Source organism: Streptomyces sp. NPDC059994 (assembly GCF_042737755.1).
In the GTDB taxonomy this organism is placed as follows: domain Bacteria; phylum Actinomycetota; class Actinomycetes; order Streptomycetales; family Streptomycetaceae; genus Streptomyces.
In genome coordinates, this window is sequence record NZ_JBHWUR010000058.1 from 1 (window position 1) to 47023 (window position 47023).

Annotated in this window: 35 protein-coding genes, 1 tRNA gene and 2 pseudogenes; 18 read left to right on the forward strand and 20 right to left on the reverse strand. The window is 68.8% G+C overall.

The window, feature by feature from the left end; all coding sequences use genetic code 11:
• The first annotated feature begins 464 nt into the window (after positions 1 to 464).
• The 8 genes from ACFWA7_RS25325 to ACFWA7_RS25360 all read left to right on the forward strand — a co-directional run bounded on the left by ACFWA7_RS25325 (position 465) and on the right by ACFWA7_RS25360 (position 10876).
• Positions 465 to 947 (forward strand): NUDIX domain-containing protein, encoded by a 483-nt coding sequence (locus ACFWA7_RS25325; protein WP_385549560.1) that lies wholly within the window; start codon positions 465 to 467, stop codon positions 945 to 947.
• 36 nt (positions 948 to 983) lie between these two features.
• On the forward strand, positions 984 to 1334 hold the full coding sequence (locus ACFWA7_RS25330; protein ID WP_385549562.1) for a hypothetical protein: 351 nt from the start codon (positions 984 to 986) through the stop codon (positions 1332 to 1334).
• Positions 1335 to 2524: 1190 nt separating this feature from the next.
• Complete coding sequence (locus ACFWA7_RS25335) at positions 2525 to 3964, forward strand: hypothetical protein (protein WP_385825361.1); 1440 nt, start codon at positions 2525 to 2527, stop codon at positions 3962 to 3964.
• Positions 3957 to 6701, forward strand: coding sequence for a hypothetical protein (locus tag ACFWA7_RS25340; protein ID WP_385825363.1), 2745 nt, complete (start codon positions 3957 to 3959; stop codon positions 6699 to 6701). The genes ACFWA7_RS25335 and ACFWA7_RS25340 overlap by 8 nt, the downstream gene beginning before the upstream one ends.
• Before the next feature lie 108 nt (positions 6702 to 6809).
• Positions 6810 to 6883, forward strand: a tRNA-Pro gene (locus ACFWA7_RS25345).
• Between the two features lie 489 nt (positions 6884 to 7372).
• On the forward strand, positions 7373 to 8722 hold the full coding sequence (locus ACFWA7_RS25350) for an HNH endonuclease signature motif containing protein (protein WP_385825365.1): 1350 nt from the start codon (positions 7373 to 7375) through the stop codon (positions 8720 to 8722).
• A gap of 151 nt (positions 8723 to 8873) precedes the next feature.
• A complete protein-coding gene (locus tag ACFWA7_RS25355; RefSeq protein WP_385549574.1) occupies positions 8874 to 9881 on the forward strand; it encodes a hypothetical protein in 1008 nt (335 codons plus the stop codon).
• Positions 9878 to 10876: a restriction endonuclease gene (locus ACFWA7_RS25360; protein WP_385549577.1), complete on the forward strand. Its 999-nt coding sequence runs from the start codon at positions 9878 to 9880 to the stop codon at positions 10874 to 10876. Before ACFWA7_RS25355 ends, ACFWA7_RS25360 begins: the two co-directional genes overlap by 4 nt.
• Before the next feature lie 28 nt (positions 10877 to 10904).
• On the opposite strand, the pseudogene ACFWA7_RS25365 reads toward ACFWA7_RS25360, so the two are convergent.
• From ACFWA7_RS25365 to ACFWA7_RS25375, 3 genes and pseudogenes are all read right to left on the reverse strand, one after another.
• A pseudogene (locus ACFWA7_RS25365) lies at positions 10905 to 11151 on the reverse strand (transposase); the annotation flags it as partial.
• 157 nt (positions 11152 to 11308) lie between these two features.
• On the reverse strand, positions 11309 to 11821 hold the full coding sequence (locus ACFWA7_RS25370) for an SUKH-4 family immunity protein (protein ID WP_385825367.1): 513 nt from the start codon (positions 11819 to 11821) through the stop codon (positions 11309 to 11311).
• Positions 11822 to 11890: 69 nt separating this feature from the next.
• Positions 11891 to 18430, reverse strand: a complete 6540-nt coding sequence (locus ACFWA7_RS25375; RefSeq protein ID WP_385825369.1) for a polymorphic toxin-type HINT domain-containing protein — start codon at positions 18428 to 18430, stop codon at positions 11891 to 11893.
• Positions 18431 to 19242: 812 nt separating this feature from the next.
• Here ACFWA7_RS25375 and ACFWA7_RS25380 point away from each other — a divergent pair.
• From ACFWA7_RS25380 to ACFWA7_RS25405, 6 genes are all read left to right on the forward strand, one after another.
• Positions 19243 to 23049 (forward strand): FG-GAP-like repeat-containing protein, encoded by a 3807-nt coding sequence (locus ACFWA7_RS25380; RefSeq protein ID WP_385825371.1) that lies wholly within the window; start codon positions 19243 to 19245, stop codon positions 23047 to 23049.
• Between the two features lie 358 nt (positions 23050 to 23407).
• Complete coding sequence (locus tag ACFWA7_RS25385; RefSeq protein ID WP_385546885.1) at positions 23408 to 23731, forward strand: helix-turn-helix domain-containing protein; 324 nt, start codon at positions 23408 to 23410, stop codon at positions 23729 to 23731.
• Positions 23718 to 24242 carry an ImmA/IrrE family metallo-endopeptidase gene (locus tag ACFWA7_RS25390; protein WP_385546887.1) on the forward strand — a complete coding sequence of 175 codons (525 nt, stop codon included), beginning with the start codon at positions 23718 to 23720 and terminating at the stop codon, positions 24240 to 24242. The genes ACFWA7_RS25385 and ACFWA7_RS25390 overlap by 14 nt, the downstream gene beginning before the upstream one ends.
• Before the next feature lie 389 nt (positions 24243 to 24631).
• On the forward strand, positions 24632 to 24898 hold the full coding sequence (locus ACFWA7_RS25395; RefSeq protein ID WP_385546890.1) for a hypothetical protein: 267 nt from the start codon (positions 24632 to 24634) through the stop codon (positions 24896 to 24898).
• Positions 24895 to 25269 carry a hypothetical protein gene (locus tag ACFWA7_RS25400; RefSeq protein WP_385546893.1) on the forward strand — a complete coding sequence of 125 codons (375 nt, stop codon included), beginning with the start codon at positions 24895 to 24897 and terminating at the stop codon, positions 25267 to 25269. Before ACFWA7_RS25395 ends, ACFWA7_RS25400 begins: the two co-directional genes overlap by 4 nt.
• Positions 25266 to 26765 (forward strand): ThiF family adenylyltransferase, encoded by a 1500-nt coding sequence (locus ACFWA7_RS25405; protein WP_385825373.1) that lies wholly within the window; start codon positions 25266 to 25268, stop codon positions 26763 to 26765. The genes ACFWA7_RS25400 and ACFWA7_RS25405 overlap by 4 nt, the downstream gene beginning before the upstream one ends.
• 338 nt (positions 26766 to 27103) lie before the next feature.
• Here ACFWA7_RS25405 and ACFWA7_RS25410 read toward each other — a convergent pair whose 3' ends face one another.
• The 11 genes and pseudogenes from ACFWA7_RS25410 to ACFWA7_RS25460 all read right to left on the reverse strand — a co-directional run bounded on the left by ACFWA7_RS25410 (position 27104) and on the right by ACFWA7_RS25460 (position 36562).
• Positions 27104 to 27406: a hypothetical protein gene (locus ACFWA7_RS25410; protein ID WP_385546899.1), complete on the reverse strand. Its 303-nt coding sequence runs from the start codon at positions 27404 to 27406 to the stop codon at positions 27104 to 27106.
• A 124-nt stretch (positions 27407 to 27530) separates the two neighbouring features.
• The gene (locus tag ACFWA7_RS25415; protein WP_385825375.1) at positions 27531 to 27764 is read right to left on the reverse strand and encodes a hypothetical protein; all 234 of its coding nucleotides are present in this window, start codon (positions 27762 to 27764) and stop codon (positions 27531 to 27533) included.
• Between the two features lie 34 nt (positions 27765 to 27798).
• Positions 27799 to 28884 (reverse strand): IS110 family transposase, encoded by a 1086-nt coding sequence (locus ACFWA7_RS25420; RefSeq protein ID WP_385546905.1) that lies wholly within the window; start codon positions 28882 to 28884, stop codon positions 27799 to 27801.
• A gap of 589 nt (positions 28885 to 29473) precedes the next feature.
• Positions 29474 to 29617 (reverse strand): annotated as a pseudogene (locus ACFWA7_RS25425) (3-oxoadipate enol-lactonase); the annotation flags it as partial.
• A gap of 69 nt (positions 29618 to 29686) precedes the next feature.
• On the reverse strand, positions 29687 to 30277 hold the full coding sequence (locus ACFWA7_RS25430; RefSeq protein WP_385825377.1) for a hypothetical protein: 591 nt from the start codon (positions 30275 to 30277) through the stop codon (positions 29687 to 29689).
• Positions 30277 to 31425 (reverse strand): ROK family glucokinase, encoded by a 1149-nt coding sequence (locus tag ACFWA7_RS25435; protein WP_385546911.1) that lies wholly within the window; start codon positions 31423 to 31425, stop codon positions 30277 to 30279. Before ACFWA7_RS25435 ends, ACFWA7_RS25430 begins: the two co-directional genes overlap by 1 nt.
• Positions 31426 to 31606: 181 nt before the next feature.
• Positions 31607 to 32452 (reverse strand): ATP-binding cassette domain-containing protein, encoded by an 846-nt coding sequence (locus tag ACFWA7_RS25440; RefSeq protein ID WP_385546914.1) that lies wholly within the window; start codon positions 32450 to 32452, stop codon positions 31607 to 31609.
• The gene (locus tag ACFWA7_RS25445) at positions 32449 to 33498 is read right to left on the reverse strand and encodes an ABC transporter permease (RefSeq protein WP_385546917.1); all 1050 of its coding nucleotides are present in this window, start codon (positions 33496 to 33498) and stop codon (positions 32449 to 32451) included. The genes ACFWA7_RS25440 and ACFWA7_RS25445 overlap by 4 nt, the downstream gene beginning before the upstream one ends.
• Positions 33495 to 34508 (reverse strand): sugar ABC transporter substrate-binding protein, encoded by a 1014-nt coding sequence (locus ACFWA7_RS25450; protein ID WP_385825379.1) that lies wholly within the window; start codon positions 34506 to 34508, stop codon positions 33495 to 33497. The genes ACFWA7_RS25445 and ACFWA7_RS25450 overlap by 4 nt, the downstream gene beginning before the upstream one ends.
• Positions 34509 to 34606: 98 nt before the next feature.
• A complete protein-coding gene (locus ACFWA7_RS25455) occupies positions 34607 to 35611 on the reverse strand; it encodes a sugar ABC transporter substrate-binding protein (RefSeq protein ID WP_385546923.1) in 1005 nt (334 codons plus the stop codon).
• Between the two features lie 231 nt (positions 35612 to 35842).
• Complete coding sequence (locus ACFWA7_RS25460) at positions 35843 to 36562, reverse strand: GntR family transcriptional regulator (protein WP_385546952.1); 720 nt, start codon at positions 36560 to 36562, stop codon at positions 35843 to 35845.
• A 155-nt stretch (positions 36563 to 36717) separates the two neighbouring features.
• Here ACFWA7_RS25460 and ACFWA7_RS25465 point away from each other — a divergent pair, with 155 nt between their 5' ends.
• Positions 36718 to 37725, forward strand: coding sequence for a Gfo/Idh/MocA family oxidoreductase (locus tag ACFWA7_RS25465; RefSeq protein ID WP_385825381.1), 1008 nt, complete (start codon positions 36718 to 36720; stop codon positions 37723 to 37725).
• A gap of 18 nt (positions 37726 to 37743) precedes the next feature.
• Here ACFWA7_RS25465 and ACFWA7_RS25470 read toward each other — a convergent pair whose 3' ends face one another.
• Complete coding sequence (locus tag ACFWA7_RS25470; RefSeq protein ID WP_385546928.1) at positions 37744 to 38955, reverse strand: cytochrome P450; 1212 nt, start codon at positions 38953 to 38955, stop codon at positions 37744 to 37746.
• 95 nt (positions 38956 to 39050) lie between these two features.
• Between ACFWA7_RS25470 and ACFWA7_RS25475 the strand changes: the two genes are divergently transcribed.
• Positions 39051 to 39827 carry a hypothetical protein gene (locus ACFWA7_RS25475; RefSeq protein ID WP_385546931.1) on the forward strand — a complete coding sequence of 259 codons (777 nt, stop codon included), beginning with the start codon at positions 39051 to 39053 and terminating at the stop codon, positions 39825 to 39827.
• Between the two features lie 7 nt (positions 39828 to 39834).
• On the opposite strand, the gene ACFWA7_RS25480 is transcribed toward ACFWA7_RS25475, so the two are convergent.
• Genes ACFWA7_RS25480 through ACFWA7_RS25490 form a run of 3 tightly spaced genes read right to left on the reverse strand, consistent with a single transcriptional unit; the run spans position 39835 to position 42957 of the window.
• Entirely contained in the window at positions 39835 to 41019 is a 1185-nt protein-coding gene (locus ACFWA7_RS25480) for a cytochrome P450 (protein ID WP_385825383.1), read from the reverse strand.
• A gap of 28 nt (positions 41020 to 41047) precedes the next feature.
• Entirely contained in the window at positions 41048 to 41728 is a 681-nt protein-coding gene (locus tag ACFWA7_RS25485) for a response regulator (RefSeq protein WP_385546937.1), read from the reverse strand.
• Positions 41725 to 42957 (reverse strand): sensor histidine kinase, encoded by a 1233-nt coding sequence (locus ACFWA7_RS25490; protein ID WP_385825385.1) that lies wholly within the window; start codon positions 42955 to 42957, stop codon positions 41725 to 41727. The genes ACFWA7_RS25485 and ACFWA7_RS25490 overlap by 4 nt, the downstream gene beginning before the upstream one ends.
• 145 nt (positions 42958 to 43102) lie before the next feature.
• On the opposite strand from ACFWA7_RS25490, the gene ACFWA7_RS25495 reads away from it, so the two are divergent.
• Entirely contained in the window at positions 43103 to 43306 is a 204-nt protein-coding gene (locus ACFWA7_RS25495) for a hypothetical protein (protein WP_385546943.1), read from the forward strand.
• A 71-nt stretch (positions 43307 to 43377) separates the two neighbouring features.
• On the opposite strand, the gene alc is transcribed toward ACFWA7_RS25495, so the two are convergent.
• Positions 43378 to 44499, reverse strand: coding sequence for an allantoicase (alc, locus tag ACFWA7_RS25500; protein WP_385546955.1), 1122 nt, complete (start codon positions 44497 to 44499; stop codon positions 43378 to 43380).
• 13 nt (positions 44500 to 44512) lie between these two features.
• Entirely contained in the window at positions 44513 to 45850 is a 1338-nt protein-coding gene (gene allB, locus ACFWA7_RS25505) for an allantoinase AllB (protein WP_385825387.1), read from the reverse strand.
• 298 nt (positions 45851 to 46148) lie between these two features.
• Here allB and ACFWA7_RS25510 point away from each other — a divergent pair, with 298 nt between their 5' ends.
• Positions 46149 to 46949 (forward strand): IclR family transcriptional regulator, encoded by an 801-nt coding sequence (locus ACFWA7_RS25510; protein ID WP_385546949.1) that lies wholly within the window; start codon positions 46149 to 46151, stop codon positions 46947 to 46949.
• Positions 46950 to 47023: the final 74 nt, after the last annotated feature.

Consider the following 47023-nt stretch of genomic DNA (forward strand, 5'->3'; position numbering starts at 1 on the left):
CCAGCCGTGCACCTCGTCAACCGTGACATCCCCACCCATGACTGGCGCAACGAGCGGCTCGCGGGCAGTCACGTCAACTGCGGCTGCAATACTAGCCAGTCCCATTCAGTCTCAGCAGTTCTCACTGTGTTCGCGTCAGTCCGTGGACGTCCGGCTACGTCCGCAGACGTTCACCGCAACTTGGCCGAAATTCGGCGCCACAGCCGCACTATTTACCGCTGGTCCCGCCTCAAAGCGTCTCCGCCCCGCAGTAGCCGTGACGCCCCTGCACAGTTCCAGGGGACCGTTCCGGACTGCGGCAGCTGCCAACCGTCGCGCGTAGAGCCCCCGCCGGCACCTGCCCGGCGGGAGCCTCGGTGACCATCACGTGTCACACAGCCCCTATCGAGGCGCGGTACGGCAGCCGACTTCCCCGAGACTGCTGGCCCGCAGGTTCGGCGGCGTCGGCGGTTAGGGTCCGTCCCGTGAGCGAGAACGAGCATGAAGCGAAGATGGCCCGCCCGCGCATGGCAGCCGGCGCGCTCTTCTTCGACGACGCCGACCGGGTCCTGCTCGTCGAGCCGTCGTACAAGGACTACCGCGACATCCCCGGTGGCTACGTCGAGCAGGGGGAATCTCCGCGGCACGCCTGCGTACGGGAAGTCCACGAGGAGCTGGGCATCAGGGCCTTCATCGGCCGCCTGCTCGTCGTGGACTGGGCGCCGAATCCGGGCGAGGGCGACAAGGTCCTCTACCTCTTCGACGGCGGCCGTCTCAGCGCGGACCACCGGCAGCAGATCGCGCTGCAAGCCGACGAGCTCCGCAGTTTCGGCTTCCACCACGCTGAACAGCTGCCGGAGCTCACCATCCCCCGCCTTGTCCGGAGAATCGCTGCCGGCCTCCAGGCCCGCGCCGACGGCACTACCGTGTATCTGGAGCACGGAAGGGCGCCGGACACGGCGCCATAGGCCGGGAGCATCGCCCGCTCCGTCAAAGGAATCCGCATGGCACACAGCGCATCCGACTACGCCGGAGAATTCCACCAAGGACGCCTGGCTGCAGGGAAGCGGCCCCAGGTGCTGGATACGTGGCGGGTAACAACCGACGATGCGGAGGTGGCGGCCCGCCTCGCCGACCTCCACGGTGGCCAGCCTTCTCCCAATGAGGAAGGTGGGGAAGACGCCTATGAGGTGCTGACGGCCCGCGAGACCATACGCACCGTGGTGGCCGGGTCGGATGCGGTCACCGCTCGTATGGTTCTTTGGAGCAGCCGGGGAAAGATCCACGAGCGTGACGGGGCGGTGTTCGTGGGGCCGGACAAGGTGAGAGGGCAACCCTGTGGCTGCCCTTCGTAGTTCGAAGACCGCAAAGCGCTGGCCAGGCAGGGGCAGGGGCCCCAGCCCGTCATCGCGTTGACGTTCCGGCTTATGGCCGAGCCCTCACTCGGCAACTTCCGGTTCCGTACGGGCTCGTGGTAGGCGCTCAGCGTCTTCCTCAACTGGTCGGACAACTGGACGCTGCCGGAGGTCCCGCCGTCTGCGACTTCACTCCGGAGCTCGTGACCTTCACGGCACAGAGCGGTCAGAGGGTCGGCTACTGAAGGCCGGTGGTCACCGTGCTCGGCGACGCAGATGCCGTCACACCGGAGCCCCGCCAACTGCCACTACCCCACCGACGCCCAGGGAAGCGCCGCCACCCCGCCGCACACCACACCCACGTCCCAAGCCCCCGCCAGCAGCCGTCACGGAGGCGACATGCTCCGTCGAACTGGACATTGCCTTGCTCGACCTTGCGGCACACGCACTTGGAACCATCAGCCATCAGGAGACCGTCACCGTCGCCCTCACCCAGGCTCTGCGAAGCCAGCAGCAGGCCACGGAACTCCGCCAACTACGCGAATACGTCAAGCGCATCGCCGCCACCGCCGAACAAGCACTCCGGGCCGAAGGCTCCCCCCTGCCTGACTGTGCCACCGTTCGCCGGATCCTGGCCCGAAGAGGTTTCTTCCGAGGCGGAAGAGGCAGACCGCTGAGTGCGGGCCGTCAGCATTGACCAGCACGAAGGGCGTGTGGACACCGACCGGCGCGCACCCCTCCTGATTCTTCGATGGCCTTCCGGGGAGCGGGGTCCTGATCGGCCACAGCCTCCTCGCGGCGGGCCCACCTTCAGGGTCTGTCTGTGCCCTCCTTGTGCGCGGGTGGTTGATGCGGTCTGGGCGGGACATTCGGGACGGTGGCGATCGGGTGTGCCCCTGCAGCAACAGAAGGTGCGTCAGAATAGGGACGGGGCCGCCTGTTTGGGTGGCACAGGCGATGGAGCAGCGGCGGATGGACAGGCGCAGTACCAGTGCGGCAGACGTGAGTGAGCGCTGTGTAGAGGCAGCCCGGGGATCCGCGCGCGTTGCGTCAGCTTCCTCACGCGGTGCCCGCTGCCCTCAAGGGCCGACGGCTGGTTGCGACCGGCTCCTGCGGATCCGATGACTGAGCCGGTCGCAGTACTCGGCGAAGGTGCAGCCGTGGAGGGCCCCGGGTGGAGCCGTGCAGGGTTGGACGTCGCCGCAGGGCGTTTCCCGCTCTCGGTGGAGCGGCATGTGGGGGGAATGGTCGAGCGTCTCGTGCCGGGAGTGACAACAGTGACTCCGCATGCCCGCTACTACGCCCTGCACGGGCTGGTCGCGGCGCACGCCGCAGAGACGGGGCTGGCTGTCCCGGCTGCCCAGACGCTGCTGCGTCGCGCGGAAGTGGCGCTGGCGGCCGTGTCGTTCGCGCATCATCCCCAGGCCCTTGCGTGGCTCCCGCGTGCCCATGGGACCGATGCCCTGGCCCGGCGCCTGCAGGCGGGGACGGTCACCATGGCCGAGGCCGAGGCTCCCGGCAAGGGCGGGTACGCAAGCAGCACGTGGGGGTTCTGGGCGCCGTACGTCGGGTCCGAGGTCGAGCTCGGCATCCTGGGCACCGGCCGCATGCCGGTACCCGGGCCGCGGCTCGACGCGACGGCAGTGCTTGACGGCCTGGGCGAGGTGCTCGAACTCGCCCGCCAGGACACGCTGTACGTCGGCGAGCTCGCCTCGCTGGGCGATCGTCTGTGCGTGTGTGCCGGCGGCGACCGGCCCGACGGGGCCTGGCTGGCCCGCCTGTTGTGCGAGCCCGATGCCTCAGCAGAAGCGGGCGCTCGAGCAGCTGCACGGCGACAGACGATCCAACTGCTGGCTCGCGTGGTCGCCACCCACCCCGTCGCCCGATTCACCCAGGACGTCGGTCAGGTCCTCGCCTTCGGGCCCTTCCTCAGTACCGATCCCGCGACCTGTGGCATCGACGCCGCGGCTGCCTGGCGCGGAGTGGTATTGCGGAACTACGCCGTCGGCGCGTGGCGGCGCCTGTGGTCCTGGCTGGTGGAGCAGGTCGACGAGCTTCTGCCGATCGAGGAGCTGGCCGACCGCTTCGCCGAAGAGCTCCCCGACATCACGGTGGCCGCGTTCTTGTCCTCCCTTCCCGCGACACAGAGCACGAACGGTGCGCCGCTGCCTGCCGAGCACACCCTGCGGTCGGCAGGCGATGCCCTGCCCCTCGCCGAGCTGCGAGTGCTGGCCACCAGCGCGCGCCGGGTGGACGAACTCACCGGCCGGGTGAGGGACGCCTTCCTCGGCCAGCGTGGCATCGAGCTCGGCCCGGAGTGGGTGAAGCGACGTCTGGACGAGGCCCTCCTCATGAAACTGCGCGATGTCGCCCGCCAGCTCACCCACGACTTGGTGGCGCGGTCGCAGCGGATCGCGCTGGCCAAGGCCCAACGTCGCGCCGACGGCAACCTGTGGCTGCCGACCCGGCTGCATGAGCGCGGCGGACTGCTGTACCGGACCAGCCGGGAGGGGCGCGGGGATGTCGGGCTGCGCCTGGATCAGCTCGGGAGTGTCCTGGCCACCTGCGGCGTACTGCACTACGACGAGCACTGGTCGGTGACCAGGAGCGGGAAGGCCCTCGTTGACTGACACCCCGCCGGCGCCGGGAGCGGTGGAGCCACCGACCGCGTTCGCCTCGCCGCTGACCCTCATCCTCGACGAGGTGCGCACAGGCGGACAGGGCCTGGAGGAAGCCCTCTTCTTCAGCTTCACCGCCGATCTCGGCTTCTTCGAGCAGATCGCCCTCGGCGTGACCCAGGCCACCGGCGCACGCGTCACGGTCGCAGGCGATGTCGCCATGGCCCGCAACGACCCCCGGTCCGTCCGGCGGGCAGGCCGCAGCTACCTCGCCGGGCTGGCCTACGCACACGGTGCCGCCTTCCACCCCAAGCTGATGGTGCTGGCCGGACCGGAGCACGCCACCGTTGCGCTCGGCTCCGGCAACACCACACTGGCCGGGTGGCAGGCCAACGCCGAACTGTGGACGGTGCTGCGGGTGGCCGGCGACCAGAGTCCCGCGGCGATCCCGGACTTGTCGGCCTGGCTGCGCGGCTTGCCGGACAAGGTGGAGTTCTCCCCCGGTGTGCCCCAGGCGCTGGGGCGGGTCGCGGCGCTGCTGGACCGGCTCCACCACGGCAAGACCGCTACGGCACCGCAGGTCCGTGTCGTCAGCAGCCTGCGCGCGCCCATCATCGATCGGCTGCCCCACGGGCCGGTCGACGAGCTGGCCGTCTTCGCACCGTTCTACGACCAGCGCTCCCAGGCCCTGCGGCAGCTGCTCGAACGGTTCCGTCCGCGCCGGTTCACCCTCGCCTACCAGCCCGGGCTCACCGACCTCGACGGGCCGTCGGTCGCCGCCCTGGTGCAGGAGTACGGCGGACGCGTCATCAGCGACCACGGCCAGCGCTACCGCCACGGGAAACTCATCGAGTGGGCCTCCCGCGGGCAGCGGTGGGCGCTGACCGGCAGCCCGAACCTTTCCGCCGCAGCGTTGCTGCGTTCCCAGGGCGACGGCGGCAACTGCGAGCTCGGCATCATCACCCCCGTCCCCGCCACCCTCCTGCCCACCGGTACCGACGAGCTGGCCGCCCGGCTGAGCGCAGCTACCCCTCTCCCCCGGCCCGTCGTCGGCCGTGGGCCGCTGCTGCTCGGCGCTCTGCGCGTCCCGGACGGTCTGGAGATCAGCGTGGCCCGCCCTCTCGCTGGCGCTGCGTACCTGGAGTTGTCTCAAGCGGCCGCGCCGCCGGAGTCTTGGGAGCGCGTCGCCGACGTCCCGCCCGGCCAGACCACGCTGACGGTGACGGCGCCGGCGGATGCGGGCAGCCGCGTGCGCCTGGTCGTCGTCGACAACGACGGTGTACCGCGCTTCGGCAACATCGTGTTCGTCGTCGATCCTGACCGCGTACTGCGCCGCATGACACCGGCCCAGTCCCAGGCCCCCACAACCAAGCCACCTGACCTGTTTACTGACCCCCGGCTCGCCGAACGGTTCCTCGGCGACCTGGAAACCCTCCGTACGGGATTGACCCCCACTCCAGCGGGCGCATCCGCAAACAGCAGCACCAGCAGTACCGTGACGACGACCTCGCGGGACGGCGACGAGGGCGGCTGGGAGCGCTATCTGGACGAATGCGCCGGGCGCGTCGGGCACCCGCTCACGCGCTTTGCCCTGGGGCTTCCCCTGCCCGATGGTGCCAGCACGCCCTTTCAGGAGCTGCCGCCGGTCTCCTGGGACGAACGGTTCACCGACGACGTCGTAGCCGCCCTCGATGACGACGACGCCGAGACCGTGGCGGCAGCGGACGCTCCTGCAGCGGCTGATACCGGCACGGACGTCGCCACGCTGCCCGATCTCCGGCGCGCCGGCCAGGAAGTCCGCCGTCGTTACGAGCGCTGGGTGGAACGCCTCGTTGCCCTTGCTCCCCATCTGGGCCCTCCGGAACGCATGCTCGTCGTCCGGCTGACGCTGTGGACCATCGCGGCAGGCGTCTGGCCTCCAACGCGCACCGACTGGGTGCCGCTGCTCTCCCGCGCCATCCGCGCACTGGACCGACAAGACCTCCCCGAACAGATCGAGCCCCAGATCGGCAGCCTTGCCGCCGTTGCCCTCGCCGTGCTCCGCAGCCACGCCCCACGGCACGAAATCACCCCGGAGACCGTCGCCTTCAACGAAGCCTGCCAAGCGGTCAGCCATCTGCTCCCCGCCGTGGAGCCCGCGTACGTCACGGAATACACAGCACTGCTCGACACAGCCTTCGGCCCGGCCGTCGATCAGGCAGCGGTACTCGACATAGCGTCCGACGTGGTCCAGGCCGACCCCTCGACGACGCCGAACGAACCCTCACGGAAAGGGGCCGCAACGTCCGCCGCCAAGGACCGCAACTGCTCCACGTCACAGGCCGGTTCAGCAACCCCGCGCTGGCAGCTCTCGAAGCCGTCGGCGCAGCGGAAGACGCGCCCCTGGTCGGCGCTTGGGCCAGCTCGGACTCCGGCAGCGGTGCCTGGGCACTGGTCATCTGGCGTCGTCCCGACCTCATCGTGGTGGACGCCAGCCGCCGCGCCTCTCTGTGGCGGCACCATCGGCTCACCGGCCTGGTCGGCCCCAGAGCTCTCGCCGCTCAGCGCAGCTTCGAAACCGCTGCCTCCGTACCCCACGGCCCCCGCAACCAGCCCTTCGAACTGGCACTCCAACTCCTGTCCGACTTCAACCTCCCCGGGCCCCGACCACCCGACTTCGAGGCATAGCCTTCAAGGCACCCGTATGCGTCAGCGGCTCCCCGGCGGGTATGAGACCGGTCCGTGCCCGCGAGCTGCTGGCACTCCGTGAGGACGCCGTGGCGACGTCAGCCACACCTGTCCGCCGGCTGAGGCACGGGCCCCCTGATATGGTTCTCATGCGCGTATGACCCGTGGAAGCTCCAGGTCAGACGGGCATCGGGACGTGGCGCAGCTTGGTAGCGCACTTGACTGGGGGTCAAGGGGTCGCAGGTTCAAATCCTGTCGTCCCGACAGGGTTTGTACCAGGTCGGGGGCCGTTTCCGCAGAAGCGCGGAGAGGCTTTCAGTGTTCTCCGGGCCTGTTGGTCGTAGCACGATCATCCTCCGTCCGTGAGCGGCGCAGACAGGTTCGCGGTGGCATACGTGTATGCCCTGCCTGCACCCGGTCCACATCCCGTTACAAAGTGCACCGCTGTGCACAGTGCGGTGGCGCGCATCCGGGCTGAGCACGCCGGTGATGCCTACGACTGTGAAGGCCCCGGGCAAGGTTCCGCTCCGAACGCCTCGCCGACTGAGAGGGCGCGCTGGGCGTGGTCCGGTGACGGCGAGGAGGACTCGGCCGTGGACAGTCCCAGAACCCGTCTCGATCGAACGGATTGCATCAGGGCTCGGCACGTGGCCCCGCCGCCAGTGAGATACGTTCGTCACGAGCCCTTGCCCCTCACTATGGAGCCAACCGACATACACGTCCGCAGAGTTCGACAGCATCCCATTCAGCCCAGTGCAAGAGCAGCATGTGGTGTGCGGTGCGATACCCGCTGGCTTCGGCGCGCCGGTCTACGTCGAGAATCCGGACGCGCAGGCCACCGACCTCAGGGGGTTGCTTCAGCGCTATCCACAGCTGCCGGCAGGGCTGAAGTCCGCCCATCAACTCAAGGAAGAAGGACTGCGCGCGTCGAACCTGTTCCGTCCGGACGCCTATGTGCTCGGTCCTCCGCAGCTGGTGGCCGTACCCGGGGTGACGGCGAGTCCCGGGCACAAGATCCCGGGGTGGGACGAGGTCGTGTTTCCACCGTCGCCCGTCTACCGTGCGAATCAAGCTGTCGCCTTCTCGTCGCGGCCTGGTGCAGACGAAGCTGAAGCCGTTCGCCGTGCGGCGATCGGTTGGACACAGGACGTCCGTGATGATCCGGACACGGTCATCTTGGCCGTCAGCACCATAGGGTCGCCTACGCCTTCCACTACGCCTCGTGAACGGGCCGTGCCCTATGAGGTAGCACTCACCTCGGTGAGCGGTCGCAAGAGGTGGCATCAACTCATCAACCCTGAGTGGGACGAGAGGTACCTGCGGCAGATCCAGCGTGCCCATGCCGAGCTCGGGACACTCAAAGGCGCCCCCTGCTTCCGCCAGGTGGCCGACGTCCTGCTGCGCAAGCTCCGGGGCAAGCGCGTCGTCACCTACGGACGCAACATCCAATACGCGGCCATCTACACAGCCCTGGAATACGCCTGGGCAGGAGACAACCTCCCCAACGGCACCGTGTGGGCGCACACAGCCGCCTCTCTCACGACGTTGAGCCAAAGCCGCTGGGAGTGCGCACGTCTGCGTCACGGCGAGTTCGACAACGACTGGGACTCGGCCGAAGGCCACTTCGCCCTGCCACCCGAGGAACCGGCCGCCAACACACTCGACCGCTGCCAGATGACCGCCGCCCTGCTGCACCGCATGGCAGATCCCGCCCTGCGCTATGCGGAATTGAACGACCGGGCCGAGCGCGCCGTACTGGACGGCAAGAGCCATCGTCCCCGGCCTCAGGCTGGTCAGCGGTTGAGCCGCATCACCGCATCCCGCAACGCGGTGCTGGAGCGCAGCCAGGGGGCCTGCGAGAATCCTCGCTGTCCGGACCCCCGCTATACCTCAGCGCGCAGCCGCAATGGCTCCTACCTGCTGGAAGTGGACCACATAGACGATCACGCCAAAGGCGGCGAGGACCTGCCCAGAGCCATGATCGCCTTGTGTCCCAACTGCCACGCCCTCAAGACCCGGGGCACAGTGACCGAGGAGTTCCGCGCCCTCCTCCGCACGACAGCCCTCGCACGGCACCAGGAACTACTCCCCGACGCTCGATGAACGTGCCCTTGCCTCATGACGACCAGCACCTCACCCTGGTCGAAGGCCGATTCTGCAGGGGTGAGAAGACGACCGTCGGCGTCTTCCGGGGCTGGCACACCGTCCTCTGGAAAACTGCGGCGTTGTCAGTGCCGCTCAGTAGAGTCCCGCCGTGACCACCGACTTACCGAAGCATGCCATCCAGCTCCTGCTCAGCAACGCCGAACGCGATGTCGTGCTGCCCCGCGCCGTAGCAACGGCGAGCGCGACCGAGCTGCACGCAGCCTTCATCCGCGCCTGCAAGTGGGACATGGCCGCAGAGATCTACCACCGGCTGACGGCACATCTGGACGACATCGCCACCGCGAGGCACGACGCCGAGCAGCAAGATCACGCACCATCCGGCTCGGCGCTTCATCCCGCTTCACGGCATATCCAGGAAGTCTCTAGCGACGCGGCCCGCACGCTCGCACACGCCCTCAAGTTGGAGGTGGCGGAGGCCACTGTGGCTGTGGAGGAGGCCGACGGCGTACGGTCCCAGATCGCGCGCGGCCACCACGAAGCGCAGGACCCGGACCCGTCCCTGCTAGAGGTGCTCATCACGTTCCAGCACCAGCTCGGCGCAGCCCGCACAAGAGTCCACGCCCTGCACTCCCAGAACAGAGAGATCCTGCACGAACTGGCCCTGGACGAGGAGCTCCGCGAACGGGCCGCCGACACACACGCAGCGGTCGCGCTGGAGGCGATCGACCTCCACCTCAAGGACGACTTCTTCGACCTGATCGCCGATCTCTCCGAAGGCGTACCGCATCCCGTGCCCGGCTACGACTGCCGGGACCAGCCCGTCACCGCTTCCCTGCCCGATGGCCGGCCCGTGGTCTTCCTCCCCAAGCACCTTCCCGTCGCCGGCCACGCCGACTACAGACCACCTCCCCTGCCCGCCCTCGGACTCCCCGAGGTCCACCACCTGTCCGATCTCGCACGCCGCCACTTCCCCAGAGCCGCCATCGTCGTGGTCACCAACGGCCGCTTCTCTCCGACCGCACAGCGCTACGCGCAGACCCACGACATCCAGTTCATCGGCCGCGAGGGCCTGGAGCGCTGGGCAACGTGGTGCTCTCCCCTCCACGCGGTCCTCGGGTCCTGCGAGACACACACAAATGCGGAGACCGTCCAGTGACTCACACCGATGCCCTCCGCGCCGCAGCACCCGTCTACAAGGACGAGCTTCTCAACGAGATGCTGGAGCGCCGGATCTCTGTCGCCGACGACGAGCACCTGCACGCCGCCGTCCGCTGGAACAACGAAGACCACCTGCTCGAACAGGCCCTGCTCGTCCTCCGGGCGCACTGCAACAGCCTCGAACGCGAACACCGCCACGCCCACCGCCGCGCGGAGCATGACCCGTATGTCAATGATCCCGAGTGCACCCGCACCACCGCTCGCTGTGCTCGTGCCGCCCTGCGCCTACGGCAACTCCTGGTCCAGGAACTGGCCTGGGCACGAGAGGACGCAACTGAAGCCGAGCACCTCCAACAGAAACTGCGGTCGGTGCACGTGGCGAAGCAGGTGGAGCGGTACCACCGGCACCCACACAGCACGCCGGAGCTCGACGCGGTCGCGGAGTTGCTCCGCCACCAAGCCGAGTCCGCCGCCCGAGTCGGGGTACTCCTCGCGGAGGATCGTGATCGGCTGCACGCCCTGGCCTTCGAGGAGCAGCAGGCCCAGGTCTTCTTGGCCTCACCGGCGAGCACGAGCCTGAGCCAGATCCGTGCGATGTCCCCCCACCAGTTTGAGCGGCTCATCTCCGACCTGGTCGCCCGCGACGGACTGGACGTCAAACAGCGGCACGGCGGGCCTCACGACGGGGGCGTCGACGTCATCGCCACAACACCCGGCGGGGACAAGCTGGCCGTCCAATGCAAGCACACCACGAAAGAGACGCCCGTGGGAATCGCGGCAGTCCGCGAACTGAACGGCATCGCCGGCCCCGCACATCACGCTGACATCGCGATCCTGATCACCAACAGCACCTTCAGCAAACCCGCCGCGAAGTTCGCGCGGCAACAGGACATCATCCTGCTCAGCTGGTGGGTGCTCGTACGCTGGGCCACCTGGGGAGAATCCCTGCTCGACATCCTCGAACTCGAAGAAACCACTGGGCTGGCAGCATGACCACGCCGCGCGGCGCTCTGCGGAGTCTCTATACCTGGGGTCGTACGGGTACAGGCCGGACGACGAGGCGGAAGATCTCCCGGGCCACATACCGCTTCAAGCAGCGAATGACCTCGCGCCGGGTCTTGCCTTCCGCCACACGCCGCTCGTAGTACGCCTGGGTGCGCGGGTCCCCAGCGCAGCCGGGTCAGCACAATCCGGTACAGAGCAGCATTCGCCTGCCGGTCGCCACCGCGGTTGAGCCGACGATGGCATCTGCTTCCGGAGGAATACGGATACGCCGCGCTCGCCAACTTCTCCACGAATAGGCTGCAAGGCGCTGGCGTCGAGGGAGACAGAGAACCCACGGCTGGGACCATCACAGGGGAAGAATTTGGCGTCACCGTCAGCCATGGGTCTCAAACTATCGCCTCAAGAGGCCCTCGCACATTACTACCCGAGGACGTCTTCCGTAGAGTAGTCACCAATTTCAACATCACTGATGAACGTCCCCCAGAAGGAATCCTGCGAAACTGAAATCGGATCGATTGAGCGAAGGGAATTCTCCATGCCCCTGGCCGCAGTCGCCCAATCATCATCATTGCAGTCTGAGCCATAGAAGGGGAACTTCTCGATTACCATCTCCACCGCTTCAGCAAAGGCAGAAAGGGATGAGTTGACGAAACCCACATCGCCAGCATCTTTTTCGAGTTTCACTACGATGCCTGATTCAGCGTCCAGAAGGATGCTACCAAACAGTCCAGTCGACCCGAATTTCACGAGACGCCTGTTTCCTGCTTGCGTGATCTGGGTCAGAGAACTTGCGGCCTGGTATGCGGCTCCGAGCATTCCTCGCGGAACCTCCAACATGAGATCGGGTCCATCCCAGTTTGGATCCTCGGCATGTGGCCCGTGCAGTTGAACCATTTCGAAGGTGGGCCAGTTCTCGCTGCTTGCTTCCGGCATTTGACACCCCTGATTCTCATTTACTGAGGGGTGCCTCACTATAAAAGCGTGACGCCCCTTCTGGTCCCGTTACTTGAAGAGGTCGTTGATCGCGGCCTTGATCTGGGAATTCACGACTGTTCTGTCAACGCCGTTCCATTGCCATGACCAACTCGTCTTCATGCCCGCCGTGAGTGCTTGGCATTTGGCTTCGCACGGCTCGCGCTCGGAGTATAGCTCAACGATCTTGCGGTCACCGGCTTGCCGGACGAGATCTTCTTCCGCGTGGATACCTGCGCTGGAGCGCCCTATGAGAATCGTCCCGTCTTCCAGTCGGGCAGCTCCGTAGTTGTTTCCCTTGTTCTTGTCCAGCAGGCGCTGGAACATGGTCGCTCGGCTCAGTTCCGTACTGCCGTACGCAACTGGTCCACACTGATCGTTGTGGACGAGCACTGCAGCGCGACCGGCGAGTACATAGTAGGTGTGCAGCCTGTCGACGGTCAGGTCGTACGTCGTCACCGCTTGCAGGTAATTCCGCACCTTTACAATGCGGAGAACGGCTCCATCGGGTTGACGAAGTGTGTCACCCTTACGCAGTTCGGAAGCATTGACCCATTGGTGACGTGTCGCATCCCAGTAAGGGTGGTGCTGGGTCGAGGTGATGGTCTTGTCGCCCTGGGGGGTGTGGACGACGAGGTCTGTGAATTCCCTGTCTGTTGTGGTGACGATGAGGTTCGTGACGGTTTCAGCGGCCGTCGCGCCGCTCACGGGGTCAGTCGCGAGTACGCGGTCACCGATGACTACTTCATCGATGCGTTTCGCTTGCCCGTCTGCTAGCTGGACCTTGGTATCTCCGGTGAAGCTGTGTGGGAACAAAGCGGCCGCACACGCTGCCGCAGATGCCTCGATTTCTCGCCCGCCCAGTTTTCCGAGGTACCTGGATAGGGTTTCCTTCGCTTCGGCAGCAGCAGAACCGAGGGTGATGGAGCCGCCGGCGGCTAGTTCGACCTCGCCCTCCCCCACGCTGACAGCTAGGCCCAGGCACTCCTGCGGTGCCAGGCTGCAGGTCGCGAGGGTGGCGAGGGCGGCTGAGATCCATGGGTGCTCGTTGTCCATGAATCCTGCTTGGGTTGCCAGCCCGCAGAAGCCTTTGAGACTGGCGACGTCGCCGTTACCGATGCAGGTTCGCCGGGCGAACTCTCGCACCTGGCTGTGGTAGTTGCCGAAGATTCCCCGGGCTTCGAGTTCCGCCGGGCTCGGTATTCGGACGCCCGCTACATAGGTGCTACCGGATCCCTTGGTTCCTGAAGTCTTACCGCCGGTTCCTCCCGTGCTCTGTTTGTGGCAGCAGGTTTCCGTGGACGGGTCGTATCCGACCTGCTTCTGGACCTTTTTCGGGCAGTACTTGAGGTCGTACTCGCAGGAGTTGGGCTTGGACCCAACCTCCAGGCCGGCGGGGTCGCTGAAGGTGACGGGGTTGTCGCCCGCGTAGGTGTAGCCGCCGATCTGGTTGGGGTCCTTGGCGTCGAAGATGGGGTCGGCCGAGATGAAGCGGCCCAGCAGGGGGTCGTAGTCGCGGGCGCCGAGGTGGGTGAGGCCGGTGGTCTTGTCCAGGGTGCCGCCGACGAATCCCTTGTCGCCGGGCCAGTTGGCCGGGGCCCTGCCGCGCGGGTTGCCGTAGGCGTCCATGAGGCGGAAGTCAGGCGTTTGGGCGGTGGAGTCCAGGCTGCTGGTGCCGGTGGCTTGGTCGTTGGAGGCGACGAAGTTGTAGGCGGAGCCAGGTCCGGTGCGGGTGCAGGTCACGCCGCCGGGCAAGGAGATGTAGCGGGTGCCGGACTTGGTGGTGGGGGTGGCGGGGTCGTAGACGACCTCCTGGCCGGGCAGGAAGAGTGTGGTCTTCCCGTCGGGGTCCGTGCGCAGGAGCTGGCTGCCGTCGGCGTCGTAGGTGTAGGTGGTGGGCTTGTCCTTGCCGCTGGTGGTGAGGCTGGCCAGGTGGCCTTCGTCGTTCCAGGTCAGGGTGTCGGTGCCCGGTGTTGTGGTGCGGGTGAGGGTGTTGCCGCCCGCGTCGTAGCTGTTGGAGCCCCCGGTGGTGGTGCCGTCCGGGTGGGTGGTCCGGGTGCCGGTGAGGGTGTCGGGTTGCTGGGCGGGGTCGCCGCCCTTGCCGTACTGGTACGTCGTGGTGGTGTCGCCGGCGGCGCCGGGCAGCGCGTGTTCGACCTGGCTCTTGCGGTTGCCGTTGTGGTCGAACGTCCAGGTGGTCCAGTACGAGTCGGGGCCGCCGACGGTGGGGCTGGAGCCGGTGGTGCTGGGGTCCGCGGCGCAGTCGTCGGTCGCGGTCCAGGCGTCGGTCATGCGTCCGAGGAGGTTGTAGCGGAAGCATTGGGTGTCGCTGGCCGAACCGAGGCGGCTGTCGGTGATGCGGGTGATGTTGCCGGCGAGGTCGCGTGTGTAGGTGGTGTCCTCGACGCTCTGCGGCGCTGTGTTGCGTGTGGTGTGGGTGTTGTTGAGGGCGCCGGTGTGCTCGTCGTACGTGTTGGTGAAGGAGGCGACGTTCGACTGGGTGCCGACGATCATCTGGGACACGCGGGCGAAGGCGTCGTAGGCGGTGTCCGAGGTGTAGGTGGCCAGTCCGCCGACGGAGGTGGGCAGGTCGAGGCTGTTGTAGCCGGTATAGACCTTCTCCGCCGGCACGGTGCCCGCGGCGGGGTAGCTGGTGGAGAGCGGCAGCCCGAGGTTAGGGGTGTAGCCGTAGGAGTAGGCGTACGTGCCCGCAAGTCCCGTGACGTTACTGGGGATGGTGATGGTGCTGCCGGTGGGCTTCCCATGAACGTTGTAGCCGGTGACGGCTGAGGTGTAGGCGTTGCCGCTGGTGTCGTAGTGCGTGGAGGCCGTCTGCCGGCCAATGCTGTTGGCGACGTTGGGGTCGTCGAAGGTCCAGGTGGCGAGTTTCGGTGCGGAGGAGTCCGCTCCCGCGTAGGCGGCGGTCTTGCGCCCGAGCACGTCGTAGCCGAGGGAGATCGTCTTCGAACGGGCGTCGGTGGTGGAGGTGAGGCGTCCCATGGCGTCGTACGTCATGGATGTGATGCCGGTGTCCGGGTCGCTCTGGCTGGTCTTCTGGCCGAGCAGGTTGTAGGTGTAGCTGCGCTTCTTCCCGGCCGGATCGGTGATCGCCGTCATTTGGCCGTGGCTGCCGACCGCGTCGTACGTGAAGGTGGTGCTCTCGGGGGCACCACCGGTGACCTGGTCGCCGGAGACGGCAGGTGTGGTGGTGTATTTTTCGCTCTCCACCGTGCGGCCGCGGGCGTCGGTGATGGTGGTGCTGGGGGTTCCCCCGGTGGGCGGGATGACGGTGACGCGGTCGCCGCCGTAGATCGTCTTGGTCTGCTCTTTGATGGTGCCCTTGTACTGGGAGACGGTCAGGACCGGTCGGCCCAGGCCGTCGAAGGTGGTGATCTCCTGGTTGGTGACCTGGGGGTCGGTGGTGGCGACGAGGGTGGTGTCAGGGGTGCTGGAGCCGTCCCAGTAGCCGTGGTTGGTCTTGTAGGCCCAGCCGTGGCTGTCGTAGTACGTGTCGGTCAGCATCCGGCCGCCCTGCGGGGTCGGAGACTGGGTCTGCCGCGACCGCAGGAGTCCGTCGTAGATCTCGGTGCTGGTGGTGTAGCTGCCGTCCTCGTTCAGCTTCTTCGTCGTGATCGAGGAGGGTGTGGTGGCAGACGTTTGGTACGCGAAGGTGTAGTTGGCCGACTGGGTGGCTTTGACACGGCCGGGCAGCCAGTGCGCGGTAGTGCGGCCCAGGGCGTCGTAGGTGGTGTCGGTCTCCGCGTTGTTCGCGTCGACGACGCGCGTGGGGACACCGCGCGCCGGGTCCACCGTCGTGGTGATGCTCTGCTGCTTGGGGTTGGTCTTCTTGACCAGGACCGTCTGGCCGTTGGTGTCGGTGTACGCGACCGTGGACTTGTTCCCGAGGTTGTCCCACGTGTTCGCGGGACGGCCGTATGCGTCGTAGGCGACGGCCGACTTCACTTGGTAGGTGAAGGATCCGTCGGAGTAGTCCTTGGCCGTGGCCACCACGGTGGGCTCGCCCCGTGTCAGGGCGGGCTGGCTGTTCGGCAGGGTGAGCGCGCCGGTGGGGGCGGGGGTGTCGTAGAAGGTGCGCTGGTCGGAGACGACGTCGCGGGGGCGGGTGACGTTCGGGGTGCCCAGTCCGTTGGACGTGGTGCTGTCGCCGTCGGCACACGGCCCGGCATCGACCTCGACCTCGCTCGGCAGGCCGATCAGGTTCCAGGCGTCCTGGGCGTCGGCGTAGCTTGTTGATGTGCACGTTTCCTGGGCGGCCACGCTGGTGTCGCCCTTGTCGTCCTCGTAGCGCAGCAGCCCGGTGGTCTTGTCGTAGCCCTTCTCGGTCTGGGTGGTGCGCCAGGTCGTCGGTGTGCTGGAGGTGATCGCCGAGGTGGTGATGGTGGAGGCGGGGCGGACCATATTCGCGGTCAGCGCGGGCAGACCGGTGCGTTTGCGGGCGGCGACGGCGTCGCTGACCCAGTAGGAGGTGACGGTGGCGCTGTCCACTGCCCCGCCGCTGCCCTTGTAGGTGAGGACTTCGCGCGGGCTGCCCACCAGCTGGGCCGTGTCGGGAGCCGCCTTCGACAAGCCCGGCACGGCGACCGCGTCGGACAGGACGACGTCGACCGACCGCGTGCCACCGCCGGGCAGGGTGTCGCCGTGCATGCCCTGGTAGTAGATGGTGTCCGTGAGGGTCTGGACGTCGCCGCCGTTGCCCGTGCGGGTCTGCACTTCGGAGTAGCCGCGCCACTGGCCGTAGGTGCGGTACTTGGGTTTGGTGATCTCGTTGTCGTCGTAGTGCCAGGCCGGTTTGCCGGTGTAGGCGTAGGTGGTGACGGTCCCTGCGGAGGCGCCGGTGTTGTCGTTGTCGCTGACCGACTTCACGACGTACTTGTTGAACCAGTCGAGGATCGGGGTGCTCATCCCGTACGGAGTCCAGTAGACGGGGAAACATGCGGTGGTGTTGGTCGACGGGTCCGTGCCCGAGTTGCAGCCGGTGGGGGCCTGGTAGTTGACGCTGATCGCATCGCCACTCTCGGTGGTGATCCCGCCGATGCGGAACTTGTTGAGGTTGGCGTAGCCGTTGCGGGTGTTGAACCGGTTGGCGAGGTTGATCGGCGTGAACCTCACCGGAGGAACCGACAGTGCGGTGCCGTTGTTGCCGGTGTGTGTGATCGAGTCGAGCCAGAGTGCGGGTTTCTCGTTGCCGTCGTTGGGGGGCGGAAAGCTCTGCGCCAGGCTGTATGTGTCGGTGTCGGCGTAAGTCTTCTTGGTCGGGTCGGACAGGATCTGCGTCTTGACCGCGACGAGCCGCTTGGTGGAGAAGAAGGCCGGCGAGTGGATCGAGCACCCGGCACCGCTGTTGCAGTTCAGATCCCATGGGACGTCGGGCCAGTTCGCGCTGTTGGAGTCGATCGGCATGCAGGTGCCCGTCACACACCGCCAGTCGGTGACGAACTGCACGCGCTGCGGAGCAACGGCTGAGCCGTTGCCCAGCCCGTAGTCGATATGGTCCAGCCAACCCGCGCGGGTGTAGTAGGCGCCGGTGGTCTTGCCGTTGGCGCCGTAGTAGTTCCCGTGCGTGCCGTAGTAGTAGACGATCGCGTTGCCGTGAATGTCGACGACCTCGTCGAGGTTCCACTGCCATGCCTGGTTGCAAGAGGCGTTGGCGAAGGTCGCGTTGTAGCAAGGGTCGCCGGAGTGCGCGCCGTAGACCGGGACGGTCCACGCGGAGTTCGTGGTGCCGTAGTTCGGGACGGTGTTGCGCCCGTAGTAGTAGATCTTCCCTTGGGACGTGATCTTCCAGTACTCGCCGTTCCAGGTGCCGTTCTGCGTCGTGTTGCCCGCGACGATGAGTTCGACCTTGGCGTCGGTGTCGCCGGAGAGCTTCCAGTGGGTGGGCGCGGAAGCGTCGTAGACGATGTCCTGCGAGTGGCCCTTGAGGACCACGTGCAGGATCTGCCCGTCCCAGCACAGGTCTGGCACCTTGGGCGCGGTGCCCGCAGGATCGTCCTTGCAGGGGACGTAGGAGCGGGTGACGGCCCCGGGCGAGTAGTCCCACCCCTCACCGACCCAGCTGGGCTGGTTGTCGGTTGAGGTTGTGCGGCCGTCGACCGACTGGGCCGAATAGCTGAGACCGACGTCAGGGGTCAGGTTGCCCGGTGTCGGGGGCACGCCGATGGGATACGAGTAGGTGAAGTCTCCACTGCTCCCACCGGCGGTCCACGACCCGGCCGGGGCGAACGGAGTGGCTGAGTAGTCTCCCGCGCCGCTGGACGTGTCGGAGGTCGCGGCGAGCACCGTCAGGCTGGTCCCCGTGGCACTCCCACCGGCCGTACCGTTCTGCTTGCGGGCCATCGCGCCTTGGCCGGCTGCCTTCGGTGCGGCGAGGGCGACCGTTCCGGTGACGCGCGATGCCGTGGCGTCGTTGCTGCCGGCCAGGGAGGTTTGCACCTGGCAGGCAGGCTTCTCCGGCGTCGTGATCGCGCAGGTGGGGAGTTGAACCAGGTGCAGCCGGGAGGACCAGTCACCGCCGTAGAGGTCCTTGAAGCCGGAGTAGTCGAAGGACACCGCAACCGCGTTGTCGCCCGATCCAGCTGGGGCTGCAGCCGTGAACAGCGGTCCGTTCACTCTCGCTCTGCGCGCTGCGTCCCGGTCCCGGACCTCGACGGTCACCGTTGAAGGCGATGTGTTCTGCGACCCGCCGACCGCGGCGGTACCCGCATTTCCCGCCTTCACGCTGACGGGCAGCGTTCCAGCTCGGACCCAATTCGGCTTTCCTGGAGTGGGAACAAGGGGCCGTGCATCGAGGGGGAATTTTTGGCCAACGGGTGGCGGATTTCCGGAGAGTTGCGCCGTACCTGTTCCTGCAATCGGCCACGTCGTCTGCCGGGGCGCCCAGTTTGAGGCAACCTTCGTCAATCGACGCTGGGCTCCCACCGCGTTGTGGACGCTCACCGACCGGACTGTGGGCGCCTCCGGAAAGTGCGGGTCAACGGTGTCCGCAACTGCCGGGACAGTAAGTGTCGATGCTAGAAGGGCCAACACAGTCACCTGCGGCACCCTGGATATTCGCGCAAACACCGCACTTCGCCAACCCGTGCGGCTACTTCTGCCGCTTCCATCCGACACGGACACCCAGCCCCCTCAATTGATACACATAAGCGAGCGAACGCTATGTGAGGAGCAGGCGAGATGTAAGCGTTATGTAATCCCTTTGAGCGGACTTGGTGATTCCGTTGCGAATCTTCAGCCAGTATCGACGCGGCGCAATCGGATATCACGACTCAGACAATCGCGACGGGGTGTGACATCCGTCCATCTACCATTCGCCATCACCGTGAGAGCCCATCATGTGCTCCAACGGCCTATAAGGGGGGCGTATGACCATATCCATCCAACAGCAACGACACGGACATCGCAGACCACTTGCCTCCAGCGTCGGCGCGGTACTCACCACAGCCCTCCTCGCGACCACGCTCGGGCTCCCGCTGGCCGTCCCAGCGCAGGCGCAGGCGCAGGCGAGCCCCAACGCCTCGGCCGAGGTCAGCGGCGAAACCGCAGCGAAGGATGCGGTCACCCAGGCGCGGAGATCCGGCAAGCCTGTCGGCGTCGACGCCTTCACGACACCCACGACAACGGTCACCGCCAATCCGTCCGGCACCTTCACGCTCGACCAGTCGCTGCATCCCGTGCGGATTCGCCGACATGGCAAATGGGTGCCGGTCGATGCGTCATTGCACAGGACTCCGGACGGGACTCTCACCCCAGCAGCGGTGCCTTCGCCCGTCACGCTTTCCGGCGGGGGCAGCAAAACCCTCGCCACCCTGAGCTCACACGGCAAGAGCCTGGCGGTGTCATGGCCGAATCCGCTCCCTGCCCCCATCGTGGCAGGCGACACCGCCACCTATCCGGAGGTTCTGCCCGGAGTCGATCTCAAAGCGACGGTCAGTTCCCTGGGCGGCTTCTCTGAAGTCCTGGTGGTCAAAAATGCCGCCGCAGCCTCCAATCCGAAGCTGGACCACCTCGTTCTGGGTACCAGCGGACCGAGCCTCACTCTGTCAGCCGATTCAGCCGGAAATCTCCGTGCCACAGACGCTTCGGGTGCGGTGCAGTTCGCCTCCCCCGCCCCGTTGATGTGGGACTCTTCGGCACTTCAGACCGTGGCCGGCGGGAAGGCGCGTCTCATCGGTGATGCCGCCCCGCCAACCATGGCGGACACATCCTCGCCAGCCGCCCCGGGCCGAGGCGCTCATATCGCCCGCATCGCTACCCGGGCCACCGCCAACACCGTGACATTGGCCCCTGACCAAAAAATGCTGCGCGGACCGAACACGCACTATCCGGTCTACATTGATCCCGCCTGGAATCCCGTCTCTGCCAACGATCCGAAGCAGACGCACGACGAGATCCAGGAAGGCTGCCCTGACAAGAACGCCCTGAATTCCGGAACCGCCCCCTACGACACACCCGGCGTCGGGATGAACAGCTACAGCGGTTGTATCGGAAGGGAAGAAGCCTACTTCCAGTTCCGGTTGGACAGTCGCCTTCTGAACAGCCAGGTCAGGATCGTCGACGCGACGTTCAAAGCCATGGAGATCTACTCCGCATCGTGCTCTATCACTTCCAACGTGATCGTCAAGCAGAGCCTCAGCCAGATCAACAGTTCCACCACGTGGAACAACCGGCCATCCCTCGGCAACACCCAAGGCCAGCCCCAGCCATACGGCAGCGCCTGCACGAGCACGGTCTACCGCGGCTTCGACGTGCTGGACGCCGTGACCAGGTCGGCATCCCAGCGCAAGAACTGGGTGGCGTTCGGCCTCATCGCCGAAGACGATTCCAATGGCTACTACTTCCGGCGCTTCTCGAACAACCCGACGCTGAGCGTCCACTACGACACGGTCCCAGCCGTATCGTCTCTCAGCACGAGCCCGGATGCCGCGCTCATCGGCCACACGGCGGTCACCCTTAACGCCTACATCAGCGACGATGACCAAGGAGCTCCCGTCCAAGGCAAGTTCACGCTCCTGGGCAAGGCCGCGGACGGGACGACCGTCTATCCACAGAAGTCGTTCGCGCCGGCCAATACGGTGACTGAGCAGGGCAATATCAGCTGGTTCGTCGGCTACCTTCCCACCGGCACGTACCTCTGGACGGCGCAGGCCGACGACGGCCGCTACCAATCGGTGGTCAGGACCCGCACGTTCAAGGTGGACGCCACAGCTCCCGGTGCACCGGAGATCTCCTCCACCACGCTCGACAACGCTGCGGGCAATCCCCTTCCTGCCAGGAGTCCTGTCGAGTTCACGCTCAAGCCCCCGAAGGGGAGCACAGACATCGTCAAGTACGCCTACAACTGGGGCATCGCGCCTCCTTCGGTCAACCCCCGGTCGACCATCCGCGCGGCCGGGGGCGGAACGGCCACCACCTTCACCGTCGTTCCGAGCGGGTTCCTGCGCGCCTCGCTGCAGGTGTACGCGATCGACGCCGCCGGCAACCAGTCGCCGGTGAACCACTACGACTTCGACATGCAAGAGCCCCAGATTCCCGATGCCACCGGGGACTTCTCGGGAGACGGCCTCGCCGATCTCCTCACTCCGGGACCTGACGGAAACCTGCGCCTTTACCCTGCGGCGAACAACGGCGCCCTGAGTACACCGGTCAATGTCACCGCAGCCGACGACCAGCAATTCGTCGGCGCCCGCATCGCCGTCGGCGCCTTCCGCGGCCACAAGGAGCAGGATGTCCTGGCCATCACCAAGGACGGCCAAGCCCACATCTACGCAGGCGACGGCGGGGCAGTCCCGATGGCGAGCACGATCAAGCTCAGCGACGGCACGGTGAAGGTGCCTCCGCAGAACGCCATCCTCGACGACTCCCCGTACATGTGGTCACAGGTCACGCAGATCGCAGCCGACGACTCACACCAGGCACAGGGCCTCTTTCCCGACCTCTGGGCGATCACCTCCGACGGCGTCCTGTGGTGGATTCCCAGCACCCGGGCGTACGGCGTCTACGACTTCAGCCTGGCCCAGCAGCTGGCGACCGGCTGGCAGAAGAAGACACTCACCTCTGCGGGCATCGTCCAGGGCGCCCCGGCATTGTGGGTGCGCGACGCCGACACGGGCGTGCTCGATCTGTTCACCGGCACGGTGGTGAACCCCGACGACCGCACCCAAGACACCCACGCGGGCGCCGCTGCCAGCACCCTCGTCAGCAGCACCACCGGCTGGAAGGCCAGCTCGCGGCCGTCCCTTTTCCCCGCCCGCCTCGGGACCGGAGGCTCGTCACCCGTCAGCCCGACCCTCTGGGCCACCGACGGTAACGCTGTCCACAACATCAACTACTACGCGGCCGGAAGTACCGCCGGAACCCTTTCCACAGCGCCGGTGCACGTCCAGATGTTCACGCCCAGCGACGACTTCACCGGCGACGGCAAAGCGGACATCGCCGCCTCGCGCGGCGACGGAACACTGCGCCTCTACACCGGCCAAGGCGGCGGCCAATTGACCAGCGGCCAGCAGATCTGGGACTCCACCTGGGGCAGCGTCGCCGCGATGACCTCCGGCGACTTCACGGGTGACGGCAAGAGTGACATCGTCGCCATCCGGGGCGACAACTCCCTGCACCTCTACCCCGGCACCGGCACCGGCGGCCTGGACGCCCAGCACGTGACCCAGCTCTACGGCGGCACCACCTGGAGCACCGCCCGCGAGATCACCGCAGGCGACTTCAACGGGGACGGCCTCGCCGACCTCGTCGCCATCTGGAACGACGGCACGCTCCACCTCTACCCCAACAACGGCAACAACGACATCACCCAGTCCACACTGCTGTGGCCGGACAATTCATGGAGCGGCTACAAGCTCCTGTCCGCAGGCGACTACAACGGAGACGGAAACACCGACATCCTCGCCGTCCGCCTCACCGACGGAAACCTGCGCCTATACCTGGGCGACGGACACGGGCACATCGGCAGCAGCCAGCTGACCACGGCTGGCCTGGACTGGTCCACGATCAAGGACATCATCCCCGGCGACTTCTCCGGCGACGGCAAGACCGACCTCGCCGCGATCTGGGGAGACGGAACCCTGCACCTCTACACCGGCAACGGCTCGGGGAACTTCACCAACACCGGCACCATGTGGAACGACAACACCTGGGCCACCACGAAGCTCGCCACCTAACACTCGGCACTTCCGGTGGGCCCGTCCCTCTCCGTGGCGGGCCCATTCGCCTGCCGGTCGCCACCACGGTTGAGCCGACGATGGCATCTGCTCCCCGAGGAGTACCCTCCACAGGACTTGCCCCGCACAAGGCGTCGAAGGCTGTTGGTCACACGATCGACGCGCAGGTAGGAGACCCCACGGCCTGCGGGCAGCTCCTCCAACGGTGCGCAGAATCGGCCCCGCTGTCAGTCCCTTGTCTTGGCCCAGGAGGTCGTTCTCAGACCTGGCGCCGCGATCACCGGGGAGCCGCTGTGGTGGTCTTGGTGAGGGTGGACTAAGTTGGAATGTCAGTGTGGCTGTCATCGCAGGGAGCGGCGTGGACGATGTTGAGCGGGTTTTCAATGCCGAGATCGGTCGGCGGGTGCGCGCAGCGAGGGCGCGGGCGAAGCTGACGCAGGAGTTGCTAGCCCGGAAGGCAGGGCTGACGCGCGGGTCGATCACGAACATCGAGTCCGGCGCACAGGCCCCTCCGCCATACCGGCTGGTGCGCCTCGCCTCGGCGCTTGGGGTGAAGCCAGCCGACCTCCTGCCGGGGCTACAGGAGCCCGGCCATGAGGACGAGCTTCCAGGCTATCTCGCCGACACGGTGGCTTCCTTGACGTCAGCGGTCGAACGGAGGGCGCGCGATGGCCAGGTCTGACGCGGCGGCCAAGACGCTGTTGGCGCAGTTCGGCATCGACGAGGCGCCCATCGATCCGCGGCTGATCGCGGACAAGCTGGGTGTGCTGGTCGTACCGCAGGACATGCCGGACGACGTCTCCGGCATGCTGATGCGCCGGGGAGACGAGCAAGTCATCGGTGTGAACCAGAAGCACCACGAGTACCGGCAGCGTTTCACGGTGGCCCATGAACTCGGGCATCTGAAGCTGCACCGTGGCCGCCCGCTGATCCTGGACACCGATACCCGTGTCAACTTCCGGGACACGGTGTCGAGCATGGCCACGGACCGTGAGGAGATGGAGGCCAACCGCTTCGCGGCTGCCCTGCTGGCCCCCGAGGCCATGGTGCGCCGCGCGGCACGCGAGGCCGAATTCCGCACGGCCAAGCAGTTGGTGCACCTCATGGCCAGGCACTTCGACATGAGCGAGATGGCCATGAACTACCGGCTGATCAATCTTGGCATCATCGCGGACCCCACACCGACACCGTAGGGCTCCGCCGTCCCCATCGAGGCCGCCCGCCGTCCGGGCGGCCACCCTTGTGCAGATGTACGACAGGTTAACTGTCATCCGAAAAATGTTGCATCTGCGGGTCGTCTCGTGCTGCACTTCAGTAGTGCGCGGAGGCCACCGAGGCTTCTGAGGCAGGAGGTGAGCCATGCCAGGTAAGTCGAGCAAGGCAAGCGGGTCAGGCGGCAAGCGTGGTCGCAGTGCGATCACGGGCCGGTTCGTCAAGCAGACGACGGTGCGCAGTCACCCTTCGACGACGGTGAACGAGCGCGCGTCGAGCGGCTCGAAGAAGAGCAAGTAGGCGGGCCTCCGGGCCCGCCTTTCACATATCCCGGCCCGCTGCGGCAGGCCGGAGAAAGGAGACGGTCATCATGACGACCGCGGACACGCGCCACGGAGGCGCCGCACACAAGACGGTGACGGTCATCGTCGACGAAGAGCCGATCTCGGGCGTGCCCCAGCACACCACCCCGAACGAGATCCTGCAGTTGGCCGGGATCGACCCGGCCACGCACTACCTGGAGCGGATCAACGGCCGACACCGGGAATCGTTCAAGGACCAGGGCAACAAGGACATCACCGTGCACGAACGGGAGAAGTTCGTGTCGGTGTTCACCGGCCCCACCCCGGTCTCGTGACCACGACCCTGCCGGAAGCCGGGCCCGCGGGCATGCTCGCGGGCCTGGCCGCGGCTGGCTACACCGTCGAGCAGCGTGGCGATTTCGCCGTCTTCGACTACATGATCGAGGTCGGCCCCCGGGCCGGGGAGACTGTCAAGATCGGTCTGGCGCTCGTGCAGGACTGGCCGTTGTCTCCGCCGCCCGGCCCCCACGTCAGCCCGCGCCTGGGCCACCCTCACGGAGCCGTACATGCCTCCGGGCTCGACACAGCCGGGGAGGAATGGGAGTACTGGAGCCGTCCGGCCGCCAACTGGCCGGCCGACCGCACCGTTCGGGGCTATCTGCGGCACCTGCGCACCCTGTTCTCCCAACTGGAGCCCCCGGCATGATCACCCGTTTCTCGGTCGCCATGACGACCAGCGTTGCGCAGCGCCTCACCGGACATCTGCGGCGCGCGGACGGCCAGGAGGACTGCACGTTCATCCTGTGGCGGCCGAGTACCGGCTCCAGCCGTACGACCGCTCTGATCGTCGACCTTGTTCTGCCTGAGGCCGGTGATCGGATCGTGCACGGCACCGTCGACTTCACCAGCGAGTACTTCCTACGGGCCGCCGACATCGCCGCCGAGCACGGCTGCGGACTGGGGTTTATCCATGCCCATCCCCGCGGCCGCCGCTGGCAGCGCCTGAACGACATCGACTACGCGGCCGAGGCATCCTTCGCAGCCCAGACCATCACCCTCACAGGTCTGCCGCTAGTCGGCATGACCTTCGCCGGCGCGGACGCCCGATACGGGGCCCGCGTCTGGCAGCGGCATGCACCACGCACCTACGTCCCGACCGAGGCGGAGAACGTACGTGTCGTCGGCGACCGGTTCACGGTCACCTTCAACGACACCCTGATTCCCTCACCCGAAGCCACGGACCGGCAAGTGCGCACCATCTCCGCCTGGGGACAGGACACCCAGAACGACCTGGCCCGGCTCCACGTCGGCGTCGTCGGCACCGGATCGGTCGGCATGCCCATCGTCGAGGCCCTGGCCCGCACCGGCCTCCAACACCTGAGCTTCTTCGACTTCGACACCGTCGAGTACCTCAACCTCGACCGGCTCCTCCACGCCACCGGCCGCGACGTGCGACTACATCGGGCCAAGGTGGACATTGCCGCACGTGCAGCCAGGCGATCGGCCACGGGCGCGAACATCCGTGTCGCGACACACGAGCTGAGCGTCGCGGAGCCGGACGGCTTCGCCGCCGCGGACTGCGACCTGCTCTTTTCTTGCGTCGACAGACCCTGGCCCCGCGCTGTCCTCAACCTCCTCGCCTACGCCCACCTCATCCCCGTGGTTGACGGCGGCATCTCGGTCGATGCACGCGACCAGCGCCTGAAGGGCGCCGAATGGCGTGCCCATGTCGCTGCCCCCGGCCGGGCGTGCATGGAATGCCTGGGCCAGTACGACCCAGCCCACGTTCCCGTGGAACGCGACGGGCTGCTCGACGACCCCGCCTACATCAGGGGCCTCTCGGCCGACCACCCGCTGCGTCGGAAGGAGAACGTCTTCATCTTCTCCACGAGCGCTGCAGCCGCGCAGCTCAACCAGTTCCTCACCATGGTCACAGCCCCGAGCGGCGTCGCTGACACCGGTGCTCACCTGTACCACCTGACCACCGGAACCATCGACCAACGCCTGGAGGGATGCCAGGCGGCTTGCCCCTACGACGGGACGCTGCGGGCACTCGGCGACGATGCCCCTGTCACCGTCACGGGACGGCACCCAGCTGCGGAAAGGGCCCGTACTGCTCGTGCCCTTGCGGTACGCCGATGGCCGCTGCGTATCTGGCGTGCCGTCGACGACCTCTTGGTGCGCATCCTTGATCGCCCGTGACCGGCGCGCTGTGTGCGGACGCGCTGTCACGGCCCCCGACACTGCCCGGCCACGGCTACAGAAAGACTGGCCACCGGGAGCACCGCCGTCGACCCCGGGGGCCGCGGCTATCTGTCCGACGCGCTGTCGGGGCGGTGACCGCGTTGCCAGTGGGGTGTCTCGTCGGGGTACAGGCGGACACGGGCGTGCCGCCAGGCCGCGTCGAAGGAGAGGTTGCCGTAGCTGGCACGCACCAGCCGCCAGGCGTGCCAGCCGGTGCGGGGGGCAGGAAGCAGCGCACCACAGCGGTCTTCACCGGGCACCCCCCTGGCAGGGCAGCTGCTGGTCTCCCCGTCTGCTCATGTGCCGTTGTCCGTTCCGGCCGGGAGATGACCGTTGAGCAGCGCTGCAACCTTCGCCGCATGCTCGGGACGGCCCGCGCGCTGCATGCCGGAGGCCAGCAGGGTGAACAGCATCTGCTTCTGGTGCAGTTCCGGAAAGCCGTCGATGAAGTCCCTGAGTATTTCGAGCGCCTCGTACTCCACGGCTCGTTCGCGCTGCGGTCGGTACTGGGCGAACGCTTCAGCGATCGCCTGCACGTCTGCGGTGGTCGGCGGCTTGCTCCAGTCGGCGTGGTCCTGCTCAATCCATAGCGCCAACACGGCTGCGGGGTCAGCGAGTTCCTCAACGAGGGCTACTGTTCGCTGCCGTCGCAGGATGTCAGTGACGGCCTGGCGGCGCTGAGCGGCGAGTACGGCGGCGCGCCCATCGGCCGGTGGCCATGGATCAGGGCCTCCACGGGGAGCCAGCAGGGGGGAACAGATCCGCGGTGGGGAGCTGGAGCTCCTTGCGCAGCCCGATCACGGCGGCGTCATAGCGGACATCGGGTTCGCCGAACACGAGCGCGGAGATCGGCGTGGACATCAGGTGACGCCCCACGACCTGGAGAAGAATCTCGGTGATCAACCACACGTGCATCAAGGTCCACTCGTCCGCCACGATATCGAGGCAGGACTCCACTGCTCCCCCCTGACCAGCAGCTCTAAAAGGGCCGTTACGGGCGCCCTGGCCGACGCTGTCCCTGGACAAGACGGTAGACCTCCCGGGCCACATACCGCTTCAGGCAGCGGATGACCTCGCGCCGGGTCTTGCCCTCCGCGACACGCCGCTCGTAGTACGCCTGGGTGCGCGGGTCCCAGCGCAGCCGGGTCAGCACGATCCGGTGCAGAGCGGCGTTGGCCTGCCGGTCGCCACCGCGGTTGAGCCGACGATGGCATCTGCTTCCCGAGGAATACTCCACAGGACTTGCCCCGCACAATGCGGCGAAGGACGCTTCACCGCGCAAGCGGTCGGCGTTGTCCCCCATGGTGATCAGCAAAACGGCGGCACTGTGCGGCCCAACCCCCGCCATCGCCAGCAGCTCGGGGTGATGCCCCTCGATCGACTCCGTGAGGCGTCGCTCCAGTTCTTGGGCCTGTGTGCTGAGCTGCTCGATGCGCTCAGCCAGTGAGCGCAACGTGAACCTCGTAGCCAGCAGTACAGGGTCGCCGCCCGTGTCATCGTCGTCGAGCTCTACGCACGCGTGGATCAGTGCTCGACGAGTCAACCCTGCCAGCTCTTCCCGTAGTGTCGGCTCGGCGGTGACCAAGACTGCTTTGAGCTGATTGGTGGCCTGCGTACGGGCTTTGACGGCGGAGTCTCTGGCCACGTTGTACATACGGGCAATCTCCACCGGGCCGTTCCCTGCTTTCACACGAGAGTAAGCGCGGCCACTGAGCACAGCACGGGCAGCGGCCTGTGCGTCGCCCTGATCAGACTTACTCCGTCGACGACGAGCCGCACGGCCCGGTCCAGGGGCCTCGACCACGTCGATGCCCTGCGACAGCAGATACCGGGACAGGGCCGCGCCGTAGTTGCCTGCCCCCTCCACCCCAGCACGCCGAACAACACCTAACTGAGCCGCCCATTGGACAAGTTGGCGATATCCGATCGCGGTGGCCGCGAAGCTCTGTACTGCGAGCGTCTTGCCCGTCACCGAAATCACGGCGGCTACATGAGTATCCCGGTGCGTGTCGACACCAAGAATCACCTCGTCCGCATCCGCAGGACCGTTGAGGGAGAAAGCGTTCGCAACGATCATTCCTCCACCACCGCCGGTAGTTACACGTCAGCATCGCCGCTGGCCCGGAGGAGCGGTCGTCAGTGAGACAGTGCACATTCCTCGCGCAGGGCAGTCCTCTAGACACACTCCCCCGAGACAGTCCCGTGCCCACTGCCGTGCACCGGTGATCGACGGAGGATCGTCAGGACACTTCGGTCAGAAATTTCAAGAGCCAGGCTCCGGTTGACGACAGTATCGCTGCCATTCTTCCCAGCCCCCGAGCACCGGCACACCGCTACTTCTGCACCAGTGAACCCCTGCGGAAGCACAACCCCGCCCCGCGCGACCCGCGATCTGTATCGGTGCGCAATCAAGCGCCCGCGCGCATCACAGACCCCCACCGCCGCGATACGCCCCGAGACCTCTCTGTCCAACCGCCCCCTCGGCCCCCATCCGAGCCGCCACCGGACGCACCCCGTCGGCACCTGGCCGACGGGTGCCTCACCTCTCACGCGCTCTCACACAGATCTCACCAACAGCATCGACGCTCCTGGATCACAAGGCCCTGATCTGCGCGTACGCGCCTGACCTGGACTGCCTGGACCGCACAAGACGCTTCCGCCTACCTGTGCCAGGTGGTGCCGAGCGAGGGGCCGAGCACCAGTACCGGCGCGTCGTCGGGGCCGTCGATCCGGTACTGCAGGGTCGGGGCCTTCACCGGCTCGGGCGTCTGGGTCACAGGCGTCTCAGTCACGTCGCTCACTCGCTCCAGACTAGTGAGCGGACCGGCATGCTCCGGTCACGGGGTCGCGATAGGCCCCTTTCCGGTCGCGCCACCGCCCTACGGCGTCGCCGTGGAGACCACGAAGACGGCCGGGTTGTCCGGGTCGCTCTCGTCCACCGTGATGTCCTGCGTGGGCAGCGGGTCCTTCTGGGCGTGCCGGGTGCCCGCCCAGTCGTGGCCCGACGGGAACGACCAGCCGACCTTCTTCGCGTCGGACGCGCCGATCGCCACCGAACCGGGCCGCAGCGCGGCCGTCCCGGTCCCGGAGTCCTTCAGGAACTCGGCGAGACCGGCCGCGGTGGTCCTGAACTGCACGTACAGCTTGCTGACCGCCCAGCTGTTGGTCTCGTAGTACTTGACGTCCGTGGCGGACGACGGGACCGGTACGTCGTAGATGCGGCGCTGGGTCTTGGACGGCCAGTCGTTCTGCAGCCCGGTCGCCGAGGCCTCGCTCTCCTTGTCGCGCCCGCTGTCGCGGCTCTGCCCGGCGGAGATGGCCAGATACCCGGCCGGGACCCCGATGAGCAGCACGATGATGACCGCGGTGAGCCAGCGGCGGCGGATCATGTGGCGGTGGTCCTCCGGGGCCGGGTGCTGGTCCGGGGGCGGGGACTGGCGCGGCACGGTGGGCCGGTCCGCGGGGGCCATCACGGCGATCCCTGGGTGGTGCGGGTGGTGCTCGACTTGCGTACGGCCTCGGCGACCTGGGCGTACCGCTCGTAGCGCTCGACGCGGCGGCGGTTGGCGCGGCGGAAGCGGCGGGCGACGAGGCGGGCCAGATCGGCGGCGCCGACCATGCCGGCCTCGGGGCCCAGCTGCGCCTTGGCGATACGGGCCTCGGGCCGGTAGCCGCGGCCGGTCAGATGGCGCCGGAACGCGTCCCTGGCCGGGCCGATCAGCAGGTCGTCGGCCGCGCTCACACCGCCGCCGACGACGAAGCAGGACGGGTCGAGGGCGGCCGCCAGGTTGGCGATGCCGACGCCGAGCCACTGGCCGATGTCCTGGAGGAGCTCGACGCACATGGCGTCGCCCTCGCGCGCGAGCTCGGTGATCAGCGGCCCGGTGATGTCCGGGATATTGCCCTTGACCCGCTCCAGGATGTTGTACGCGACCGGGGAGTCGGCGACCGCGAGCTCGCGGGCCTCGCGGACCAGGGCGTTGCCCGAGCTGTACTGCTCCCAGCAGCCGCGGTTGCCGCACGGGCAGCGGTGGCCGCCGGGCACGACCTGCATATGGCCGAACTCGCCGGCCACGCCGAACTTGCCGCGCTTGACCCGGCCGTCCTCCAGGATCGCGCCGCCGATGCCGGTACCGAGCGTGATCATGACGAGGTGGTCCTCGCCGCGGCCCGCGCCGAACCGCCACTCGGCCCAGGCGGCCGTGTTGGCGTCGTTGTCGACCATGACCGGGACGGCGAGCCGGGACTGCAGGGCGTCCCGCAGCGGCTCGTTGCGCCAGGCGAGGTGCGGGGCGAAGAGGATGGTGCTGCGGTCGGCGTCGACCCAGCCGGCCGCGCCGATGCCGACGGCGTGCACGTCGTGGCGGTCCGAGAGGTCCAGGACCAGCTCGGTGATGGTGTCCTCGACGACCTTGGGGCTCTTGGACTTGTCCGGCGTCTCGGCGCGGATCTTCTCCAGGATGTTGCCGTCGGCGTCGACGACGCCCGCCATCACCTTGGTGCCGCCGATGTCGATGCCGACGGTGGGGACACGGGGTGCGGTCAGGTGCGAGCGGCGCTCGCGGGTGCCGACGGTGCGCAGGACGGTGGCCCGGGCGGAGCCTCGGTAGGTGTTCATCGGGCCGCACCCCTTCGCGGAGGGAGAGGGGTGTCCTGGAGTGCTCGCACGACTGGTGTCGTCCCTGGAGGTCTCGGGGGGCCGGGGTGACCGGCGGCGGACGGCGCCCGCCGTGCCCGATTCTGCCACCCCGGCCGGGACCCGACCTCGTGTGCCCTTGCCGCCCCCGCGGCCCCGGCCGTTACTCGGCGGTGTCGGCGGTCCGGCCGCCGAGGTGCGGCTCGGGGGCCCGCTGGAGCTCGTGGCTGAGCTCCTCCAGCTCGCTGCCGCCCGCCATCTGGCGGGTGAGCTCGTCCAGAGTGATCTGGGTGCGCAGATGGCTGCCGGTCATCATGCCGCGCTTGAGCAGGACGAAGCGGTCGCCGACCAGGTAGGCGTGGTGCGGGTTGTGCGTGATCAGGACCACGCCCAGGCCCGCGTCCCGGGCGGCCGCCACGTACTTGAGCACGACGCCGGACTGCTTGACGCCGAGCGCCGCCGTGGGCTCGTCCAGGACCAGGACCTTGGCGCCGAAGTGGACGGCGCGCGCGATCGCCACGCACTGGCGCTCGCCGCCCGACAGGGTGCCGATGGGCTGGTCCACGTCACGGAGATCGATGCCCATGCGCAGCAGCTCCGCGCGGGTGGTGCGGCGCATCAGATCGACGTCGAGGCGCTTGAAGGGGCCCGCGCCCTTGGTCGGCTCGGAGCCGAGGAAGAAGTTGCGCCACACCGGCATCAGGGGGACGACCGCGAGGTCCTGGTAGACGGTGGCGATGCCCCGGTCGAGCGCCTCGCGGGGGTTGCTGAGCGAGACGTCCTCGCCCTCGATGCGGAAGGCGCCGGAGTCGTGCCGGTGCAGCCCCGCGATGATCTTGATGAGGGTGGACTTGCCGGCGCCGTTGTCACCGAGCACACAGGTGATCTCGCCGCCGTGGACCTCCAGGGAGACGCCTTCGAGGGCGCGGATGTTGCCGTAGTACTTACTGACGTCGTCGAGCTCCACGAGGGCGCTCTCGGTGCTCTTGGCCAGGGTCGCGTCCGTCATGCCGTCGCCTCCGCCCGCTTGCGCACCCATGCGTTGAGCAGGGTGGCCAGAAGGAGCATCGCTCCCAGGAAGAACTTGAACCAGTCCGGGTTCCACTCGGCGTAGACGATGCCCTTGCTGGTCATGCCGAAGATGAACGCGCCGACCGCGGAGCCGATCGCGGAGCCGTAGCCGCCGGTGATCAGACAGCCGCCGATGACGGCCGCGATGATGTAGATCAGCTCGTTGCCGACGCCCTCGCCGGACTGGACCACGTCGAACGAGAAGAGCAGGTGCTGGCCGGAGATCCAGGCGGCGAAGCCCACGCCCATGTACAGGCCGATCTTGGTCTTGTAGACCGGCACGCCGACCGCGCGGGCCGCGTCGGCCTCGCCGCCGACCGCGAAGATCCAGTTGCCGAAGCGGGTGCGCAGCAGGATCCAGGTGGCGAGCGCGACCAGGCCGAACCACCACAGGATGGTGACCTTGAGGTCTACCGGGCCGATGGTCAGCTGGGAGGCGAACACCTTCTTCGCGGAGGCGAAGCCCTCCATGTCGGCGATGGACTTCGTGGAGACCGTGCCGCTGATCAGCTTGGTGAAGCCGAGGTTGAGACCGGTCAGCATGAGGAAGGTGCCGAGCGTGATGATGAAGCTGGGCAGTTTGGTACGGGTCAGCATGAAGCCGTTGAAGGCGCCGAGCGCGAGCGTGGCCAGCAGTGAGACACCGACGCCCACCCAGACGTTCGCCGTCATCTGGTAGCTGAACATCGACGAGACCAGCGCCGACGTCGTCACCAGCACACCGGCCGACAGGTCGAACTCGCCGCCGATCATCAGCAGCGCCACCGGCACCGCCATGATGCCGATGGTCGACGCCGCGTACAGGACCGTCGAGAGGCTGGAGGCCCGCAGGAAGCTGTCCGCGACGACGGAGAAGAAGACGAAGACGGCGATGGCGCCGACCACCGAGCCGAGCTCCGGGCGGCCGAGCAGCTTGCGCAGCACCGAACGGTGGATCAGCCGCTCGTCCTTCGCGGACGCCGGCGCTGGTGCGGTGGCGGTCATCGGGTCCCCCGCTTCGTGTATTCCTCCAGCTCGGCGGCCGCGTCCTTGGTGATGATCTGCGGTCCGGTCAGCACCGGCAGCCCGCCGCCGAGCACATCGCCGTTGTACTTGTAGAGCCAGAGCAGGTCCACGGCCTCGTACCCCTGGAGGTAGGGCTGCTGGTCGACGGCGAAGCCGAGGGTGCCGTCCTTGAGTTCGGCGGCGACCTTGGCGTTCAGGTCGAAGGTGTCGACCTCGGCTGAGCTGCCCGCGGAGTCCTTGGCCTTGACGGCGGTGTCCGCGAACGGCGCGCCGAGGGTGACCACGGCGTCGATGGACTTGTCCGTCTGGAGCTTGGCCTCGATGGAGGACTGGACGTCGGGCATGTTGGTGCCCGTGACGTAGAGGTTCTGCAGGTCGCCCTTGAAGGCCTTCTTGGTGCCCGCGCAGCGCTGCTCGTGGCCGACGTTGCCCTGCTCGTGCAGGACACAGAGCGCCTTCTTCTTGCCGCGCTTGTTGAGCTCCTCGCCGACGGCCTCGCCCGCGATGGTCTCGTCCTGCCCGATGTGGGTGAGCGCGCCGAAGTCCTTGGACTTCTCGGAGCCGGAGTTCACCGTGATCACCGGGATGCCGGCCTTGGCGGCCTTGGCGACGACGTCCTTCATCGCGTCCGGCTTCGCGAGGGTGACGACGATGCCGTCGACCTTCTGGTCGATGGCCGCCTGCACGAACTGCGCCTGCTGCTGGCCCTGGTCGCTGTGCGAGTACAGGAAGTCGATGTTGTCCTTGACGGCTGCCTGTTTGGCGCCGCTCTGGACGATGTCCCAGAAGGTGTCGCCGTCGCCCGAGTGGGTGATCATGGCGATCTTCCAGCGGGGGGTGTTCACCGCCGCCTTGCCCTGCGCCGAGGCGGCCTTGCGCGCGTCCTCGGCGCGCTTGCCCCCGGTACTGCTGCATCCCACCAGGGAAGCTCCGAGCACCGCCGCCAGCACCGCGCCGACCGCGCGTACCCCTGTCCGAACCCTTGCCACGACGCCGTGCTCCTCTTGCTGTACTCCCAGGTGCGTCCGGGACTGGTGCGGACCTGCCCCGGCCGCCCAAGTATGGGTCACGTGAGATCGGCGGCGGATCATCGGGTACCGCGAGCGGTGTACTTCTCCAGCGCCGGCACGTCCTTCTCGGTGACGATCGCGGGGCCGGTGAGGACCGGCCTGCCGCCGCCGACGACATTGCCGTTGGTCTTGCGGAGCCACAGCTCGTCGACCGCCAGATACCCCTGGAGATAGGGCTGCTGGTCGACCGCGAAGCCGATCTCCTTGCCCTTGAACTGCTTGATCACGGCCGCGTTGAGATCGAAGGTGTCGACCTCGGCGGAGCTCTTCGCGTCGGCCTTGGCCTTGACCGCCGCGGCCGCCATCGGCGCGCCGAGCGTGACCACCGCGTCGATGTCCTTGCCGGCCTGGAGTTTCGCCTCGATGGAGGACGTGGCGGCGGGCGTGTTGGTCCCGTCGACGTTCAGGTTCTCGACCGAGCCCTTGAAGGTCTTCTTCACCCCGGCACAGCGCTCTTCCAGCGATACGTTGCCCTGCTCGTGGATCACGCAGACGGCCTTCTTCCTGCCGCCCGCGTTCAGCTGCTCGCCGACCGCCTCGCCGGCGACGCCCTCGTCCTGTCCGATGTGGCCGATCGCGCCGAGCTGCTTGGAGTACTGGGCGCCGGAGTTGACGGTGACGACCGGGATGCCCGCCGCGACCGCCTTCTTGACGACGTCCTGGACCGCCTCGGGCTTGGCCAGGGTGACCACGATCCCGTCGACCTTCTGGTCGATGGCCGCCTGGACCAGCTGCGACTGCTGCTGGCCCTCCTTGTTGGCCGAATAGAGGAAGTTGACGTTGTCCTTGGCGGCGGCCTGTTTCGCGCCGCTCTGGACGATGTCCCAGAAGGTGTCGCCCTCGCCCGAATGGGTGATCATCGCGATCTTCATCCGGGGCGTGGAGACGCCCTTGCCACCCGTGGCGCCGTCGTCGGCCTTGTCCTGCGAGCTCTTGCCGCCCGAGCTGCTGCATCCGGCGACCGCGAGTGCGAGCGCGGCGACGACCGCTGTCGCCGTGGCTGCCGTGCGGGGTATGCGCATGGGGTCCGCCTTCCGTCCCGGCCGCGCGGTTGCGGCACGTGAGTTACTGCTCCCGTGGGATGGCTTGCTTTTCCGGCTGGGGGTCCGGGGGCCACGCGGCGGCAGCCGCAAGTTGATACAGCCCCGGGAGATAGCAGTAGCGGCGGGCGTGCGCACCCGTCAATACTTTGTCCGAACATTCTTACGCGGTGTACGAGCGGGGTGTACGAGCGCGGTACACGAGCCGCACGCTCACGGCCGTACGAGCAGCTGGAACTCGAAGGCGTACCGCGACGCCCGGTAGATGTGCGTGCCGAACTCCACGGCCCGCCCGGTGTCGTCGAACGTGGTGCGCTGCATGGTCAGCAGCGGCGCGCCCTCGGCCTCGGCGAGGAGCTCGGCCTCGGCGGCGGTGGCGGCCCGCGCCCCCACCGACTGCCGGGCGCTGTGCAGCGTGATCCCCGCGCCGCGCATCAGCCGGTACAGGCCGGTGGCCTCCAGATGCGCGGTGTCGAGCGCGAGCAGCCCGGGCGGCAGGTAGTTGCGCAGCTCGGCCATCGGCTCGCCGTGGGCGTACCGCAGCCGCTCCACCAGATGGACGTCGCCGCCCTCGGGCACGCCGAGCGCCGCCGCCACTTCCGCGGTGGCCGGTTCCACGGTGTTGCGCAGCACCTTGGTGGCGGGTTTCTGCCCGGCCGCCTCCAGGTCGTCGTAGAGGCTGCTCAGCTCCAGCGGGCGCTTGACCTGGCTGTGCACCACCTGGGTGCCGACGCCCCTGCGGCGCACCAGGAGGCCCTTGTCGACCAGGGCCTGGATGGCCTGGCGGACGGTGGGGCGGGACAGGCCGAGGCGGCCCGCGAGGTCGATCTCGTTGCCGAGGAGGCTGCCGGGCGTGAGGGTGCCCCGCTCGATGGCCGCCTCCAGCTGCTGGGACAGCTGGAAGTAGAGCGGGACCGGGCTGGTGCGGTCCACGCTGAGCTGGAGCGGCACGGCGGGATCCGGCACGGTTCTGGGCTGCTTGGACACGGGGTGAGCGTAGTGCTCGGGCCATGTTGACGGGAAGTCGTGAAGTCTGATTGTCAGGACAAACTCTTGACAGGACGTCCGGGCACCGTCACCTTTTGGCCATGCGTATCGGACTCATCGGAACGGGACGTATCGGACGTATCGGCTCTTTCCATGCGGAAGTGCTGGCCCGCCATCCCTCGGTCACCGAGCTCCTCGTCGCCGACGCCGACCCCGCGCGGGCCGCCCGCGCAGCCGCGCGGACCGGGGCCACCGCCGCCGCGGTCGACGGGCTCTTCGCGGCCGGCCCGGACGCGGTGGTGATCGCCTCGGCGACCGCCGCGCACGCCGGCCTGATCGCCCGCTCGGCCCGCAGCGGGCTCCCCGTCTTCTGCGAGAAGCCGATCGCCCTCGACCTGGCCGGAACACTGGCGGCCATCGACGAGGTCGAGAGCGCGGGAACGGTCCTGCAGATCGGGTTCATGCGGCGCTTCGACGCCGGGTACGCGGCGGCCCGCGAGCGCGTACGTGGCGGCGGGCTCGGGCGGCTGCACACCGTACGGGCGATCACCTCGGACCCGGCGCCGCCGCCCGCCGCGTATCTGCCGCTCTCCGGCGGCCTCTACCGGGACTGTCTGGTCCATGACTTCGACAGTCTGCGGTGGGTGACCGGCCGTGAGGTCACCGAGGTGTACGCGACCGGCTCGGACGCCGGGCCCGCGATGTTCCGTGAGGCCGGGGACGTCGCCACGGCCGCGGCCCTCCTCACCCTCGACGACGGCACCCTCGCCACGGCGACGGCGACCCGGTGCAACGGCGCCGGGTACGACGTACGGATGGAACTGGCCGGGGACCGCGACCAGCTGGCCGTGGGGCTCGGCGAGCGCACACCGATGGCCTCGGCCGAGCCGGGGGCGCCCGCGCCCGCCGCAAAGCCCTGGCCCGGCTTCCTGGAGCGGTTCGGCCCCGCCTACCGGGCCGAGCTCGACGCCTTCGTACGGGTCGTTCGGGGCGAGCTGGCGAACCCCTGCGACGGCCGGGAGGCGCTGCACGCGCTGCGCGTCGCGGAGGCGTGCGAGCGCTCGCGGCACGAGCGCCGCCCGGTCGCCGTCGCGGAGTTCACCGGCTGACGCGGTACGAGCCGGCGTTCACCAGCTGACCGGAAGGCTCTCCGGGCCGCGCACCAGCAGCCCCGAACGCCAGGTCAGCGCCGCGGGGTGGATGTCGAGCGCCAGGCCCGGGCACCGCTCCAGGAGCGAGCGGATGGCGATCCGCGCCTCAAGGCGGGCCAGCGGCGCGCCCAGGCAGTAGTGGATGCCGTGACCGAAGGCCACATGGCCGCGGGCGTCGCGCCGGATGTCGAAGCGGGACGGCTCGGCGTACTTGGCCGGGTCGCGGTTGGCGTCGGACATGGCGACCAGCACGAGCCGGCCGCCGCCGGGGATCACCGTGCCGCCGATGTCGACCGGCTCGGTGGTGAAGCGGTATGTCGGGGTCTCCACCGGGCCGTCGTACCGCAGCATCTCCTCGATCGCCCCGTCGATCAGCCCGTCGAAGTCGGCGCGCAGCGCGGCCAGTTGCCCGGGGTGGCTGAGCAGCGCGAGGACGCCGTTGGAGATCAGGTTGACGGTCGTCTCGTGGCCCGCGACCAGGAGCAGCCAGGCCATGCCGAGCAGTTCGGGGCCGGAGAGCCGGTCGCCGTCCTCGTCGGCCGTGCTGATCAGCGCGCTCATCAGGTCGTCGCCGGGCTGCTCGCGCTTGTTCTCCAGGAGCGCGGTCAGATACTCCTTCATGGCCCCGGCCGCGGCCATCCGGTCCGCGAGGGCGGGCGCGGAGACAGCGGCGTTGGACCACTGGCGGAAGCTGTCCTGGTCGAAGTCCGGCACCCCGAGCAGATCGCCGATGACGGTGATCGGCAGCGGGAAGGAGAGCGCCTCGACGAGGTCGGCCCTGCGGTCCGGCCGCTTCAGCATGGCGTCAAGCAGCGCGTCGGCCGTCTCCTGGACGCGCGGGGCCAGGAGATCGACCCTGCGCGGGGTGAACTCCCTGGTCACCAGCTTGCGCAGCCGGGTGTGGGAGGGGGCGTCGGAGCTGAGCATGGTGGTGCTGGCGGCGATGTGCTTCACCCCGAGGTCGGGGGCGGCGTTGCGCCACTCCTTGGAGAGGCGCGGGTCGGCGAGCGCGGCGCGGCCCGCCTCGTAGCCGACGACGAGCCAGGCGTCGGCGCCCTCGGGCATCCGGACGCGGTGCACGGGGCCGCGCTCGCGCAGCCCGGCGTAGACGGGGTAGGGGTCGCGGGTGAAACCGTCACCGAGAGCGGCGAGGTCGACGACGGCGTCCTCTGTGGCATCGCTGGTCAACGCGGTTCCTTTCAGGGCGTCGTGACGGAGCGGCTCACCCTAACTCCCCAGTAGCTTCGGGGGCTTCTACCCTGGTCGCAGCGAGGGGAGGCTCGGTGCTGAAGCGTTGGTGGTTCATGGGGGTGCTCCGGCCGGGCATGCCCGCAGAGCGGACGTGGGAACCGTCGAAGGAGGAGCAGCAGCGGGTCCTCGACGAGTGGGAGACGGCCCGCGAGCGCCTGGAGCGGCTGGTGTCGGCCCGGGTCACGGCCGTCGGTGACGTACTGCGCGCGGCCGAACTCCCGGTCGCGCGGGGCGATGCGGACGCGCCGCGGCCCGGCGGGGACGCTCAGGACGAGCGCGACTACGCGTGGGTCCTCGACGCCTTCCAGGCCGCGGGCAAGCTCCTGGACGAGGCGGCCGACCTGCCGGACCTGGCCGCCGCCGCGGTCCTGGCCGAGCGCGCCCTGGTCCGGTTCGCCGCGCTGCACGCCCGCCGCGCGGGGCAGCAGGCGCCGAGGCCGCCCGAGCGCTGCTACTACAACCCGCTGCACGCGGCGGCCGGGAGCGGCGGGCCGCCCGCGCGCAAGCAGCACCGGCAGCGGGCCCGGCGCCGGAGCGGCCCGCGCGAGGCGGCGGCCGACCGCCGTCCCGCCTGCCCGTCCTGCCGCAAGGCGATCCTGGCGGGCCAGCAGCCGGACGTGCTGCCCGCGCTCGTCCCGGTGAAGGTGTCCCGGCTGCGCACCGCGCGGATGCTGGTGCCGTACTACTCGGTGCCGCAGCAGTGGTCGCTGTGGTCGGTCTCCGCGTGCGGCGCGTACGGGGACGAGTGGCCGGGCCTGGTGCTGCGCGGCGAGCACCGCCGCAGGGCGGCGGCCGCCCGCAAGGCGTGAGGACGGCTCACCAGCGCACCGGCAGATGGCGCACTCCGCGGATGAGCATCCCCGGCAGCCACTCCAACGGTCCCTGGTCCGGGGCGAGTTCGAGGCCGGGGGCGCGTTCCAGGAGCGTACGGACCGCGATGCGGCCCTCCATCCGGGCGAGCGGGGCGCCCAGGCAGTAGTGGATGCCGTGCCCGAAGCCGAGGTGGCTCTGCGGGGCGCGGCGGATGTCGAAGCGGTCCGGGTCGGGGTGGCGGGCGGGGTCGCGTCCGGCGGAGGCGAGGGCGACGAGGACGGGCGCACCGGCCGGGATGACCGTGCCGCCGTACTCGACGCTCTCGCGCGTGAACCGGTACGTGGCCGTCTCCACCGGGCCGTCGTAGCGCAGCATCTCCTCGATCGCCCCGTCGATCAGCCCGTCGGAGTCGGCGCGCAGCGCGGCCAGTTGTTCAGGGTGCGCGAGCAGCGCCCGTACCCCGTTGGAGATGAGGTTGACGGTGGTCTCGTGGCCCGCGACGAGCAGCAGGAAAGCCATGCCGATGAGCTCGTCCGGGGACAGCTTGTCGCCGTCCTCGTGCCGGGTTCTGATGAGCGCGCTCATCAGGTCGTCGGCGGGGGCGGTGGCGCGCTTGTCCTCGATGAGCTCCACCAGATAGGCGCTCATCTCCAGTGCGGAGGTGCTCGTTCCGTCGTTCTGGGTGGGGGCGACGGCCTCGTTGGAGAGTCTGCGGAAGGTCTCCCGGTCCAGGTCCGGCACGCCGAGGAGTTCGCAGATGACCGTCATCGGCAGCGGGAAGGCGAACGAGTCGACCAGGTCGGCCGTGCGGCCGGGGGCGGCCAGCATGGTGTCGAGCAGCCCGTCGGTGATCTCCTGCACACGCGGGCGCAGCGCCTCGATCCGGCGCGGTGTGAACTCGCGCGCCACCAGCTTGCGCAGCCGGGTGTGCTGCGGCGCGTCCGAGTCCAGCATGTTGGCGCTTACCGCGGTGAACTCGTAGTCCCCCGCGGCGATCGCCCGCCAGTCCTTGGAGAGGCGGGTGTCGGCGAGCGCGGCCCGCGCCTCGTCGTGTCCGACGATCAGCCAGACCTCGTCCGACTCATGGGTGCGGACGCGGTGCACCGGCCCTTCCGCGCGCAGCTTCGCGTAGTACGGATACGGGTTGGCGGTGAAGTCCTCGTGTTCGCGCAGATCGACGAGCGGCATGGCGCTGTTCCCCCTCCGGTGGTCCGGTTCAGCGTACGTCGCCGTCCTCGTCGAGAAGTCCGGCGTCGTGGACGAGCAGCGCGATCTGGACACGGTTGTTGAGGCCCAGTTTGGCCAGCACGCGCGAGACATGGGTCTTCACGGTCGGCACGCTGAGGAAGAGGGCGGCGGAGATCTCCGCGTTCGACTGGCCGCGGCCCACGGCGACGGCCACCTCCCGCTCCCGCTCGGCGAGTTGGCCGATCTTCGCCCGGGCCCGGACGGCCCGGTCGCCCGATCCCTCCGGTCCGCCCGCGACCTGGTGCATCAGCTGGCGGGTGACGGCCGGGGAGAGCACCGGCTCGCCCGCGGCCACCCGGCGTACGGCGGCGACGATCTCGGCGGGCGCGGTGTCCTTCAGGACGAACCCGGCGGCTCCCGCGCGCAGCGCCCGTACCACCTGCTCGTCGGCGTGGAAGGTCGTCAGGACGAGGACCTCGGGGGCGTCGGGGCGGGCGCGCAGGGACTCGGTGGCGGTGAGCCCGTCGACGTTCGGCATCCGGATGTCCATCAGGACCACGTCCGGGCGCAGCCGGTCGGTCAGCTCCTCGACCTGGGAGCCGTCGGAGGCCTCCCCCACGATCTCCAGGTCGTCGGAGCCGCCGAACATGAAGGTGAGTCCCGCGCGGACGAGGGGGTCGTCGTCGACGACGAGCAGCCTGATGGTCATGAGGGCCACGGTAGCCAGGCGCGGACCTCGAACCCGCCACCGGGCGTGCGCCCGTGCTCCAGGCGGCCGCCCGCGAGCGTGGCGCGCTCGGTCAGCCCGATCAGCCCCTGCCCCGACCCGGGCACCTCCGGTACGTCGCCGACGGGCGCCGGGTTGCGCACCTCGACGGTGAGCCCGTTACCCGGGCAGCCGTCGACGGCCACGGTGACCTCGGCGCCGGGGGCGTGCTTGCGGGCGTTGGTGAGGGCCTCCTGGGCGATGCGGTAGGCGTTGCGCCCGGTGGCCGCGGGGACGGTGGCGGGATCCCCGATCCGGCTGTCCAGGGTGACCTTCATCCCGGCCTCGCGGGACTCGGCCACCAGCGCCTCCAGGGTGGCGAGCGTCGGCTGGGGGCGGTCCTCGGCGCCCTCGTCGGGGCTGCGCAGCACGCCGATGATCTGGCGCAGGTCCTGGAGGGCCTCGTGGGCGCTGTCGCGGATGACCCCGGCGGCGCGGGCGACCTGGGCCGGGGGCGCGTCCGGGCGGAACTCCAGGGCGCCCGCGTGCACGCTGAGCAGGGTGAGCCGGTGGGCCAGCACGTCGTGCATCTCGCGCGCGATGGCCTCGCGGGCCAGCCGCTGGGCGTTCTCGGCCCGCAGCGCGGCCTCGGCCTCGGCGCGCACGGCCCGCTCGCGCAGCGCCATGACGAGCTGGCGCCGGGCGCGTACGAGCATGCCCCAGCCCATGACGAGCAGGACCATCACCGTGCCGGTGACGACATTGGCCACCAGGCCCGTGTTCGGGTCGGGGCGGATCACCGGTTGCAGTACCGAGCCGGCCACGGCGGCGGCGCCGACGACCGCGACGGCGGGCTTGAGCGGCCGGTGCACGGCCAGGCTGAAGAGCGCGACGAGCAGCGCCCCGACGGCGACCGGCGCCACGGTGGTGACGACGACCAGCACCGCGGCGAGCCCCACCGGCCGGCTCCGGCGCAGCCAGAGCGCGCAGCAGGCGAGGGCGCCCACCAGCAGGTCGATCGCCTGGAGGGCCTCGGAGTAGTCGGACGCCTTGCCCATGGTGTCGGCGGCGAGCATGCCGATGGCCGCGGCGCCGGCGAAGGCGCAGGTGTCGACGATCCAGTCCCGTACGGTACGGCGCGGCCTGATCCGGTCGGACCGGTCGCCCGGCAACTCGGGGGCGACGACGGCGGACGGCAGCAGCCAGCGGTATTCGGGACCAGCGCGTGTCATGCCACCCAAGCTACGCAGGCCACGGGCGCCCTGGCGGGTTCCGGCCGGGGTGCGCTACCAAAGTCGCGGGGCCCGAGACTTTCGCCGCGGCGGGCGAGCCCGAAGGCCGATGTGGGGGCCCGTGCGCGGGGGCCAGGCTCGGCGTATGAAGAAAATCTTGGAAGTCGCCGGGTTCGTGCTCCTGGTCCAGGGGGCCGGCGGACTCGTCCACGAGTGGACCGGCTGGTTCGGCTTCTGGAGTGTGCTGCACCGGCCGGACTTCCTGGCCGGACACGAGATCTTCGCGAGCGTGGTGGTGGCGGTCCTGGGCGCGGCCCTGCTGATCGCCTCGGACCGCGCGCCGCGGTAGGCGTACCCGGCTGTTTCGCGGGGCGCTCCGGTGCTGTCGGGCCGGAGCGCCCTGCGCGGGGGCGGGTGTCGTCAGCCGCCCAGCTCCTGGTGGCGGGCGCCCAGCCGCGCCGCGCCGTCGCTCGTCAGTGAGCCGAACAGACGCAGGCGGGAGATACCGCCGTCGGGGAAGATGTCGATGCGCACATGCGTGGCGACCGCGGGGGCGTCCAGCACGAACCGGTGGTTGGTGTCGGGCTGCAGACGGGTGCGGGGCAGGATCTCGCGCCACTCGCCCGACTCGCCGTCGCGCACCGAGAGCGCCGCCCAGCCCGCCGAGTTGCCCTTGAGGTAGGCCGTGTCGATCTCGACCGCGCGGATCTCGGACTGCGCCGCCAGCTGGTAGCGGATCCAGTCGTTGCCCTTGTCGCGGCGGCGGCGGGTCTCCCAGCCGTCGTCCATCTTGCGGGAGCGGCCCGGCTGGATGGTGTTGGTGGCGGGCGAGTAGAAGCGGTCGGAGGCGTCCTCGACCTGCCCGCCGTTCTCCAGCGCCGCGAGGTCGAAGGTGCCGAGGGCGGCGAGCCACTCGGGGTCCGGGGCGACCTCGCCGTACACGCGCAGCCGGGCGATGCCGCCGTCGGGGTGCTGGTTGACGCGCAGGTGCGTGAAGCGCTGCTCGACGTCGACGGCGAACCCGTTGGCCGCGTGGCCGCCGACCGCCGTACGGGGTACCAGGGTCACCCACTTCACGTCGTCGGCGAGCAGGTCCTCGGGCGATGGGGAGCCCGCCACAGAGGTGGCCTCCACGGAGACGGCCCGCGGGTAGTTGCCGCGGAAGTGGGCGGTGTCGACGACGATGCCGCGCACCACGCCGGGGGCGCCGAGGCGTACCAGGGCCCAGTCGTGGTCGTCGTCCGCGGGGTGCGGCTGAGCTGCCGAGACACCACGGCGACGGCGGGTCTCCCAGCCGTCCATGATCTTGCCCTTGTGGCCGAAGTGCTCGGGGTCGAACTCGGCGGCGTCGGGCTTGAGGAGGTTCTCGCGCTCGGCGAAGAACTCGTCGTTGGCGGCGGTGACGCCCGCGCCCAGGCGCCGGTCGGCGAGGTCCGCGTACCGCGTGAACGGGAAGTCGGCGGTGCGGTAGTCCGCGTACGGGTCGCCGCCGCCGTAGGGGCTGGCGTCACCGGTGAAAGTGGCCAGAGGAGTTGGGTGCAGTTCGCTCACGGTTTCAGTTGTTCCTTTCGAGCAGGCGGCCGGTGGGCTCGGTGAGGGTGCCGTTCTCCTGGATGCGCTCACCGTGCAGCCAGGTCGACTTGACGACACCGTGCAGGGTCTTGCCCGCGTACGCGGTGACGCGGTTGCGGTGCTGGAGTTCGGCGGGGTCGACGGTGAAGGCCGCGTCGGGGGCGAGCACGGCGAAGTCGGCGTCGCGGCCGGCCTCGATGGCGCCCTTGCGCTCAAGGCCGACCAGGCCCGCGGTGGCGGAGGACATCCAGCGCACCACGTCCTCCAGGGTGTGGCCGCGCCTGCGCGCCTCCGTCCAGACGGCCGAGAGGCTCAGCTGGAGGCCGGAGATCCCGCCCCAGGCGGTCGAGAAGTCCTCCGTCTTGAGGTCGGCGGTGGACGGCGAGTGGTCGGTGACGACGCAGTCGATGGTGCCGTCGGCGAGCGCCGCCCACAGCAGGTCCTGGTTGGCGGCCTCGCGGATCGGCGGGCAGCACTTGAACTCGCTCGCGCCGTCCGGTACTTCCTCGGCGGTGAGGGTGAGGTAGTGCGGGCAGGTCTCGACGGTGAGCCGGACGCCCTCGCGCTTGGCGGCGGCGATCACCGGCAGCGCGTCGGACGACGACAGGTGCAGGATGTGCACCCGGGCGCCGACCCGCTTGGCGGCGGCGATCAGGGACTCGATGGCGGTGTTCTCGGAGACACGCGGGCGGCTGGCCAGGAAGTCGGCGTACTTGGGGCCGGGCGTCTGCGGCGCGGCCGCCAGCTCGTGCGGGTCCTCGGCGTGCACGATCAGCAGCCCGTCGAAGCCCGCGATCTGGGCGAGCGACTGGGCCAGCTGGTCCTGGCCGAGCTCGGGGAACTCGGCGACGCCGGAGGGCGAGAGGAACGCCTTGAAGCCGAAGACGCCGGCGTCGTGGAGCGGCCGCAGGTCCTTGACGTTGTCCGGCAGCGCGCCGCCCCAGAAGCCGACGTCCACATGCGCCTTGGAGCGGGCGACGTCCTGCTTGACGCGGAGGTTCGCGACCGTGGTGGTCGGCGGCAGGGAGTTGAGCGGCATGTCGACGAGGGTGGTGATGCCGCCCGCGGCCGCGGCCCGGGTGGCGGTCCAGAAGCCCTCCCACTCGGTGCGGCCCGGGTCGTTCACATGTACGTGGCAGTCGACGAGGCCCGGCAGCAGCACGTCGTCGCCGAAGTCCTCCAGGCGCGCCCCGGCGGGCACCTCGGCGTCGTACGGCAGCACGGCGTCGATCACGCCGCCGGCGACGGCGACGGAGGCCGGGCGGGTGCCGTCGGGGGTGATGACACGCGACGAGCGCAGTACCAGGTTGACGTCGGACACCCGAGCCCCTCACTTCCGCGGCAGCAAAGATTCAACGAACTGTTGAAGGAGTCTTCACGCCGACCAGGGAGCCGTCAAGGGTGTTCCGGGTCCGGGTGACGGCCGACGGCGCGGGGCTGGAGGTTTCCACAGAATGGAATTAGACTTTCGCTTCCCAGAATGCGGCTATCGCCACGGGGAGCCCCACCGGAACGGACAAACCCACTCTGACCGGCAAGGACGCCCTACGTACGCACTGTACGGCGAAGAACACACAGGTAGGCTGCTGCCTCGCCTGCCAGCTGAAAGGACCGCGCCCGTGCCGACGTCCAGCGCCAGCACCACCGACGCCTCCAAGCCATCCGCCGCAAGCGGTGGCGTCCAGTCCCTTGAGCGCGCCTTCGACCTTCTGGAGCGGATGGCCGACGCCGGGGGCGAGGTCGGTCTCAGCGAGCTCTCCGCCAGCAGCGGCCTCCCCCTGCCGACCATCCACCGCCTGATGCGCACCCTGGTGGCCTGCGGCTACGTACGCCAGCAGGCCAACCGGCGGTACGCGCTCGGCCCGCGCCTGATCCGCCTCGGCGAGTCCGCGTCGCGGCTGCTCGGCACCTGGGCGCGGCCGTATCTGGCCCGTCTGGTGGAGGAGACCGGCGAGACGGCGAACATGGCGCTGCTCGACGGGGACGAGATCGTGTACGTGGCGCAGGTGCCCTCGAAGCACTCGATGCGGATGTTCACCGAGGTGGGCCGACGGGTGCTGCCGCACTCCACGGGCGTGGGCAAGGCGCTCCTCGCGCACACCCCGCCGGAGGAGGTCCGGGCGCTGCTCGCCCGTACCGGTATGCCCGCCGCGACGGAGAAGACCATCACCACCCCGGACGGCTTCCTCGACGCGCTGGAGCAGGTGCGGCACGCGGGGTACGCGATCGACGACAACGAGCAGGAAATAGGAGTCCGCTGCCTCGCGGTGTCGGTGCCGAACTCCCCCACGGCCGCCGCCATCTCCATCTCGGGCCCGGCGGGCCGCGTGACGGAGGCGGCCACGGATCGGATCGTGCCGATCTTGCAGGGGGTCGCGGAGGAGCTTTCCGCTGCGCTGGCGAACGCGGGACAGGGCTGAGACTTCGAGTACGGCCCGGTGGGGGCTGGTCGCGCAGTTCCCCGCGCCCCTGACCACCTAGGGGCGCGGGGAAC

Coding starts and splice junctions, on each gene's coding strand:
- ACFWA7_RS25330 (WP_385549562.1), top strand. CDS start 984: ATGGCACACAGCGCATCCGACTACGCCGGAGAATTCCACCAAGGACGC.
- ACFWA7_RS25370 (WP_385825367.1), bottom strand. CDS start 11,821: ATGCCGGAAGCAAGCAGCGAGAACTGGCCCACCTTCGAAATGGTTCAA.
- ACFWA7_RS25380 (WP_385825371.1), top strand. CDS start 19,243: ATGACCATATCCATCCAACAGCAACGACACGGACATCGCAGACCACTT.
- ACFWA7_RS25390 (WP_385546887.1), top strand. CDS start 23,718: ATGGCCAGGTCTGACGCGGCGGCCAAGACGCTGTTGGCGCAGTTCGGC.
- ACFWA7_RS25395 (WP_385546890.1), top strand. CDS start 24,632: ATGACGACCGCGGACACGCGCCACGGAGGCGCCGCACACAAGACGGTG.
- ACFWA7_RS25405 (WP_385825373.1), top strand. CDS start 25,266: ATGATCACCCGTTTCTCGGTCGCCATGACGACCAGCGTTGCGCAGCGC.
- ACFWA7_RS25420 (WP_385546905.1), bottom strand. CDS start 28,884: ATGATCGTTGCGAACGCTTTCTCCCTCAACGGTCCTGCGGATGCGGAC.
- ACFWA7_RS25430 (WP_385825377.1), bottom strand. CDS start 30,277: ATGGCCCCCGCGGACCGGCCCACCGTGCCGCGCCAGTCCCCGCCCCCG.
- ACFWA7_RS25435 (WP_385546911.1), bottom strand. CDS start 31,425: ATGAACACCTACCGAGGCTCCGCCCGGGCCACCGTCCTGCGCACCGTC.
- ACFWA7_RS25440 (WP_385546914.1), bottom strand. CDS start 32,452: ATGACGGACGCGACCCTGGCCAAGAGCACCGAGAGCGCCCTCGTGGAG.
- ACFWA7_RS25445 (WP_385546917.1), bottom strand. CDS start 33,498: ATGACCGCCACCGCACCAGCGCCGGCGTCCGCGAAGGACGAGCGGCTG.
- ACFWA7_RS25455 (WP_385546923.1), bottom strand. CDS start 35,611: ATGCGCATACCCCGCACGGCAGCCACGGCGACAGCGGTCGTCGCCGCG.
- ACFWA7_RS25465 (WP_385825381.1), top strand. CDS start 36,718: ATGCGTATCGGACTCATCGGAACGGGACGTATCGGACGTATCGGCTCT.
- ACFWA7_RS25480 (WP_385825383.1), bottom strand. CDS start 41,019: ATGCCGCTCGTCGATCTGCGCGAACACGAGGACTTCACCGCCAACCCG.
- ACFWA7_RS25485 (WP_385546937.1), bottom strand. CDS start 41,728: ATGACCATCAGGCTGCTCGTCGTCGACGACGACCCCCTCGTCCGCGCG.
- ACFWA7_RS25490 (WP_385825385.1), bottom strand. CDS start 42,957: ATGACACGCGCTGGTCCCGAATACCGCTGGCTGCTGCCGTCCGCCGTC.
- ACFWA7_RS25495 (WP_385546943.1), top strand. CDS start 43,103: ATGAAGAAAATCTTGGAAGTCGCCGGGTTCGTGCTCCTGGTCCAGGGG.